This window comes from Collinsella sp. SGI.178, from assembly GCF_050313495.1.
Classification (GTDB): domain Bacteria; phylum Actinomycetota; class Coriobacteriia; order Coriobacteriales; family Coriobacteriaceae; genus Collinsella.
The window spans coordinates 115344-172045 of sequence record NZ_JBNPLM010000001.1 but is presented as its reverse complement, the minus strand read 5'-3'; the positions used below and the strand labels follow the sequence as shown (position 1 = coordinate 172045).

58 protein-coding genes and 1 riboswitch (2 of these 59 cut by a window edge) are annotated in these 56702 nt (G+C 58.2%); of the genes, 50 read left to right on the top strand and 8 right to left on the bottom strand.

From position 1 onward, the window contains the following. From ACQRAQ_RS00705 to ACQRAQ_RS00605, 21 genes are all read left to right on the top strand, one after another. Positions 1–4194, top strand: the 3' portion of a protein-coding gene (locus ACQRAQ_RS00705) for a DNA-directed RNA polymerase subunit beta' (protein WP_427793414.1). The gene continues 282 nt to the left of window position 1, outside the view; 4194 of the gene's 4476 nt are visible here — the last part of the coding sequence; its start codon lies beyond the left edge, outside the window; it ends in the stop codon at positions 4192–4194. A gap of 439 nt (positions 4195–4633) precedes the next feature. Then, the gene (rpsL, locus tag ACQRAQ_RS00700) at positions 4634–5011 is read left to right on the top strand and encodes a 30S ribosomal protein S12 (RefSeq protein WP_154514699.1); all 378 of its coding nucleotides are present in this window, start codon (positions 4634–4636) and stop codon (positions 5009–5011) included. Between the two features lie 73 nt (positions 5012–5084). Continuing rightward, positions 5085–5558 carry a 30S ribosomal protein S7 gene (gene rpsG, locus ACQRAQ_RS00695; RefSeq protein ID WP_006235013.1) on the top strand — a complete coding sequence of 158 codons (474 nt, stop codon included), beginning with the start codon at positions 5085–5087 and terminating at the stop codon, positions 5556–5558. Positions 5559–5577: 19 nt separating this feature from the next. Beyond that, positions 5578–7677, top strand: a complete 2100-nt coding sequence (gene fusA, locus ACQRAQ_RS00690) for an elongation factor G (RefSeq protein ID WP_427793412.1) — start codon at positions 5578–5580, stop codon at positions 7675–7677. A gap of 60 nt (positions 7678–7737) precedes the next feature. Continuing rightward, entirely contained in the window at positions 7738–8046 is a 309-nt protein-coding gene (gene rpsJ, locus ACQRAQ_RS00685) for a 30S ribosomal protein S10 (RefSeq protein ID WP_154514695.1), read from the top strand. Between the two features lie 140 nt (positions 8047–8186). Beyond that, on the top strand, positions 8187–9341 hold the full coding sequence (locus tag ACQRAQ_RS00680; protein WP_427793410.1) for a cation diffusion facilitator family transporter: 1155 nt from the start codon (positions 8187–8189) through the stop codon (positions 9339–9341). A 39-nt stretch (positions 9342–9380) separates the two neighbouring features. Further along, positions 9381–10001: a histidine phosphatase family protein gene (locus tag ACQRAQ_RS00675; protein ID WP_427727116.1), complete on the top strand. Its 621-nt coding sequence runs from the start codon at positions 9381–9383 to the stop codon at positions 9999–10001. Between the two features lie 449 nt (positions 10002–10450). After that, a complete protein-coding gene (gene rplC, locus ACQRAQ_RS00670; protein ID WP_089572481.1) occupies positions 10451–11071 on the top strand; it encodes a 50S ribosomal protein L3 in 621 nt (206 codons plus the stop codon). 46 nt (positions 11072–11117) lie between these two features. Continuing rightward, on the top strand, positions 11118–11744 hold the full coding sequence (rplD, locus tag ACQRAQ_RS00665; protein ID WP_006235032.1) for a 50S ribosomal protein L4: 627 nt from the start codon (positions 11118–11120) through the stop codon (positions 11742–11744). After that, entirely contained in the window at positions 11745–12032 is a 288-nt protein-coding gene (rplW, locus tag ACQRAQ_RS00660; RefSeq protein WP_006235033.1) for a 50S ribosomal protein L23, read from the top strand. Positions 12033–12211: 179 nt separating this feature from the next. Continuing rightward, positions 12212–13042 carry a 50S ribosomal protein L2 gene (gene rplB, locus ACQRAQ_RS00655; RefSeq protein WP_427793408.1) on the top strand — a complete coding sequence of 277 codons (831 nt, stop codon included), beginning with the start codon at positions 12212–12214 and terminating at the stop codon, positions 13040–13042. A 32-nt stretch (positions 13043–13074) separates the two neighbouring features. Continuing rightward, positions 13075–13335: a 30S ribosomal protein S19 gene (gene rpsS, locus ACQRAQ_RS00650; RefSeq protein WP_006235035.1), complete on the top strand. Its 261-nt coding sequence runs from the start codon at positions 13075–13077 to the stop codon at positions 13333–13335. Between the two features lie 14 nt (positions 13336–13349). Continuing rightward, on the top strand, positions 13350–13721 hold the full coding sequence (gene rplV, locus ACQRAQ_RS00645) for a 50S ribosomal protein L22 (protein ID WP_006235036.1): 372 nt from the start codon (positions 13350–13352) through the stop codon (positions 13719–13721). Positions 13722–13727: 6 nt separating this feature from the next. After that, positions 13728–14438 (top strand): 30S ribosomal protein S3, encoded by a 711-nt coding sequence (gene rpsC / locus ACQRAQ_RS00640; RefSeq protein ID WP_154514689.1) that lies wholly within the window; start codon positions 13728–13730, stop codon positions 14436–14438. Next, the gene (gene rplP / locus ACQRAQ_RS00635; RefSeq protein WP_427793406.1) at positions 14438–14875 is read left to right on the top strand and encodes a 50S ribosomal protein L16; all 438 of its coding nucleotides are present in this window, start codon (positions 14438–14440) and stop codon (positions 14873–14875) included. The genes rpsC and rplP overlap by 1 nt, the downstream gene beginning before the upstream one ends. Next, a complete protein-coding gene (gene rpmC, locus ACQRAQ_RS00630) occupies positions 14875–15090 on the top strand; it encodes a 50S ribosomal protein L29 (RefSeq protein ID WP_006235039.1) in 216 nt (71 codons plus the stop codon). Before rplP ends, rpmC begins: the two co-directional genes overlap by 1 nt. A 16-nt stretch (positions 15091–15106) precedes the next feature. Continuing rightward, positions 15107–15367 carry a 30S ribosomal protein S17 gene (rpsQ, locus tag ACQRAQ_RS00625; RefSeq protein ID WP_006235040.1) on the top strand — a complete coding sequence of 87 codons (261 nt, stop codon included), beginning with the start codon at positions 15107–15109 and terminating at the stop codon, positions 15365–15367. Between the two features lie 118 nt (positions 15368–15485). Further along, entirely contained in the window at positions 15486–15854 is a 369-nt protein-coding gene (gene rplN / locus ACQRAQ_RS00620; protein ID WP_117734331.1) for a 50S ribosomal protein L14, read from the top strand. A gap of 13 nt (positions 15855–15867) precedes the next feature. Further along, positions 15868–16173 (top strand): 50S ribosomal protein L24, encoded by a 306-nt coding sequence (gene rplX / locus ACQRAQ_RS00615; RefSeq protein ID WP_006235043.1) that lies wholly within the window; start codon positions 15868–15870, stop codon positions 16171–16173. Positions 16174–16709: 536 nt separating this feature from the next. Next, the gene (locus tag ACQRAQ_RS00610) at positions 16710–17789 is read left to right on the top strand and encodes a Gfo/Idh/MocA family protein (protein ID WP_427793404.1); all 1080 of its coding nucleotides are present in this window, start codon (positions 16710–16712) and stop codon (positions 17787–17789) included. Between the two features lie 3 nt (positions 17790–17792). Next, a complete protein-coding gene (locus ACQRAQ_RS00605) occupies positions 17793–18539 on the top strand; it encodes a DeoR/GlpR family DNA-binding transcription regulator (protein ID WP_427793402.1) in 747 nt (248 codons plus the stop codon). Positions 18540–18988: 449 nt separating this feature from the next. Here the strand turns inward: ACQRAQ_RS00605 and ACQRAQ_RS00600 are convergent, their stop codons facing one another. Together ACQRAQ_RS00600 and ACQRAQ_RS00595 are read right to left on the bottom strand one after the other, a co-directional pair. Beyond that, positions 18989–19648 carry an RluA family pseudouridine synthase gene (locus tag ACQRAQ_RS00600; RefSeq protein WP_233502584.1) on the bottom strand — a complete coding sequence of 220 codons (660 nt, stop codon included), beginning with the start codon at positions 19646–19648 and terminating at the stop codon, positions 18989–18991. Positions 19649–19663: 15 nt separating this feature from the next. After that, positions 19664–22159 (bottom strand): DUF3656 domain-containing U32 family peptidase, encoded by a 2496-nt coding sequence (locus tag ACQRAQ_RS00595; RefSeq protein ID WP_427793400.1) that lies wholly within the window; start codon positions 22157–22159, stop codon positions 19664–19666. A gap of 299 nt (positions 22160–22458) precedes the next feature. Between ACQRAQ_RS00595 and ACQRAQ_RS00590 the strand changes: the two genes are divergently transcribed. After that, positions 22459–22836 carry a RidA family protein gene (locus tag ACQRAQ_RS00590; protein ID WP_152077077.1) on the top strand — a complete coding sequence of 126 codons (378 nt, stop codon included), beginning with the start codon at positions 22459–22461 and terminating at the stop codon, positions 22834–22836. A gap of 244 nt (positions 22837–23080) precedes the next feature. On the opposite strand, the gene ACQRAQ_RS00585 is transcribed toward ACQRAQ_RS00590, so the two are convergent. Next, entirely contained in the window at positions 23081–23737 is a 657-nt protein-coding gene (locus tag ACQRAQ_RS00585) for a helix-turn-helix transcriptional regulator (RefSeq protein WP_427793398.1), read from the bottom strand. Between the two features lie 241 nt (positions 23738–23978). Here ACQRAQ_RS00585 and ACQRAQ_RS00580 point away from each other — a divergent pair, with 241 nt between their 5' ends. After that, a complete protein-coding gene (locus ACQRAQ_RS00580; protein WP_229770606.1) occupies positions 23979–24572 on the top strand; it encodes a solute carrier family 23 protein in 594 nt (197 codons plus the stop codon). A 644-nt stretch (positions 24573–25216) separates the two neighbouring features. Here ACQRAQ_RS00580 and ACQRAQ_RS00575 read toward each other — a convergent pair. Then, positions 25217–25342, bottom strand: coding sequence for a hypothetical protein (locus tag ACQRAQ_RS00575; protein WP_427793397.1), 126 nt, complete (start codon positions 25340–25342; stop codon positions 25217–25219). A gap of 258 nt (positions 25343–25600) precedes the next feature. On the opposite strand from ACQRAQ_RS00575, the gene ACQRAQ_RS00570 reads away from it, so the two are divergent. The 6 genes from ACQRAQ_RS00570 to ACQRAQ_RS00545 all read left to right on the top strand — a co-directional run bounded on the left by ACQRAQ_RS00570 (position 25601) and on the right by ACQRAQ_RS00545 (position 41172). Further along, entirely contained in the window at positions 25601–26335 is a 735-nt protein-coding gene (locus ACQRAQ_RS00570) for an exonuclease domain-containing protein (protein WP_427793395.1), read from the top strand. 299 nt (positions 26336–26634) lie between these two features. Next, positions 26635–31929 (top strand): AAA domain-containing protein, encoded by a 5295-nt coding sequence (locus ACQRAQ_RS00565; RefSeq protein WP_427793394.1) that lies wholly within the window; start codon positions 26635–26637, stop codon positions 31927–31929. Positions 31930–32190: 261 nt separating this feature from the next. Beyond that, positions 32191–35469 (top strand): helicase-related protein, encoded by a 3279-nt coding sequence (locus ACQRAQ_RS00560; protein WP_427793393.1) that lies wholly within the window; start codon positions 32191–32193, stop codon positions 35467–35469. Then, entirely contained in the window at positions 35466–36236 is a 771-nt protein-coding gene (locus ACQRAQ_RS00555; RefSeq protein WP_427793391.1) for a DUF4391 domain-containing protein, read from the top strand. Before ACQRAQ_RS00560 ends, ACQRAQ_RS00555 begins: the two co-directional genes overlap by 4 nt. Continuing rightward, positions 36229–38136: a site-specific DNA-methyltransferase gene (locus ACQRAQ_RS00550; RefSeq protein WP_427793389.1), complete on the top strand. Its 1908-nt coding sequence runs from the start codon at positions 36229–36231 to the stop codon at positions 38134–38136. The genes ACQRAQ_RS00555 and ACQRAQ_RS00550 overlap by 8 nt, the downstream gene beginning before the upstream one ends. Positions 38137–38139: 3 nt before the next feature. Beyond that, a complete protein-coding gene (locus ACQRAQ_RS00545; RefSeq protein WP_427793387.1) occupies positions 38140–41172 on the top strand; it encodes a DEAD/DEAH box helicase family protein in 3033 nt (1010 codons plus the stop codon). 416 nt (positions 41173–41588) lie between these two features. On the opposite strand, the gene ACQRAQ_RS00540 is transcribed toward ACQRAQ_RS00545, so the two are convergent. The 3 genes from ACQRAQ_RS00540 to ACQRAQ_RS00530 form a co-directional block, all read right to left on the bottom strand. Continuing rightward, the gene (locus ACQRAQ_RS00540; protein ID WP_427793386.1) at positions 41589–42011 is read right to left on the bottom strand and encodes a hypothetical protein; all 423 of its coding nucleotides are present in this window, start codon (positions 42009–42011) and stop codon (positions 41589–41591) included. 8 nt (positions 42012–42019) lie between these two features. Further along, a riboswitch (SAM riboswitch) is annotated at positions 42020–42110 on the bottom strand. 297 nt (positions 42111–42407) lie between these two features. Further along, positions 42408–43097 (bottom strand): hypothetical protein, encoded by a 690-nt coding sequence (locus tag ACQRAQ_RS00535; RefSeq protein WP_427793385.1) that lies wholly within the window; start codon positions 43095–43097, stop codon positions 42408–42410. A 121-nt stretch (positions 43098–43218) separates the two neighbouring features. Next, positions 43219–43872 carry a helix-turn-helix transcriptional regulator gene (locus tag ACQRAQ_RS00530; protein ID WP_427793383.1) on the bottom strand — a complete coding sequence of 218 codons (654 nt, stop codon included), beginning with the start codon at positions 43870–43872 and terminating at the stop codon, positions 43219–43221. 266 nt (positions 43873–44138) lie between these two features. On the opposite strand from ACQRAQ_RS00530, the gene ACQRAQ_RS00525 reads away from it, so the two are divergent. Beyond that, positions 44139–44729, top strand: coding sequence for a nucleotidyltransferase family protein (locus ACQRAQ_RS00525; protein WP_427793381.1), 591 nt, complete (start codon positions 44139–44141; stop codon positions 44727–44729). Between the two features lie 113 nt (positions 44730–44842). Here ACQRAQ_RS00525 and yqeC read toward each other — a convergent pair whose 3' ends face one another. Continuing rightward, complete coding sequence (yqeC, locus tag ACQRAQ_RS00520; protein ID WP_427793380.1) at positions 44843–45580, bottom strand: selenium cofactor biosynthesis protein YqeC; 738 nt, start codon at positions 45578–45580, stop codon at positions 44843–44845. 102 nt (positions 45581–45682) lie between these two features. On the opposite strand from yqeC, the gene yqeB reads away from it, so the two are divergent. From yqeB to ACQRAQ_RS00420, 20 genes are all read left to right on the top strand, one after another. Beyond that, positions 45683–46477: a selenium-dependent molybdenum cofactor biosynthesis protein YqeB gene (gene yqeB / locus ACQRAQ_RS00515; RefSeq protein WP_427793379.1), complete on the top strand. Its 795-nt coding sequence runs from the start codon at positions 45683–45685 to the stop codon at positions 46475–46477. A gap of 9 nt (positions 46478–46486) precedes the next feature. Next, entirely contained in the window at positions 46487–47530 is a 1044-nt protein-coding gene (locus ACQRAQ_RS00510) for an XdhC family protein (protein ID WP_427793378.1), read from the top strand. A gap of 219 nt (positions 47531–47749) precedes the next feature. Then, positions 47750–47932 carry a hypothetical protein gene (locus ACQRAQ_RS00505; RefSeq protein ID WP_427717692.1) on the top strand — a complete coding sequence of 61 codons (183 nt, stop codon included), beginning with the start codon at positions 47750–47752 and terminating at the stop codon, positions 47930–47932. 283 nt (positions 47933–48215) lie between these two features. Then, positions 48216–48773: a 50S ribosomal protein L5 gene (rplE, locus tag ACQRAQ_RS00500; RefSeq protein ID WP_154516073.1), complete on the top strand. Its 558-nt coding sequence runs from the start codon at positions 48216–48218 to the stop codon at positions 48771–48773. Between the two features lie 79 nt (positions 48774–48852). Beyond that, positions 48853–49038 (top strand): type Z 30S ribosomal protein S14, encoded by a 186-nt coding sequence (locus ACQRAQ_RS00495; RefSeq protein ID WP_022094280.1) that lies wholly within the window; start codon positions 48853–48855, stop codon positions 49036–49038. A 119-nt stretch (positions 49039–49157) separates the two neighbouring features. Further along, a complete protein-coding gene (gene rpsH / locus ACQRAQ_RS00490; RefSeq protein WP_006235262.1) occupies positions 49158–49556 on the top strand; it encodes a 30S ribosomal protein S8 in 399 nt (132 codons plus the stop codon). Between the two features lie 33 nt (positions 49557–49589). Continuing rightward, positions 49590–50126, top strand: a complete 537-nt coding sequence (gene rplF / locus ACQRAQ_RS00485) for a 50S ribosomal protein L6 (RefSeq protein ID WP_370450587.1) — start codon at positions 49590–49592, stop codon at positions 50124–50126. A 75-nt stretch (positions 50127–50201) separates the two neighbouring features. Next, the gene (gene rplR / locus ACQRAQ_RS00480) at positions 50202–50570 is read left to right on the top strand and encodes a 50S ribosomal protein L18 (RefSeq protein WP_118270231.1); all 369 of its coding nucleotides are present in this window, start codon (positions 50202–50204) and stop codon (positions 50568–50570) included. 14 nt (positions 50571–50584) lie between these two features. Next, positions 50585–51109 (top strand): 30S ribosomal protein S5, encoded by a 525-nt coding sequence (gene rpsE / locus ACQRAQ_RS00475; protein WP_154516070.1) that lies wholly within the window; start codon positions 50585–50587, stop codon positions 51107–51109. A gap of 2 nt (positions 51110–51111) precedes the next feature. Further along, positions 51112–51294 (top strand): 50S ribosomal protein L30, encoded by a 183-nt coding sequence (rpmD, locus tag ACQRAQ_RS00470; RefSeq protein ID WP_154516067.1) that lies wholly within the window; start codon positions 51112–51114, stop codon positions 51292–51294. A 3-nt stretch (positions 51295–51297) separates the two neighbouring features. Further along, complete coding sequence (gene rplO, locus ACQRAQ_RS00465; RefSeq protein ID WP_006235267.1) at positions 51298–51747, top strand: 50S ribosomal protein L15; 450 nt, start codon at positions 51298–51300, stop codon at positions 51745–51747. Further along, on the top strand, positions 51741–53027 hold the full coding sequence (gene secY / locus ACQRAQ_RS00460) for a preprotein translocase subunit SecY (RefSeq protein ID WP_370450586.1): 1287 nt from the start codon (positions 51741–51743) through the stop codon (positions 53025–53027). Before rplO ends, secY begins: the two co-directional genes overlap by 7 nt. Before the next feature lie 18 nt (positions 53028–53045). Next, positions 53046–53672: an adenylate kinase gene (locus ACQRAQ_RS00455; protein WP_347486596.1), complete on the top strand. Its 627-nt coding sequence runs from the start codon at positions 53046–53048 to the stop codon at positions 53670–53672. Next, positions 53669–54457, top strand: coding sequence for a type I methionyl aminopeptidase (gene map / locus ACQRAQ_RS00450; RefSeq protein ID WP_329738298.1), 789 nt, complete (start codon positions 53669–53671; stop codon positions 54455–54457). Before ACQRAQ_RS00455 ends, map begins: the two co-directional genes overlap by 4 nt. A gap of 232 nt (positions 54458–54689) precedes the next feature. Further along, on the top strand, positions 54690–54908 hold the full coding sequence (gene infA, locus ACQRAQ_RS00445) for a translation initiation factor IF-1 (protein WP_035137443.1): 219 nt from the start codon (positions 54690–54692) through the stop codon (positions 54906–54908). 150 nt (positions 54909–55058) lie between these two features. Then, entirely contained in the window at positions 55059–55172 is a 114-nt protein-coding gene (rpmJ, locus tag ACQRAQ_RS00440) for a 50S ribosomal protein L36 (RefSeq protein WP_006363204.1), read from the top strand. Positions 55173–55186: 14 nt separating this feature from the next. After that, positions 55187–55561 carry a 30S ribosomal protein S13 gene (rpsM, locus tag ACQRAQ_RS00435; protein ID WP_154516058.1) on the top strand — a complete coding sequence of 125 codons (375 nt, stop codon included), beginning with the start codon at positions 55187–55189 and terminating at the stop codon, positions 55559–55561. A 14-nt stretch (positions 55562–55575) separates the two neighbouring features. Then, positions 55576–55980 carry a 30S ribosomal protein S11 gene (rpsK, locus tag ACQRAQ_RS00430; RefSeq protein WP_006235274.1) on the top strand — a complete coding sequence of 135 codons (405 nt, stop codon included), beginning with the start codon at positions 55576–55578 and terminating at the stop codon, positions 55978–55980. A gap of 19 nt (positions 55981–55999) precedes the next feature. Then, positions 56000–56596, top strand: coding sequence for a 30S ribosomal protein S4 (rpsD, locus tag ACQRAQ_RS00425; protein WP_006235275.1), 597 nt, complete (start codon positions 56000–56002; stop codon positions 56594–56596). Positions 56597–56628: 32 nt separating this feature from the next. Next, on the top strand, positions 56629–56702 hold the 5' portion of the coding sequence (locus tag ACQRAQ_RS00420) for a DNA-directed RNA polymerase subunit alpha (protein ID WP_154516055.1). The gene runs 868 nt beyond the window's last position; 74 of the gene's 942 nt are visible here — the first part of the coding sequence; it begins with the start codon at positions 56629–56631; the stop codon falls past the right edge of the window.

The following is a 56702-nucleotide window of genomic DNA, read 5'->3' as shown; positions in this document are numbered from 1 at the left end:
GGCCATATCGAGCTCGCCGCTCCCGTGTCCCACATCTGGTACTTCAAGAGCCCCACGAGCTTCCCGATGAGCCGTATGCTCGACATCAAGTCCAAGGACCTCGAGAAGGTTCTGTACTTTGCCAGCTACATCATCACCGAGGTCGACTACGAGGCTCGCGAGGCCGACGCTGACGACCTGCGCGAGGAGCTCGCCGCCGATCTGGAAGAGATCGATGCCGAGTGCGCCCGCCAGATCGAGTCCCTCAAGGAGCAGGGCAACCCCGAGAACTTTGACGAGTTCTCCGACGAGGAGCCGCTGACCCCCGAGGAGATCGCCTCCGGCATCGTCGACATCGAGGAAGAGTGCAAGGACGAGAAGCAGCTCCGCACGGACGCCTTCAACGCCTTCATGAAGCTCACCGAGCGCGACCTCATCTCCGATGAGCCGCTGTTCCGCGAGATGACCCGTTACTACTCCATGTACTTCAAGGGTGGCATGGGTGCCGAGGCCGTCCGCGACCTGCTCGCTGCCATCGACCTCCCCTCCGAGGCCGAGAAGCTCAAGGCCATCATCGCCGACGAGGACTCCCAGAAGCAGAAGCGCGAGAAGGCCGTCAAGCGCCTCGAGGTCGTTGACGCCTTCCTGAAGGGCGGCAACAGCCCCGCGAACATGATTCTGGATGTCATCCCGGTCATTCCGCCCGATCTGCGCCCGATGGTCCAGCTCGACGGCGGCCGCTTCGCCGCGTCCGACCTCAACGACCTGTATCGTCGCGTGATCAACCGTAACAACCGACTCAAGCGCCTGCTCGACCTGGACGCCCCTGCGATCATCGTGAACAACGAGAAGCGCATGCTCCAGGAGTCCGTGGACGCCCTGTTCGACAACGGCCGCCGTGGGCGCCCGGTCTCTGGCCGTGGTGGTCGCCCGCTCAAGTCGCTCGCCGAGGCCCTCAAGGGCAAGCAGGGTCGTTTCCGCCAGAACCTGCTGGGCAAGCGTGTCGACTACTCCGGCCGTTCGGTTATCGTTACCGACCCCAAGCTGCTGCTGCACCAGTGCGGTCTGCCCAAGACCATGGCGCTGGAGCTCTTCAAGCCCTTCGTCATGAAGCGCCTGGTCGAGCTTGGCAAGGTCGAGAACATCAAGGGCGCCAAGCGCGCTATCGACCGCGGTGCCACCTTTGTGTGGGACATCCTCGAAGAGGTCATCGACGGCCGTGTCGTGCTGCTCAACCGTGCACCGACCCTGCACCGTCTGTCCATCCAGGCCTTTGAGCCGGTGCTGGTCGAGGGCAAGGCTATCCACCTGCACCCGCTGGTCTGCGCGCCCTTCAACGCCGACTTCGACGGCGACCAGATGTCTGTCCACGTGCCGCTGTCCAGCCAGGCTCAGGCCGAGGCCCGCGTGCTCATGCTCTCTGCGAACAACCTGCGCTCGCCGGCATCCGGCAAGCCGGTCAACATCCCCTCGCAGGACATGATCATTGGTGTGTACTACCTGACCCAGGTCCGCGACGGTCTGCCGGGCGAGAACCACGTGTTCTCGAGCTTCGACGACGCGCTGCACGCCTATGACTGCCGCTCCGAAGTCGACATGCAGGCCAAGATTCAGGTCCGCGTGTCCGCCGAGAACGCCAACGTCATCAACGAGGACGGTACCCGTATCTTCCGCGTCAAGAACGGCAAGAACGAGTTCGTCGACTACGATGTCACCGGTAACAAGACCGCACGCTTCGAGACGTCTATCGGCCGCATCATCTTCAACCGCCAGTGCCTGCCCGAAGACTACGAGTTCATGAACTACAAGATGGTCAAGGGCGATGTGGCCAAGCTGGTTGCCGACTGCTGCGATCGTTACCCCGAGGCCAAGGTCGGTCCGATCCTCGACTCTATCAAGTACTCCGGCTTCCACTACGCTACCCGCGCCGGCCTCACCATCTCGGTGTGGGACGCTCTCATCCCTGCCGAGAAGCAGGAGCTGCTCGACCGCGCCCAGGCCAACGTCGACCAGATCAACGAGTACTTCGAGGAGGGCTTCATCAACGAGACGGAGCGCCACATCGAAGTCGTTAACGAGTGGACCGCTTGTACCGACAAGGTTGCAGCGCTCATGCTCGACATGTTCGACGAGGAGAACCCGCTGTACATGATGGCCGACTCCGGCGCCCGTGGTTCTAAGACCCAGCTGCGTCAGCTCGGCGGCATGCGTGGCCTGATGGCAGATATGTCCGGCGAGACGATCGACCTTCCCATTAAGGCGAACTTCCGCGAGGGCCTGCTGCCGCTCGAGTACTTCATTTCGACCTACGGCGCCCGTAAGGGCCTGGTCGATACCGCATCCCACACCTCGGACTCTGGCTACCTGACCCGTCGTCTGGTCGACGTGGCCCAGGACGTCATCGTCCGCGAGGAGGACTGCGGTACGCACGAGGGCGTCACCTACAACCTCATCATCCCCGGCACCACCGACCTCAACACCGATCTTGTCGGCCGTTGCTTCATTGAGGACGTCGTGGCTCCCGATGGCACCGTGCTCTTTGAGCAGGACGGCTATATCGAGAAGGTCGCCGACATCCAGAAGATGGTCGATGCGGGCCTTAAGAAGGTCAAGCTTCGCGCGCTGCTCACCTGCCGCTCCAAGTACGGCGTGTGCCAGAAGTGCTACGGCTGGGATCTTTCCACCCGTCGTCCGGTCGCCATCGGTACCGCAGTCGGCATTATTGCCGCCCAGTCCATCGGCGAGCCCGGTACGCAGCTTACGATGCGTACCATTCACTCCGGCGGCGTCGCTGGCGTCGACGATATTACGCAGGGTCTGCCTACGGTCAGCCGTATGTTCGATATCGTCGGCAACGTCAACGAGAAGATCCTGGGTCGCGAGGCCGAGCTGGCTCCGTACTCCGGCCACCTCTCGATTAAGCCCGAGAAGTCCGAGTACGTGCTGACGCTCACCGACTCCGAGGATCACACCCGTGTCCTCGACGAGCGTCGCGTCCCCGCTTCGGTGCGCTTTATGCCCGAGATCGAGGACGGCTGCGAGGTTCGCGCCGGCGACCAGATCACCAAGGGCTTCGTCAATTTCCGCAACCTGCGCAAGCTGACCGACATCGAGTCGACGATGCACACCTTCGTCGAGAGCGTCAAGGACGTCTACACCAGCCAGGGCGTCGACCTGAACGACAAGCACATCGAGGTGCTCGCACGTCAGATGCTGCGTCGCGTTCAGATCACCAACCCCGGCGACTCCAAGTACCTGCTTGGTCAGTACGTCGACCGCTACGAGTTCGCCGACGAGGTCGAGCGCGTTGCCCGTCTGGGCGGTCAGGCTCCCGTGGCTGAGCCCGTCATCTTGGGTACGCTCAAGGTTGCGTCCAACATCGACTCCTGGCTGTCGAGCGCTTCGTTCATCCGTACCGCCGGCGTCCTTACCGAGGCTGCTATTGAGGGCAAGGTCGACCACCTGCTCGACCTTAAGTCCAACGTCATCGTCGGTAAGAAGATCCCGGCTGGTACCGGCCTCAAGCCGTACGCTAACGCCAAGCTGACGTATCGCACGGCCGACGGCTACGTGGACATCGATGGTCCGGCTTCGCCCAACGCCAAGTCGCTGCCCGAGTGGGCTCCCGTGGAGCTCAAGGACCTGGACGAGCGGCTCCCGCAGCAGCTCGACTGGGCCGGCTACGACGAGTTTGGCGGTGCTGACGGTTCGTTCACCCGCAACGGCCACACCATCTCCGCCGAGAAGGCTCGCCTGTACCTGTTCGACGACCTGGGCGTGTCGCAGCGCTGGACCAACAAGTTCAGTGAAGTCGGAATCGAGACGGTCGGCGACCTGGTTGGCAAGTCCGAGGAGGATCTGCTGCGCATCGATGGCATCGGTGCCAAGGCGATCGAGGAGCTCCGTGACGGCCTCGAGGCCCACGACCTGCTCTACATCCTCGAGAACAACGACGACGTTGCCGACGAGGAAGACCTCTCGCAGCTGCTGCAGATGGTCTTTAGCCCCGACGGTCCGGACGACATCCTGCTGGGCACCTCCGCTCCGACGCATCACGCCGATGCCGACGAGGAGCTCCTGGGCGCCCCGATCGACGACAAGAAGGCTTCCGCCAACGGTGCCATCAACGAGGACATGGCTTCCCTCGACGAGCTGCTCAACCAGCTCGTGGACACCGACGATGCCGAAGAGGCCAAGGACAACGACGGGGAGTAATTTCCTAGTACGTTAACCGCCCTTCCAAAGACCCGCTCCCCAACAGGGGAGCGGGTCTTTTTTGTTGGGGAACGTTGCCCCGACGAGTACGTCGGATTCCCGGGACGGGCGGCATAGGGGTTAAGTTTGTCGCGAGTTCCGCACGAGCCGGAGGCCACTTAATGTGGCCTCCGTGCGAGCCAGGACTGTAGAGCAGCAAACTTAACCCCGGGGGCCGCCCGTCCCGGAAATCCGCCCTCGCGCACAGGAGGGGATTCCTTTTGTGTAGGCTTTGCGGAAATGTGGCTATTTTAGGATACGCCCGGCGGAGTGGTCTGTTGACGACACAGCTAACGGCACGTATCCTATCGAGCTGCGTGTTTCGTAGGGGGATGCTGACCCCTCGATTCAAGCCGTTGCACTTTACAGAAAGCTGGAATCATTCGAGAAGGAGTACGCTTTGCCTACTATTAACCAGCTGGTTCGCCAGGGCCGTCGTTCCGCGCCCAAGAAGTCCAAGAACGCTGCTCTGCAGCACAACTCCCAGAAGCGCGGCGTGTGCACCCGCGTCTTCACCACGAGTCCCAAGAAGCCGAACTCGGCTCTTCGTAAGGTTGCCCGTGTTCGCCTCGTCAACGGCATCGAAGTTACTGCTTACATTCCGGGTGAGGGCCACAACCTGCAGGAGCACTCCATCGTGCTCGTCCGCGGCGGTCGTGTTCGTGACCTCCCTGGTGTCCGTTATCACGTCATCCGTGGCGCCTACGATGCTGCTCCGGTCCAGAACCGTATGCAGGCCCGTTCCAAGTACGGTGCTAAGCGCCCCAAGGCCAAATAAGCCAGATAACGTTTTGATACTTTCGCCGTGTGCCGCCTAAGCGCCGCACGGTAGACACTTAAGGAGATTTCACATGCCGCGTCGTGCAGCAGCTAATCGTCGTGAGGTTCAGCCTGACGCCGTTTACAACAACCGCCTGGTGACTCAGCTCATCAACAAGGTCCTTCTTGACGGCAAGAAGGCCACCGCTGAGCGCATCGTTTACACCGCTTTCGAGATCGTTGCCGAGAAGTCCGAGGGTGGCGACGCTCTCGCTACCTTCAAGAAGGCTATGGACAACGTCAAGCCCACGCTCGAGGTTAAGCCCAAGCGTGTCGGTGGCGCTACCTATCAGGTCCCGATGGAGGTCAACTCCCGTCGTTCCACCGCTCTGGGCATCCGCTGGATCGTCAACTTCTCCCGCGCTCGCAAGGAGAAGACCATGGCTGAGCGTCTCGCAAACGAGATTCTGGACGCTTCCAACGGCCTGGGCGCTTCCGTCAAGAAGCGTGAGGACGTCTTCAAGATGGCCGAGGCCAACCGCGCGTTCTCTCACTATCGTTGGTAAGTTAAGGTAAGGAACTAACATGGCTAAGGCTAAGCACAAGCTTTCCGATACCCGTAACATCGGCATCATGGCCCACATCGATGCCGGTAAGACCACCACGACCGAGCGTATTCTTTACTACACCGGTAAGACCCACAAGATCGGTGAGGTCCATGAGGGCGCTGCCACCATGGACTGGATGGTTCAGGAGCAGGAGCGCGGCGTAACCATTACCTCCGCTGCTACCACGTGCTTCTGGAACAAGGACGGTAAGGACTACCGCATCCAGATCATCGACACCCCGGGCCACGTTGACTTCACCGCCGAGGTCGAGCGCTGCCTGCGCGTCCTCGATGGCGCTGTCGCCGTCTTCGACGCCGTTGCCGGCGTCCAGCCCCAGTCTGAGACCGTTTGGCGTCAGGCTTCTACCTTCAACGTTCCCCGCATCGCCTTCATCAACAAGTATGACCGCGTGGGCGCTGACTTCTTCAACGCTATCGAGACCATGAGGGATCGTCTCGACGCCAACGCCGTGGCCGCTCAGGTCCCGATGGGCGCCGAGGACAACTTCTGGGGCGTCATCGACCTGGTCACCATGACTGCATGGGACTTCAAGGCCGACGAGAAGGGCATGACCTACCCCGAGCCGATGGACGAGATCCCGGCTGAGTTCGCCGACATCGCTGCCACCAAGCGCGAGGAGCTCCTCGACGCCGCTGCCAGCTTTGACGACGAGCTCATGGAGAAGATCCTCATGGAGGAGGACTTCACCGTCGAGGAGCTCAAGGCTGCTCTTCGCAAGGGCGTTCTGGCCAACGAGCTCAACCTCGTCTTTGTGGGCTCCGCCTACAAGAACAAGGGCGTTCAGGAGCTGCTCGACGCTGTCGTCGACTACCTGCCCAGCCCGCTCGACGTTGAGGCCGTCACCGGTACCGATCCGGAAACCGGCGAGGAGATCGTGCGTCATCCCTCCTTCGACGAGCCCTTCTCCGGCCTGGTCTTCAAGATCATGACCGACCCGTTCGTCGGTAAGCTCACCTACGTCCGCGTTTACTCCGGTCGCGCCGAGTCCGGCTCCTACGTGGTCAACGCCTCCAACGGTCAGCGCGAGCGCCTCGGCCGCATCCTCGAGATGAACGCCGCCGAGCGTATCGACCGTGACGACGCTTGCGCCGGCGACATCGTCGCCTGCGTTGGCTTCAAGAACTCCACCACCGGTGACACCCTGTGCGCCGAGGGCAAGGAGATCGTCCTCGAGAAGATCGAGTTCGCTAAGCCCGTTATCGACGTTGCCATCGAGCCCAAGACCAAGGCCGAGCAGGACAAGATGTCCCTGGCTCTGACCAAGCTCGCCGAGGAGGACCCGACCTTCACGGTGTCCACCAACCACGAGACCGGCCAGACCATCATCGCCGGCATGGGCGAGCTGCACCTCGAGATCATCGTTGACCGTCTGCTCCGTGAGTTCAAGGTTGACGCTAACGTCGGTAAGCCCCAGGTTGCCTACCGCGAGACCGCTGGTCACGACGTCGAGAGGGCTGAGGGCAAGTTCGTCCGTCAGTCCGGCGGTCGCGGTCAGTACGGCCACGCCGTCATCAAGCTCGAGAAGATGGAGGAGGGCTTCGGCTACGAGTTCGTCAACGCTATCGTCGGCGGCGTCGTGCCCAAGGAGTACATCCCGTCCATCGACAAGGGCATCCAGGAGGCCCTGAACACCGGTGTTATCGCCGGCTTCCCGGTCCTCGACGTTAAGGTCACCCTGTTCGACGGTTCTTACCACGAGGTCGACTCCTCCGAGGCCGCCTTCAAGATCGCCGGTTCCATGGCTATCAAGGACGCCCTCAAGAAGTCCGATCCGCAGCTGCTCGAGCCGATCATGGCTGTCGAGGTCGAGACCCCCGAGCAGTACATGGGCGACGTTATGGGCAACCTCTCCGGTCGCCGCGGCAAGATCGAGGGCATGGAGGATCGCAAGAACACCAAGCTCATCCGTGCCAAGGTGCCGCTGGGCGAGATGTTCGGTTACGCTACCGACCTTCGCTCCCAGACCCAGGGCCGTGCATCCTACACGATGCAGTTCGACTCTTATGAGCCTGCGCCCAAGTCCATCGTGGACGAGGTCATGAGCAAGAACGCCTAAGTTCGAGCTCCCTGTTACGTAATCCGCGAGAACATCTCTCGCACTCTTTGGAGGTTTAAGTTGGCTACCCAGAAGATCCGCATTCGCCTCAAGGGCTATGATCACGAGGTCGTCGATCAGTCCGCGAAGCTCATTGTCGAGACCGCTCAGAAGACCGGCGCTCGCGTTTCCGGTCCTATCCCCCTGCCCACCGAGCGCAACCTCTACACGGTCATCCGCTCGCCGCACAAGGACAAGGACTCCCGCGAGCAGTTCGAGATGCGCACCCACAAGCGCCTCATCGACATCCTCGACCCCACCTCGGGCACCGTTGATTCGCTCATGCGTCTCGACCTCCCCGCTGGCGTCGACATCGACATCAAGCTCTAAGCTTTTTGCTCGATAGTGCGATTTGTAAGGCCGCAGCCCTAAGGGTTGCGGCCTTTTTTGTATCGATGGGGTAAAGGGTCTACACTACTGAGCTATTCGACAAACGGGTGTATGAGTAAAACTGTTGGGGGCAGATATAGATGGTCGAGTGGATCGTTCGTCGTGCGCAGGGCGACCGTGCGCGCGTGGGCACGTTGACGGGCGTGGTGTGTATTCTCGCCAATGTGGCACTATGCGCTGCGAAGGGTGCAATTGGCGTGCTGTCGGGATCGGTTTCGATTGTGGCGGACGCCATGAACAACCTGTCCGATGCCAGCTCAAACATCGTGAGCGTGCTTGGCTTTAAGCTGGCGGGCAAGCCGGCAGACCCCGAGCACCCTTACGGCCATGGCCGCTACGAGTATCTCTCGGGTCTGGTCGTGGCGGCGCTCGTGCTGCTCATCGGCCTCGAACTGGTGAAGTCCTCGTTTGAGCGTATCGTCCACCCCGAACCCGTCGAGTTCTCGCTTGCCCTGGTGGCAGTCTTGGCGCTTTCGATGGTTGTTAAACTGTGGATGGCGGCCCTCAACCAAAAACTCGGTGACCGTATTGAGTCTGAGACGCTGCATGCGACCGCGCAGGATTCCAAGAACGATGTCCTTGCCACAGGCGCCGTGTTAGCGTGCGCAATTGTTTCTCAGGTGACGCATATCAATCTTGATGCTTGGGTCGGCCTTGCCGTTGGCGCCTATATTGGCTGGAGCGGTTTTGAACTCATCCAGGATACGGTGAGCCCGCTTTTGGGTCAGGCGCCCGATCCCAAGCTGGTCGAACATATTCGCGGCAAGATCATGAGCTACCCTGGCGTTTTGGGCGTTCATGACCTAATGGTTCACGACTACGGCCCGGGCAGGAAGTTCGCAAGCGCTCACGCCGAGATGGCGGCCGAGGCCAGCCCGCTGGAAAGTCACGACACGCTCGACAACATTGAACAGGCATTTAGGGACGAAGACGACATGATTGTCACGCTTCACTACGATCCCATCGTGACCGATGACCCCAAGGTGGCGAGCATGCGTTTGCGCATTCACGCCATGGCCCAACAGATCGATAGCCGCCTTTCGATTCATGACCTGCGCTGTGTGCCGGGTCCTACGCACACCAACGTGATCTTTGACTGCGTGCGTCCCTCGGATTTGGGCATGGGGGCCGATGAGCTCAAGCACGCGTTGGCCCAGAGGGTCGAATCGGAATTTCCCAAGTCGATTGCCAAGATTACGATCGACGATGACTACGTAGGGCATACCCACGAGTAGGTCTGCGCCGGCAAAGCACGTTATACAGAAGGGGAGAATATGAAGAGGCTGTATCTGCTCCGCCACGGCCAGACGGAATTCAACGTAAAAAAGCTCGTCCAGGGTCGCTGTGATTCACCGCTTACCGATTTGGGCCGTCAACAGGCCCAAGCGGCAGCCGAATGGCTCAAAGCCCACGGCGTCGTCCCCGACAAAGTGGTCTCATCGCCTTTAGGCCGAGCCATGGACACGGCAAGTCTCGTCGCATGCGAGATCCTCGGTCCGGATGCTACTGTCGAGCCCTGCGAAGGCATCATCGAGCGCGGCTATGGAACCTTCGAGGAAGGCCCGCACGACGCATTGCCTACCGACGTTTGGGATCCAGGCGAGGATTTGGTCCCCTTTGGAGGAGAAGGAAGCCGCGCGCTGCAAGAACGCATGGTAGACACCCTCACCAATCTCATGGGCGCCGAGGGCATCGAAACCCTCCTAGCAGTAAGCCACGGCAGCGCCAGCCGCCAATTCATCAAGGCTGCAGCTCCAGAGGGTTTCGAGCTCCCAGCAAAACTCCCCAACTGCGCCATTATGATCTTCGATTTCGACGATGCGCGAGAAGAGGACGATACGCCCCAATGCAAGTTCACCTTGCAGCAAATTGTGGATCCCCAACAAAGTCATTAGCCTGAACGAGCAAGGTTTAGCAGACATCAACGTGTCGTCTCCCGAGCTTGGCAGAGGGGCGGCGAAATATATTAAGTTTGTCGCGAGTTCCGCACGCAAAGGAAAGCACTTAATGTGCTTTCCGTCTTGCGCAGGACTGTAGAGCAGCAAACTTAATATATTTCGCCGCCCCTCTGCCAAGCCCAGGCGACTCCACGCACTTTACCTGCGTAAACAATGTGAGTGAAATATGAATCTCGATGGATACGCCCGCAGCCGTGTATACTAAACAGCTGTGTGAAACCAGGGGAGTATTCTGGCTGGACAAAATGCCTGCTTAATAGGGTTGTCAGGTAGTCCGGACGCAATACAAGGCTGGGGAGCACGTCGTGTAAGTAGTGGTCCTCTAGGGGCGTACGCTCGGTGGTGTACGCATTGTCCCAAGACCACGCGAGAGTTGGGATCATATCTTGATCAGCATGATTCTCGGCCGCAAGATTGGCATGACCCAGGTTTGGGACGAGAACGACAACGTCGTTCCCGTCACGGTCATCCAGGCTGGCCCCTGCGCTGTCTCGCAGGTTAAAACTCAGGCAACCGACGGCTATGACGCCGTCCAGATCGGTTTCGGCGACATCAAGGCCAAGAACGTGAACAAGCCCATGGCTGGTCACTTCGCCAAGGCCGGCGTCGAGCCTGTCCGCTTCCTTCGTGAGGTCCGCGTCGAGAACGGCGAGGAGCACAAGGTCGGCGAGGTCGTCACCGTCGCTGATTTCGCTGATGTCGAGAAGGTCGACGTCATCGGTACCTCCAAGGGTAAGGGCTTCCAGGGTCGCATCAAGCGCTGGGGTCAGCGCCGCGGTCCTATGACGCATGGTTCTCACTTCCAGCGTCACCCCGGTTCTATCGGTCAGTGCGCCTATCCTGCGCGCGTCCTCAAGGGCGTCAAGATGGCCGGTCACATGGGTAACGAGCGCGTTACCGTCAAGAACCTTTCCGTTGTCCGCATCGATGCCGAGCAGAACCTCATCTTGGTCAAGGGCGCTGTCCCGGGTGCCAAGAATGGTCTCGTCGCCATCCGTATGGCCTAAGGGCCCAGCCCATTTAGCCCAGCGTCATACCAAGGAGAACACTTAAATGGCAAAGTTTGAAGTAAAGAACAGCGAGGGCAAGAAGGTCGCCGAGGCCGAGCTCGCCGCTGAGGTGTACGGCATCGAGCCGAACATCCACGTTATGCACCACATCGTCAAGTGCCAGATGGCCTCTTGGCGTCAGGGCACCCAGTCCGCTAAGGGCCGCTCTGAGGTTTCCGGTGGCGGCAAGAAGCCTTGGCGTCAGAAGGGCACCGGTCGTGCCCGCCAGGGTTCCATCCGTGCTGCCCAGTGGCGTCACGGTGGCGTTGTCTTCGCCCCCAAGCCCCGTTCCTACGCTAAGCGTATGAACAACAAGGAGGTCAAGCTGGCTATGCGCTCTGCGCTGTCCGCCAAGCTGGCCGATGGCGAGCTCGTGCTCGTCGACGACTACGGCTTCGAGAAGCCTTCCACCAAGGCTGCCGTTGCCATGCTCAAGGCTCTTGGCCTTGAGGGCAAGCGTCTGACCATCATCGTTCGCGATGAGGACGTCAACGCCTACCTGTCGTTCCGCAACATTCCCAAGACGTTCATCATCACTGCCGACGAGGCCAACACCTATGATCTCGTCAACAACAACGCTGTGCTGATGCCCGCCGACATCGCCGCTCACTTCGGGGAGGTGCTTGCATAAATGACCGCCCACGAGATCATCATCCGTCCGATCGTGTCCGAGCGTTCCTTCTCCGGCATGGAGCAGAACAAGTACACGTTCGAGGTCGCCAAGGATGCTAACAAGTATCAGATCAAGGACGCTGTCGAGGAGATCTTCGGCGTCAAGGTCGTTCGCGTGAACACCCTGACGGTCAAGCCCAAGACCAAGCGCGTGCGCTATGTCGCCGGCAAGACCCGTTCTTGGAAGAAGGCCATCGTTACGCTGGCCGAGGGCGACACCATCGAGGTCTTTGGCAACCAGGCCTAAGACTCGCTGCTGTTGAGTGAGCTCATGCCTCCCAAATAGGGGAGGCGAGAGCTCAAGGTTTTGGGCGTATAAAATGGACACGCCCGGAACCGTGTATACGTCCGGTGTCATCGCACCCGAGGCAGAACCTCGAATCCCTGTCTGCGATGGCTAACGGATACCTATTGAAAGGGATTGTAATGGCTGTAAAGCACCTTAAGCCGACCTCCGCTGGTAGGCGTTGGCAGACGATCTCCGACTTCTCCGAGATCACCTGCACCAAGCCCGAGAAGTCTCTTCTCGAGCCCCTGCCCAAGAAGGCCGGTCGTAACAACAACGGCCGCATCACCATCCGCCACCAGGGCGGCGGCGTGAAGCGTCGTTACCGCGTGATCGACTTCAAGCGCAACAAGGACGGCGTGCCCGCCAAGGTTGCCACGATCGAGTACGATCCGAACCGTTCCGCTCGCATCGCTCTGCTGCACTATGCTGACGGTGAGAAGCGCTACATCCTGGCCCCCAAGGGCCTCGAGGTCGGTCAGACCGTCATGTCCGGTTCTGACGCCGACATCAAGCCGGGCAACGCTCTGCCCCTCGCCGACATCCCCGTCGGTACGCTCATCCACGCCGTCGAGTTCCAGCCGGGCAAGGGCGCCGCTATCGCTCGTTCCGCCGGTAACTCCTGCCAGCTGATGGGTAAGGAGGGCAAGTACGCCATCGTCCGTATGCCTTCCTCCGAGATGCGCCGCATCCTCGTTACCTGCCGCGCCACCGTCGGTGAGGTCGGCAACGCTGATCACGCCAACATCGTCATCGGCAAGGCCGGCCGTAAGCGTCACATGAACGTGCGCCCGACCGTCCGCGGTACCGTTATGAACCCTGTCGACCACCCGCACGGCGGTGGCGAGGGCAAGAACCACACCTCTGGTCGTCCCTCTGTTACCCCCTGGGGTAAGCCGACGAAGGGCCTTCGTACGCGCAAGAAGAAGAAGGTCTCGAACCAGCACATCATTCGTCGCCGTAAGAAGTAATTTCGGATACCGAGTTTTAGGAGAAAGCACTTATGAGCAGAAGTCTCAAAAAGGGCCCGTTCGTGGAGACTCGCCTTCTCTCGCGTATCACCGCGATGAACGAGGCTGGCAAGAAGGACGTCGTGAAGACTTGGTCCCGCGCGTCCACCATCTTCCCCGAGATGGTTGGTCACACCATCGCCGTCCACGACGGCCGCAAGCATGTGCCCGTGTATGTTACCGAGTCCATGGTTGGTCACAAGCTCGGCGAGTTTGCGCCGACTCGTACGTTCCGTGGCCACAAGGCCAAATAGGGGGTTAACCGTAAATGGCAACTAAGTCTATTGAAACTGAGGCCACCGAGGTTCGCGCCGTCGCTAAGTACGTGCGTGTTTCCCCCAGCAAGGCCCGCCTGGTGGTCGATCTGATCCGCCGCAAGCCTGTCGCTCAGGCCTTCGACATCCTCCACTTCTGCGACCGCGCCGTCGCCGTGGATGTCGAGAAGGTTCTCCGTTCCGCCGTTGCGAACGCCGAGAACAACAACGGTCTGCGTGCCGACAACCTGGTTGTCGCTGCTGCCTATGTTGACGAGGGTCCGACGCTTAAGCGCATCCGTCCCCGCGCCAAGGGTTCCGCTTCTCGCATTCTGAAGCGTACTTCCCACATCACCGTCGTCGTTGCTCCTCGAAAGGAGGCGTAAAGCTGTATGGGTCAGAAAGTCTACCCCACCGGCTTCCGTCTTGGCATCACCGAGAACTGGCGCTCCCGCTGGTTCGCAGAGAAGGATTACGCTAAGACCCTCGGTAACGATCTCGAGATCCGCAAGTACCTCGAGAAGCGTCTTTCCCGCGCAGCTGTCTCCCGCGTCGAGATCGAGCGCGCTGGCGACAAGGTGAAGGTCATCATCTTCACCGCTCGCCCCGGCGTTGTCATCGGTAAGAAGGGTGCCGAGATCGATACCCTCCGCACCGAGCTCGAGAAGGTCGCTGGCGTCTCCAAGGGCCAGCTCTCCGTCGACGTTGTCGAGATCAAGCGCCCCGAGCTCGACGCCAACCTCGTTGCTCAGTCTATCGCTGAGCAGCTCGAGGGCCGCGTTGCCTTCCGTCGCGCTATGCGCAAGGCTGTCCAGTCCGCCCGCAAGGCCGGCGCCAAGGGCATCCGTATCCAGTGCTCCGGTCGTCTCGGCGGTGCCGAGATGGGCCGTCGTGAGTGGTACCGTGAGGGTCGCGTGCCTCTGCACACCCTCCGTGCCAAGATCGACTACGGCACGGCTGTCGCCAGCACCACCATGGGTGCCTGCGGCGTGAAGGTCTGGATCTACCTGGGCGAGAAGCTCCCGGGCCAGCCTGTTCCCAACCCTGCACTCGAGGGCTCTTCCCGTCCTCGTCGTCGTAACTCCGAGAGGAGGGGTCAGTAGTGCTTGCCCCTAAGCGTATTCTTCACCGCAAGGTGCAGCGTGGCTCCATGAAGGGCCAGGCCAAGGGTAATACCGAGCTGCATTTCGGCGAGTTTGGTATCCAGGCTCTCGAGGCCCATTGGATCACCAACCGTCAGATCGAGGCCGCTCGTATTGCCATGAACCGCTACATGAAGCGTGGCGGTCGTGTCTACATCACGATCTTCCCCGATAAGCCCATCACCAAGAAGCCTGCCGAGACTCGCATGGGTTCTGGTAAGGGTAACCCCGAGGAGTGGGTGGCCGTCGTCAAGCCCGGCCGCATCATGTTCGAGGTCAAGGGCGTGCCCGAGGAGGTCGCTCGCGAGGCTCTGCGTCTGGCGCAGCACAAGCTCCCCATCAAGACCAAGATCGTCGCTAAGCCTGCCGCTACAGAGACGGCCGAGGAGGAGAACTAATGAAGCCCGCAGAGATTCGTGAGCTCTCGGACGCTCAGCTCGTTGAGAAGCTGAAGGAAATGCGCGCCGAGCTCTTTAACCTTCGTTTCCAGATGGCCACCAGCCAGCTGGACAACACCGCTCGCGTCAACACCGTGAAGAAGGACATCGCTCGCGTCCTCACGGAGCAGCGCGCCCGCGAGATCGCAGCGGAGAAGTCCGCTGTCGCCGAGTAGGACCTAAGGAGAGAACATGACTGATTCGCGTAACTCGCGTAAGGTCCGTACGGGTGTCGTTACCTCCGTCTCCGGTGCCAAGACCATCGTTGTCACCATCACCGAGCGCAAGCGTCACCCCAAGTACGGCAAGATGATGACCAGCTCCAAGAAGCTGCACGCTCACGACGAGGAGTGCACGGCTGGCGTGGGCGATACCGTCCGCGTTATGGAGACCCGTCCTATGTCCAAGATGAAGCGTTGGCGCCTCATCGAGGTCGTCGAGCGCGCTAAATAAGCAGTCGCTCTTACGACTTGTACGTTTCCGAAGATGTGCGTATGCCTGGCTTGCATACCATGGGCCGTATAAAGGCTGCGCACCTCTCTTCGGTTCTTAGTTCGGAGGAACATCTACCATGATTCAGATGCAAACCATGCTGAACGTCGCCGACAACTCCGGCGCTCGCAAGATTCGCTGCATCAAGGTGCTTGGCGGTTCCAAGCGTCGTTATGCAGGCATCGGCGATGTGTTCATCGGTGCTGTCCAGGAGGCTACCCCTGGCGCCAACGTCAAGAAGAAGGACGTTGTCCGTTGCGTCGTCGTTCGCACCGTTAAGGAGATCCGCCGCAAGGATGGCTCCTACATTCGCTTTGATGATAACGCCTGCGTTGTCATCAACAACGATGGTTCGCCCGTCGGCACCCGTATCTTCGGGCCCGTCGCTCGCGAGCTTCGTGACAAGAAGTACATGAAGATCGTCTCGCTCGCTCCCGAGACCCTGTAGTTAGGGGAGATATATGTATATCAAGAAGGGCGATAAGGTCCAGGTTCTCTCTGGTAAGGATCGCGGCAAGCAGGGCGTTGTCCTGCGTGCTCTCCCTGCCGAGAACAAGGTCGTTGTCGAGGGCGTTTCGGTCGTCAAGAAGGCCGTCAAGCCCAACGCTGCCAACCAGCAGGGCGGCATCGTTTCGCAGGAGGCTCCTATCGATGCCTCCAACGTCAATCTCGTTTGCCCCGAGTGCGGTAAGGTTACCCGCGTCGGTCACGAGAAGGACGGCAAGAACAAGCTGCGCGTCTGCAAGAAGTGCGGCCACAAGTTCTAAGCTGCCCGCAACATCTAAGTTGCTAGCAAAGGCCCGGATGCCACGGCACCCGGGCCTTTTTCTATCCCTACTCATTGGGGACAGACTTAAATGAGTGGCCATACTCATTGGGGACAGACTTAAATGACTAGACGTTGGGGACGTTCTTAAACGGCTAGTTGATGGGGACAGTCTTGCCATAAAGCGTCGTACGGGTAACGCCCTCAGGTTTCGGCAGCCTGGGACAGTCCTTATGTGCCGGCAGTTAGGGATGATCTTTTGATGTCTGATGCCCCTAGGGGGCAGAGTAAGACAGCCTGCTTTGCCTTTAGGGGTTTTGGTATTCCACCTTTTTATGCATCATAACGATCGTTACATGCGTATTTACGCACAGAGTCTTGCGCGATAATGCGCATAGCCGCGCAAATATCTGCTAATTATGGTTTAATAATAACCGATAAACAAATAAACACGCAAATACAAGCAAACTCGCGCAAATTTGTGCGAATATAAGGCTGTTGGAAATGAAGAACTTCCGATGACTCAGGAGGCACATGATGACAGATTCCAAACAGGCTCCGCTCGACGCCGAAGCAGCCGCTAAGGCGGCGTTTGCCTCGGTCCAGGATCAGCCGTTCCCTAACGACATCTTTACGGCTCCCGAGCTTCGTTGGGCTGTGATCGGGTGCGGCGTTATCGCCAACCAGATGGCCCAGTCTCTCGCCCTTGCCGGCCGCAAGCTTGCGGGCGTCGCCAACCGCACGCTCACCAAGGCTCAGACTTTTGCCGACCAGTACGGCGTCGAGAAGGTCTATGACACGGTTGAGGATCTCTACGCCGATCCCGACATCGACGCCGTTTATATCACCACGCCGCATAACACGCATATCACCTACCTGCGCGCCGCTCTGGCAGCAGGCAAGCACGTGCTTTGCGAAAAGGCCATCACCCTCAACTCCGCCGAGCTCGACGAAGCACGTGCCATTGCCGACGAGCATAACGTGGTCCTTATGGACGCCACCACGGTGCTCCACATGCCCTTGTATCGGGAGCTGCGCCGCCGCATGGATGCCGGCGAGTTTGGCCGCATGAACCTCGCTCAGCTCAACTTTGGCAGCTACAAGGAATACGGCGACCTGACCAACCGTTTCTACAATCGCAACCTTGCTGGCGGTGCCATGCTCGATATTGGCGTCTATGCCCTGTCCGTCATGCGTCTCTTTATGGCAAGCCAGCCTGTTGAGGTCGTTTCGCTCGGCAACACCTGTGAGACCGGCGTTGACGTTGCGGGCGGCATTGTCTGCCGTAATGCCGAGCAGCAGCTGGGCGTGGTGAGCCTTACACTTCACTCCAAGCAGCCCAAGCGCTCGGTCATCAGCTTTGACAAGTGCTATATCGAGGTCAACGAGTATCCCCGCGCCGATCACGCGACCATCGTGTGGACTGCGGACGGGCACCGTGAGGAGGTCCACACCGGCACCGAGGCTTACGCCCTGTGCTACGAGATGGCCGACCTGGAGAAGGCCGTTGCCGGCGATGATTCGAAGCGCGCGCTTCTGGATTATGCTTCTGATGTTATGGAGCTTATGACCAAGCTCCGCGCCGACTGGGGAGTCGTGTACCCCGAGGAGGAGTAAGCGATGCTTGCGGAGGATAGGCTCAACGCGATCGTGTCGATGGTCCAGCAGGCTGGCTCGGTTACTGTGCAAGAGCTTGCCGATACCCTGGGCGTAACGGCGTCTACCATTCGGCGCGACCTGCAGACGCTCGATCGAGCACACCGTATCGCCAAGGTCCACGGCGGAGCGACGAGTCTCGAGCGCGCACACGTGACGCGCGACCTAACGCTCAATGAGCGCAGCGACCTCCATAACGACGATAAGGAGCGTATCTGCGCCCGCGCCGCGGCGCTGGTGGAGCCCGAGAGCTTTGTATACATCGACTCGGGCTCGACGACGCTCAGACTCATCGAGCATCTTCCGCATCTCGAATCGGTCACCTATGTGACTGATTCCGTGCTCCATGCTCAGCATCTCGCTGTGCGCGGCATGCGCACCGTGGCGCTGGGCGGCGAGCTTAAACCCGAGACCGAGGCGCTCGTTGGCCCCGATGCTCTGGCAACCCTAGACCGCTACAACTTTAACTGCGGCTTTTGGGGTTCTAACGGCATTGCCGCCGAGCAGGGCTTTACGACGCCCGATATCGAGGAAGCGCAGGTCAAGCGTATCTCGATGCGCCATACAGCCAAACGCTTCGTAATCTCGGACGCCAGTAAGTTTGGCATGGTGGCTCCCGTAAAATTCGCGGACTTCCGTGACGCAACGGTTATCACCGCGGGCGAGGTCCCCGCCAAGTACCAGACGATGGAAAACGTCATCACGGTTTAGCAACGGGGCGAAGTAAGGCCAAAATCGCCACAAAGGTGCCTGTCCCCATTGTGGTGGTTAGTAACGAAAACCGAGTAGTTTTCTCAATAGAAAAGCGGCAACGTCCATCACAGGCGTTGCCGCTTTCGTTGTCCGCCGGTTTGTCTAAGTCTGTAACAACTGGACCGTTAAAAGTGGGTTAGATGTTACAGATTGAGATACTTCCGAACCGCGCCATCCCTTTGTCTCAATCTGTAACATCTGGGACCGATTTTGCCGAGTTATTGTTACAGATCGAGATTTTCCCTTGAGGGGGATTTGAATGTCTCGATCTGTAACAGATAGACCGGAAAATGGGTTCTAACTGTTACAGATCGAGACGTTTTGGCGCCGCGGCTGAGCCATCGTGGCGGCTTGACGTTTGCCCAGATAAAACCTGCCAAAATAAACCTGTCCCTTTTTGGCAGGTTTTAGGGCTCCCAGGGGCAGGGGGCTTCGATGTGGATGTGCTCGCCGGTTACGGGATGGGTAAAGGATACGCTGTGGGCGTGGAGCATGAGGCCACAGGGGCGCGGCGTTCCGTACAGGTCGTCGCCAACCAGGGGATGATGTTCGCTTGCCAGGTGCACGCGGATCTGGTGTTTGCGGCCCGTGAGCAGCTCAACATCGATATACGAACGGGTGGGCAGGCCTCGGCGGCTCTTAAGGCGCTTGAGCACCTTGACGCGTGTCTGCGACGGCTTGCCGCTGGCGCCGACGCGCATCTTGCGGCTATCGTGGCGGTCGCGGGCGATGGGCTTGTCGATGAGCTTTTCGTTCCAATCGATCTTGCCCTCGGCGAGCGCCAGATAGTGCTTTTCGAAGGCGTGGTCGATGACCATCTGGTCAAAGGCGGGCTGCGTCTGCTTGTCGAGCGAGAACAACACCACGCCGGTAGTGTCGCGGTCCAAGCGGTTGAGCGGCTGCATGTCGGTCGCGGCAAAGCCGTCGCCCATCGCCAGCAAAAGGTCGCTGGCATAGTCGGTAAGCGTGCGCTCGCCGGTGCCGTCGCCGTGGACGATCATGCCGGCGGGCTTATCGATGGCCATGAGCCAGGCGTCGCAGTAGAGGACTTGAGGTTCTTCGTTCACGTGTAAGCCTTTCGGTTAGCTAATTCCCACAAACATGCAGCCCGAAGTGGCGCCGCGCAGGCGGGCGGCGGGCTTACGGCCGGCCTGCGCGGCTTCGACGGCGCGACGGACGCGTGCGACGGCGCGGCCAATCTCATCGGCTTCGAGCAGGGTCCCGTCGACCATGAGACGGCGCACGCCGGCGTCGAGCAGCTGTGGAACCTGCGGTGTGAGGTCGATGGGGTAGGCGTCGTACAGGCGCGAGCGGCCGTGGATGTCGGTACGCACCGGCATGACCTTGCCGTCGATATTCTTGAGCGACAGCTTGCGGGCGCGCAGGCGGCAGTGGGCGCAATCGTGGATACAACCGTTGGCCACCTGCAGGATACAGTGCTCGCTCGTCATAACGCGCGGGCGGCCGAAAACGGTGATGCCCAGGGCCGCGGGCGCGGAGGTACCAAGCGAGATAATCTCGTCGAGCGTGATCTCGGGCGAGAGCCAAAACGCCCCGGCTCCGCGCTCGGCGAGTGCCTCCATGCAAGGCGTGTTGTGCACGGGCAGGCAAGAGCGAATCTCGGCCGTGGCACCAACCTGGGCGGCCAGGGCAAGCTCAGAGATGTTGCCAATAGCGACCGTGGCACCGGCAACAACCCACGGGTCGACGCGCGCGTGGTCGACGGCGCGGCAGACCTCATCGAGCACGGGGACAATACCCTGCTCAAACGCATCGGCGGGGGAAAGCTCGGCCGCATCGAGCGCGTCGGTGGTCATATAGATGCGCACGGCTCCCTCCGCGCGCGCTGCCTCGGCGGCGTCGAGCGAGGTGACGGTGGCGCAGATCTGCGGCTCATCGCGGTAGTGCTCGGGCGCGGGGCGGGAATCACTGGTGACAATCGCCGGCAGCTCGAGCGTGTGGGCGCGCTCGTCATACGGCGCCAGAATGGCCTCCTCGAGCGCCTTGCAAGCGGCGGCGCGCACCTTGTGCACAGCGGAGAAGCCCATGCCACAGCCCTCATCGAGCGCCACGTCAAAGCTCGCGGCCTCAAAGGGCGAGGAGCCCATGCGGCCGACGTGCTCCACCAGATCGGATGCCTCGACGGCGCGGGTCTTGGCGGCCTCGACGGTAAAGCCGGTGGCGGTGGCGGTGAGCGTGGGGTCGTCGCAGCAGGTGAGCGTGACGGTAAACGGCTCGCCCAGACGCGCCACGACGGACACGTCTACGGCGCGGCGGCGCAGCACGTCGCGCTTGAGCGCGGCGCCGGCAGCGTCAATGGCGCGCTGGCTGCGAATCACACGCACGCGGCAGCCCTCGGGCATGCTGCGGGGAACGCGGCACTCGATGATGTCGCCGGGGGCGGCATCATCGGTAGCGATAGTGGTCAGGAATTGGTCGAACTCATCGTCGTGACGAAGTTCCAACAGGTCGCCCTTGCCTACAGGCTCAAACAGCTCAATGCGGGCGATGGCGGCGCGGCGACGACGGTCGTCGGGTTTGAGCCCGCGCACGTCGCGGTTGGCCAGACGGCTGCCCAGCACCGTGCCCACAATCTGGCCGCGGTTGTTGGAGCGCTCGTAACTCATCATCTCGTCGCCTGAGGTGCCGTCCTGATAGGCGTGCGTAAAGTCGCGGTTAAAGCAGCGCTTGAGTTGGCGCTGGCGAGCGGCGTCCTCGTCCTTATCTACGACGGCCCCGGCCAGCATGTCATCGATCTGATGACGATACACATCGACGATGGAGTACACGTAATCGGGCGCCTTCATGCGGCCCTCGAGCTTGAGCGATGCGGCGCCGGCGTCATACAGGCGGCGAACAAGCTGCGACGTGTTGGTGTCGCGCGGGCATAGCGCGCGCTCGCGACCGGCGGGGGAGAGCGTGCGGCCGTTCTCGTCGATCAGCTCGTAGGGCAGACGGCAGGGCTGAGCGCACATGCCTCGGTTGGCCGAGCGGCCCGCCATGGCAAAGCTCGAGAGCAGGCACAGGCCCGAGTAACAAAAGCAGATGGCGCCGTGGCTAAAGACCTCCAGGTCAACGTCGGGCGCGGCGTCGTGGATGGCGGCGATCTCGTCGATGGAAAGCTCGCGCGAGAGGGTCACGCGGTCGGCGCCCTGCTCGCGGCACCAGATGGTTCCACGGTCATCGTGGATGTTCGCCTGGGTCGAGATATGGGTCTCGATGCCGGGCATGGTGCGCCTGACCTCAAAGAACAGGCCCCAGTCCTGGATAATGAAGGCGTCGGCGCCCAGCGTGGAGCAGCGGTGGATGAGCTGCAGTGCATCGCTCATCTCGGACTGCTTGATGACGATGTTGACCGTGACGTAGACGCGCGAGCCGGCCAGGTGCGCGGCGCGGCAGGCCTGCTCAAAGGCCTCATCGGTAAAGTTGGTGGCCTTGCGGCGGGCGTTGAAGCTGCCCATGCCGCAGTAGATGGCGTCTGCCCCGGCGGCGAGCGCGGCGGCAAAGGGCTCCGGGCCTCCGGCGGGGGCCAGAAGCTCGGGCCTGCGGTTGGTGGTTCGGCTGGCGGTTGCGGTCATATCCTGCCTTTCAAAATGCTTAGATATACAAAAGTATAGTGGCACCGTCGCGAAGGGCGATGCCCGCAGCCTAAGCAGGACAAAGTCTTCAGTAGCCTGGGCTGGCTGACCCCGTGGAGAACCGTTCAGCGGTTCGGGGAAACCGTTGGGCGATAAAATATTATCGCAGTCTGATAATTATCTTGCATCGGGCAAAATCATCCCCTACTATCCCAATCAAGCGCGGCGTTCAGACCGAACTGTGCCTCCCGGTGCGAACGCCGCGCTCACGCTCTCTATTTGATCGTAAGGAGAAAAACATGAGCAAGACCGTCGTGTCTTCCGATAACGCGCCCGCAGCCATCGGCCCGTATTCCCCCGGTATCCAGACCGGCAACATGGTGTTCCTGTCCGGCCAGCTGGGCATCGATCCCGCGACCGGCAAGCTGCCCGAGGGCATCGAGGCTCAGGCCAAGCAGTCCCTCGCCAACGTCGAAGCCCTGCTGACCGCTGCCGGCGCTACGTTTGCCGATGTCGTCAAGACCACGGTCTACCTGGCTGACATCGCCGACTTTGCCGCCGTGAACGAGATTTATGCCTCCAAGTTTGAGGCCCCGTTCCCCGCGCGCAGCGCTTTCCAGGTTGCCGCTCTTCCGGCTGGCGGTCTGGTCGAGATCGAGGTCGTCGCCGCTCTCTAAGGCGTTGGCAACAACTAAACATGACATGCAAAAAGACCCTGCAGCGCGTGTGAGCTGCAGGGTCTTTTGTCACGTGACGGATCGCTTGCGGAGCCACCAAGGGCAGTCTTTTTGGGACGGGCCCATTTTAGCTACCCCTATATGCAGGATTGATTTTACTTGCGGCTCATCGAAATCGTGGGCAGAGGGAGGGTAGCTAAAATAGCCCCGTCCCAAAAAGACTGCCCGCGCTCCATTTTGCTCGTTAGCCTTCCTTGCGAACTTTTTGCAGGTAGCGGTAGACGCTGGGCTCCGAGATGCCCAGCGCGGTGGCAGCGCAGGCAACAGCGCCCTTGAGCATAAATACGCCGTTGCCGTTAAGGTGGCGAATAACGTCCACGCGATCGGCCTGCCCAAGCGAGGCGACATCCTGGCCGCGGCTTTCGAGCAATTCGGAAATGCTGTGGTCGATGAGCTCCTGTGTAGACTCCGAAAGAATTTCGACCTCGATAGACGCGGGCTCCGCCTGCCTTGGCGCAGCGTCGAAGCAGGCCATGAGCTGCTGAGCCATGGCGTTGATGGAGCGTACCGTGGAAAGATCGGTGTTGACGCAGAGCATACCGACGATCTCGTTATCCTCACGAATAAAGTACGTTGCGGATTCCAACGTCTTGCCACCGGCACCGCGCCCCTCGTAGCCCGTAATAAACGGCAGGTCGCGATACTTGGGATCGTGCATGATCTTGAGTGCCAGATCGGTGGCGGGACCGCCGACCTTGCGGCCGCTCACGATGCCGTTGCGGATATCGACGATGGTGTGGTCGGGATCCGAGAAATCGTGCAGCACGATTTCGCTGTTTTTGCCGAGTATCTGCTCCAGGAAATCGACCATCGGCAAAAAGCGACGTACAGTCTCGTTCACGGGCAACTCCTTTGGATGAAATCGGAAGTTTCATAACAATTTTTTCTCATGGTAACACGGTGTCTATTGACTCGTATATTCGCAGGTACATTGCGTAATACAGACGAACGGTAGGATTTTGGCGGTAAGCGGTCGACCAAAAGAAAAGTTAGATGATATTTTGACTAGACACTTTCCTGACCTGCGGAAATGCGTTGTCTCAGCTGAAAAATAGTCTGATAACAAAAAATTATTATTGAGAATGAGAAAGAGCACCGACATCATTCAGGTGGCGCTCATTCTTTCGGCAATCGACACGGCCCTTCAGGCCTTCGCTCCCTTCCGCCGCATCGGCGGCGGCCTGCTGGGCGGTCTTCCCACCAGCGCCCTTGGCCAGAACGTGGGCATCATCTGCTCCAACAAGGTCGTCAACAAGTGGGTCTTTGTGATCATCGCGTCCGTCTTTGCCATCGCCGGCCTGTTCCCGCAGCTTTCTGCCGTCCTTTCCGCTATCCCGCAGCCTGTCATCGGCGGCGCGACCGTCGGCGTCTTTGGCACCATCACCATGAACGGCGTGCGCATGTTCACCCGCGAGGGCCTTACGCAGCGCACTACCACCATCGTCGGCACCTCCGTCGTCTTTGGCCTGGGTATCTGGATGGCCAGCGGTTGCCTTGCCGGCGAGGGCATGCCCACCTGGGTGTCCACCGTCATCGGCTCCAATGCCGTAACCCCCACCGCCATCATGGCCATCGTGCTCAACCTGATCCTTCCGCAGACGCCGGTCGTGGCTCAGCACATCGATGCCGCCAAGGACGCTGCCGTGGATCTGGTCTTGCCCGAGAGCAAGAAGTAACCAATTCGGTGCTATTCGTCGGCGGACGCATCGCCTCGTCCGCCGACGTCATGCGGCGCCAAGCCGCACTTCAAAGGGCTTGTCCCGTGGGTAAAATAAGGCTGACGGCAGCCCAAGTGGTGAAGAGCTGGGCAGTGTCGTTGTTTAGATTAAGGGGTCGATGCCTTAACGGCGTCGACCCCTCTTTTTATGCTTCGGAAGCTGCTTGAGTGCCTCGGAAAGTCCGATGAGCGCTGTGAGGAGCGAGACCAGAGCGGTCAGGAGCTTCCGGAACGGTCCGTGTGCGGTGGTGTACCGCCCCTTTTGCGTGCGCCGCTTGTCGAATTACGTTATAGCTAGCTATATTATCGGAAAGTATAATATAGCTAGCTATAACGTAAAGGAAGCTGAGGGTCCGTCCTGTGTTGTTGGTGACGGGGCTTTGCCCGATCGCGTGGTCTTTAGCATTTGCGGTTGAGTGCTCCGTGGATGTTGAGTGGTGGCTGGAGTAGAGCGACGAGTTGAGCGAACGCAGGAGCGGGCGCCGAGGCCTCGTTACTGAAAATTCATTTGTTAAACCTGGCGTCCGTGGGTAGAATAAAGTCGACGGCAGCCCAAGGGTGATAGCTGGGCAGCGCCGTTGCTTTGATCAAGGGGTCAATGCCTTAACGGCGTCGACCCCTCTTCTTTTGCTTCGAACACTGCTTGAGTGCCTCGGTAAGTCCGATAAGCGCCGTGAGGAGCGAGACCAAAGAGGTCAGGAGCTTCACGAAATCAATCAGATCGGTCATGGGCATCACCTCCCGTCGCATGGAGGGCGCTGCCCGGCACATGGAACTGCCGTCAACAATAACCAGTCTATCAAACTGCAGTCATAAATACGAATATATGTTCGCTCATAACAGTGACGTGGCCATCTCAAAACGCAGCTTTACGCAAGGATGCCGGGTAGCCGCGCTGGGCGATTTCATGTCCGCGCGGGCGTCTATCCTTACGGCAATGTAGCCGCCTATGTAGCAAGCGGCAGGCAACGGAGAAAGGCCCTAACCGTGTCAGCTGAAAAGACGCCGGGTATCTCGGCTATCGATACGACGAACTTTGCGCGCCAGATCGTGCTGGACTTTGAGTTTGCGCCGGTGCCAAAGCAGCGCCAGCGCCGTGGACTGCGCAATGAGATTATCGAGGTCGGCGCCGTCAAGCTCGATTACCACGGCAACGTTATGGGCGAGTTCTCGCAGTTTGTGCAGACGGAATTTACCGAAGGCGTTGCGTTTCCCGTTCGCGAGCTCACAGGGATATCGGCTGTGGACACCGCGATGGCCGATCCGCTCTATGTGGTGATCAAAAGGCTCAGCGATTGGATCGGTCGCTACTCCGCCCAGGTGGTTTGCTGGAGCGGGACGGACCGTCGACAGCTTTTGACCGAGTGCCAGGCAAAGCACATCGACCTTTCCGCATTTCCTACGGACTGGGCCGACCTGCAGGCGTTTTACACTTCGATTATGGACGTGGGCAGCCACGGGCGCGTCTCGTTGGGTGACGCGGCGATGTGGTTTGGCATCGAGTTTGACGAGTCGACGGGCCACGCCCACAGCGCCTTAGCCGATGCGCGCGTGACCGCCAAGCTGCTCAAGCAGGTGATGGACGGGGACTACCACGTGAGCCCGCGCGCCCAGGAAGTTCGCCAGCGGTGGGGGGTGGGCGAGCGAGCCGAGACGTGCCTTTCCAGCAAGTGCCCCGAGCTGGGCGACCTGCTGCTGAAGCTGAAGGCGGAGGGGAGGTAGGGGCGTTGTCGGTCCTCGCAACCGAAGCCCATTTGATAAATTGTCCTCATGCGAAAAAGCTATAAGTCAATGGCCCCGGGAATGACCCCTGATTCAAGTCACCGGGGCTCATTTTATATTGATATGAGATTGTAGCGATTCATATGCGTGCGATGCATTCCGTTGAGTTAGAGGGCCCTACTGATAACTAGGCATGCAAACGCACGCTTGTCGATTTAATGCCAATATCGCCAGGTTTTCCGCGTAAGCTAGTAACATATTGTGCTGGCCGAGATAGATGACTGCGCGGATGGTGTCAAATGGGTTCTGATCTCAATAACTTATCGGTTGTAGATAAGGCAGAGGCCCTTTTTGGATACTTGGAAGAGTTCTCCAAGATTAGGATGAAGATCGTTCGCAACGTAAGCGATTACGCTTCGGACTGCATTGATTTGGAGAGCTTGCCAACAGATAACGGATGGATCGAGGTGCGATTTCGCGATTCCGCTAATAACGATGGTCCGATTTTGAGTGTCGCTAAACCGGAGTTCAAAACGTGCCCGCAGCCTCCGGATGAGATCGCGCCGTGGATTACAAGCGGATGGGAAAGCTATAAGAACCAGATAGGGTTCAAGTTTCCACCCGAGGAGCTTGCGGAGGCAAATGAAGAAGCGCCTCAAGATCTATTTATGTCCGATCCCGCTAGAGCTCAACTGCTTGAGGAATGGGGTGGCGAGCGAGACAAATGGGTCACATACCAAACTAAGGCGACAGAAGCCTCTGGGGTGTATGAGCGCCTGTTTAAAATGAAAGAAAAACTCAAGAGCGACCCCGATAAACTCGAGGTTGTTGCCGCATCGATGAACGTTCGGCTTTCCGAAGACAAGAGGGTGGATCACCCAGTCTTTACGCGGAACATGAGGATTCAGCTCGATGCGGAAAAGGGAATCATTTCCGTTGAAGACGTCGATTCCGACACGTTGATTCAAAAGGACCTGCTGTCTCAGTCTCAGAATCTGACGATGAGCAAGATTAGTGAGGCGGAACAGAGGCTCGACGAGGAAGAAGTGCATCCGCTTGATCGTGATGCAATTGCCCGTGAAGCCAAACTGCTCGTGAATCAGCTATCGCCCAAGTCTCGTTATTTTGACCGCGCTGATGCTGCGCGAGACCAAGAAGCCGATATAGACGTTCGACCCGGTTTCTATTTAATCTTTAGGCAGCGCCCTGATGGAACCGCGGGCGCTATCGGCAGAATTGTAAAAACGATTGATGAGACTCAGCGCGTCCCTGCGTTCTTAAACGGCCTTCTTGGCGAGTTTACGCACGATGAAACCACTCCGGTCCTTGAGGATTTATCGGACGGGTCTACGGTTTCTCGGCGCTTGGCGGAGGCAAACGGAGAAGATGACGAGATTCTATTGGCGAAACCTGCCAACCGTGCGCAGTTAGAGATTGCCAAGCGAATCGAGCAAGATGACGCCGTTCTCGTTCAGGGCCCTCCGGGTACCGGTAAAACCCATACGATTGCAAACCTGATGGGAAGCTTTTTGGCACAAGGCAAAAGGGTGCTTGTAACGAGCTATACCTCAAAGGCTTTGACGGTTCTTGCCGACAAGATGCCTCCTGAGCTCAGAAGCCTTTGTGTGTCTTCGCTGGCATCTAACGGCAAGGACGCTCGTGATTCGGTAGAAGCAATCGTCAACCATCTCGGCGAGCATTCGATAAGTGAACTGAATAAATCCGTGCAGGAATTATCTTGTCAGCGAGAAGAGATACTGGTTGATCTTGCAAAGGCGCGCAAATCCGCCTTTGTTGAACGAGAGGCCGAGAACAAACAGTTTGATCTGGGGAATGAAACCCTCACTCCGCATGATGCCGCGCAATTTGTTGCGAAGAATAAGGAAGAGCTGGACGACATTATTCCCGGCCAGGTGAAGCTGTTAGCGCAGCTTGATATTTCGATTGTCGAGGAGCTTTACCAAAGCAACGGCATTGCCTCTGCAGAAGATGAGGCAGAGGCGATCTGTCTACAGGATGTCGACTGGATGGCTTTGCTCCCCAAGCCAGACGTCTATGCACAGGAGTTTGAGAAATATAACCAAGCCAGTTCTTTGGCGGACGAGCTGATTCGTCGCCACGGTTGGGAACTATGCGACGATGGGGGAACGGTGGAGATTGGATCGGCTGTTCTTCCCGTTTTGGACGATGAGTCCGAAGCATTCGGCACGGTGAAGAACCTCGTAATGCACGGAGCTCTGAGCGAGGAGTGGCAGCGAGGGGTCGCTGCGAGATCCTTGAGGGGCGAGGGCGAGAAAACGATCTGGTATCGTCTCTGCGATGAGGTTCAGTTGCTTGAACAGCAGGCTTCGTCATATCGAAGCAAGTGGTTTCCGAGGCAGGTTGCGCTTGGTGACAACGGCGATTATCAACAACTGCGCGCGCTTGTAAGCGGGTACAAAGAGTACCTAGCTAAAACGGGCCTGCGAAAGTTGCTTTCTTCGGTCAAGAGCTTGCCCGATGGTGTGGCGGTCAACGGGGCACAGGCGGCTTCGCCCGAGGACTGCGATGCCATCCTGGATTACATAGAGCTTATGGACAAGCGACACGCTTGCGCCATTCAATGGGATGCGCTTATGGGAACCGTTGGCGTGAGCTGCTTTGCAGAGTTGGATAGCAGTGAGCCCGAGCACGTGGCATTTCGATATGTTGAGGGTATTAAGGCGGCCCTTGCGTGGAAAGCCGAGTGCATTGACAAGCTGTTTGACGCATTGGACTCAAACGGTATCTCTCATGAAGCGTTCTTTGACTGCCCTTCCATGATTTCCGAAAAGGAGGTCGTGGCCAAAACCTTGCAAGCACTGGAAACGGATCTCACGGATTACCTTAAGTTGTGTGTCGCACTCAAAAAAATAAGGGCGATTAAGGCATGGGCAGAGGACGTTTTGAAGAGAATCGAAGACGCTTCGGCCAAGCACTGTGAGACCGCTGTCGCATTGAGCGACTGCATCGTGCAGCTTCGCCCAGCTGGGGATTTCGGCGAAGCGGTTGACCCCGAACTCGGCTTGGTGCAAACATACCGCGATCAGTACAATCGTCTACAGTGGCTGTGCGAAATAAGGGCGGCAGTTAAGCGCCGACATGAGCAACTGAATCAGTTGTCGCAAATTGCTCCGGGATGGGCACAAGCCGTTCGTGAGCGCGAGGGCGTTCACGGGGCTACGAGCGTTCCGCGGGATATCGAACGAGCATGGAAATACAAGCAGTGCCAGGCAATTGTTGAGTATGCCGATCGTGCAAACTCTTCCAATCCCCAGAAGGAAATTTCTGAGCTGGGCAAACGCTATCGTGACATAACGGCAAAATTGGCAGGCATGATGGCGTGGCTCAAGATTCACAAGGACCTTGAGAGCAATACAGAGCTCAAGGTCGCGCTGAACGGCTGGAAGCAGACGGTCGCGCGAATTGGCAAGGGAACGGGCAAGAATGCATCGCGGCATCGCTCGAAGGCCCGTGCTCTCATGGCGAAATGTCAGCGGGCTGTGCCGGCATGGATTATGCCGATTGGCCAAGCGCTTGACTCTTTTGACCCCGCCAACAATCTGTTTGATATCGTAATCATCGACGAGGCAAGCCAGGCCGACATGACCGCCCTGGCTATTACATATCTTGCAAAAAAGGTAATTGTTGTTGGTGATGACAAACAAGTAAGCCCTCTTTCTGTCGGTGCAAAGGAATCCACTGCCGAAGGATTGGCCGCTTCATATATCGAGGGAAAGGGAATTCCCAACGCCCATCTGTATCGAGCAAGATACTCGCTTTACGAAATTGCCCAGCAGGGCTTTTCGCCCATCATGCTTACCGAGCACTTTAGGTGCGTGCCGGATATCATCGGCTTTAGCAATGGGCTATCGTACGGTGGAAAAATCAAGGCGCTGAGAGACGCCGATGCGGGTGGATTGATGCCGGCGTTGGTTCCCTTTCGCGTCAAAAGCGGCATGCGCTCGGGCAAGGCGAAGATTAACCAGCAAGAGGCCAAAGCCGCAGTTGCGATTATCCGTGCCTGTCTTGAGCAGCCAGAATATGAAAACAAGACATTTGGCGTTTTGTCCTTGCTGGGAGAAGAGCAGGCTGACTTGATTCGAAACGAACTGCTTAAAGAGATGGATCCCGCTGAGTTTGAAAAACATGAGATTATTTGCGGCAACGCTGCGGGTTTCCAGGGCGATGAACGCGATGTCATGATTCTAAGCATGGTTGACAGCAACGAATCCGAGACTCCCTTGCGCTTTATGGGGACGGGCTCGGATGACGCATACAAGAAGCGTTACAACGTTGCTGCGAGCCGCGCGAAAGACCAGATGTGGCTTGTATATTCGCTTGATCCAGCTCGTGATTTAAAGAGTGGCGACCTGCGTAGGCAGCTAATTGAGTACATGCTCGACCCGCATACGTTTGACACTCAGATTGAGGAGGCGCAAGAAAAAGCCGAGTCCGATTTTGAGTTGCAGGTGTGCACTGAGCTTTCCAAGCGCGGTTATCAATATGAGCAGCAAAAGGAAGTCGGAAGCTACCGCATTGATATTGTCGTGCAAAGCGACCATCACAACGTTGCTATCGAATGCGACGGCGATCGTTGGCATTCAACCGAGGGGCAAATTATCGCAGACATGGAGCGACAGACGATTCTGGAGCGTGTGGGATGGGATTTCATCCGTATTCGAGGTAGTGAGTTCTACAGCGATCGGGATGCAACGATGGATCGAGTTGTAGCCGAACTCGCTATTTACGACATTAAGCCAGGCCAGCAGTTCCCCACGGTTGCCCGTGACACCAGCGAACTTCTCGAGCGAGTGCTCGAGGCGGTTCGTGACAATTTCGATGACGAAGTGGACGAGAACACACTCGAGTCCACGGTTGCTCGAGATTCGGCCATCGCAGCTGCTCTTCAAGAACAGGAGCCGCCGCGCGAGCCGGATATGCTATCGAAAGATGATGGCGCTAAGGAAGCGCATGCCAAGGCGGATGACTTTGCTGTTGCGGCTGGCTGCTCGGATGTGATCGAGAATGACGACGCAAGCGGCCAGTGCGAGCAGGTGGACGAACAACGTGGACAGACAATAACTGAGGATTCGCGTCAGGAGATGCTTCTGCTCGCACTCGAACGGGCAGGGCATCGGTTCTATGAAACCGAGCAGGCGGACGTCTTTTGGGTGCCTGGGGACTTATCAATGCGGGCGTCAATAAAGGACATCTGTTCTTCGTTTGATTACAGTTGCGTTTACAACTTTGGGGACACCGGCGCGAACACTGGTCTTTCCGGATGGATTTTGTACCCTAAGGGTAAGCGGGCTAGCATTGCACATGCGCTGCAATCAGAAGCACTTAAATGGCATAAAGGAAACGGTTGCGGGGATGCTTTGCTTGCTGAGTTGAACTCTCTGGGCCTCACCTGTATTGATAAGCGAAGCAAACACGGTGCGCTATGGGTCATTGACGATCCGGTGTTTAAGGAAAAGCGCCTCGGCATCGAGGCAAAATATAAAGTGAGGTTCAAATACAGCAAACAAGGGTCAAGGTCGACATCGTCCCGACCTGCGTGGTACACAAAATAACGAAGCATTCACGAAGTACATGAACGGTGTCTATTAATTGCACAACAAATAATTGAGGTCGTAGAGATAACCCGCTTGCCGAAAATGTCCTGACGCTCCTCTATAGTTGGGAGACAATGGATAAAGTTTTAGCAAGGGGCCTCTGCGTCCTGAGACGATAGCAATTAAACCTGGAGTGTACTTCGTGGATATACCTGCGGATAAACTTCGGGGGGGGGCGCTTCGAAGCGGGCGTTCCCTCTCGGTCAATAATGAAATAGCTTGGCACGCCGTCTTAAGGACGGTGTGCTGATGGAGTTTCTCGATAACGTCGGACGCAATCGTCTGGGAGACGCACTCGCTAAATCCATCGATGAGGGCGCCAAACTCTCAATCATCAGCAGTTACTTTACGGTCTTTGCTTTCTCTGAGCTCAAAGAAGAGCTGGAGAAGCTTGACTCAGTGCGTTTTCTCTTTAGCGAACCTACGTTCGTTAAGCGCATGGCCACCGATAAGGACCCACGCCAGTTTGCCATATCGCAATGCTCGCGCGAGCGTGGCGTGGGCGGTTTGGGTCTCGAGCTCACGCTGCGCAACAATCTCAATCAACGCGCCATTGCCCGCGAGTGCGCCGAATGGGTGCGCGCTAAGTGCGAGTTTCAATCTGCCAAGATGAACGGGGCAATTCAGCCCGGAGGCACCTATATAGTCGAGAACCCCAATGGCGACGACCATGCTTTCATGGGTGCCGCCGCTGACTTTACCCAGGAAGGACTTGGTTACGAGCGCCGCCCCAACACCGTAATGGGCGTAAGCCACTACGAGGGCGCGACGGAAACTGCCGGCCTAAAGGCGATGTTTGAGTCCGTCTGGGATAAGCCTGCGATGGTCGCCGATGTTACCGATGAGGTGGCGGCGCAGGTAGGCACACTCTATCGCGAGAATCCGCCCGAGTTCGTTTATTTTCTTACGCTTTACCACTTGTTCCGCGATTACCTTTCCGACGAAGATAACGATTTGAGGCCCGGCCTTAAGTTTGAGGAGTCCGTTGTCTGGAACAAGCTCTACGACTTCCAAAAGGACGCCGTGGTGGGCGCCATCCGCAAGCTCGAGAAGTACAAGGGCTGCATCATTGCGGACAGCGTTGGTTTGGGTAAGACCTATGAGGCACTCGCCGTTATTAAGTACTACCAGGAACGCAATGACCGCATTCTGGTACTGGCACCTAAACGCTTGCGCGATAACTGGACACTGTGGACGCAAGATAACGATGACCGCAACCCGTTGGCGGACGATCGTCTTAACTACACCGTACTCAATCACACCGATCTGTCCCGTTATGCGGGCATGAGCGGCGATGTCGACCTGGAGCACCTACGCTGGGGCCACTATGACCTGCTGGTGATCGATGAGAGCCATAACTTCCGTAACAAGAGCACGGATTCCGAGAAAAAGGACCGTTACACACGCCTCATTGAGGATGTGATTAAGAGTGGACGGCGCACCAAGGTGCTGATGCTCTCGGCTACGCCTGTGAACAATCGCCTGCTGGATCTGCGCAACCAGATTGAGCTCATCACCGAGGGCGATGATGCGTATCTGGCGGATACTGATGGTATTGAGTCGATTACTCAGGTGTGCCGTACAGCACAAGCGCGCTTCAACGAGTGGAGCAAGCTCGACGATGCCGAGCGCACCACCGAGAGCTTCGTCAACGCCGTCAACGCCGATTACTTTAAGCTGCTCGACGTGCTTACCATCGCGCGCAGCCGCAAGCATATCTCTAAGTACTATGGTGCCGCTTCGGGTACGTTCCCGCAGCGTCGCAAGCCCCTCTCTATTACCACGCCAATCGATTTGGCGGGGGAGCTTCCGCCTATCGCTGAGCTCAATGACATGATCGCTCAGCTCACGTTTGCGCAGTATCAGTTGCTTTCTTATGTACGCGGCGATAAACGTCGTAAGTACGAGGATCGTTACGGCGACACCTGGGGCAAGGACTTTGAGAGCCAGGTTCACCGTACGGGTGCTGTTGCCAACCTTATGCGCGTAAACGTGCTCAAGCGAATGGAATCTTCGGTTAACAGTTTTCGAATCACGCTCTCGCGCATCCTGGCGGGATGCGAGGCGCTCCGCGCACAGCTCAATGACCCTGCGGCCATGGGAGCGGGCAGCTATGATGCGGCGGGCATCGAGGATGGCATGGATGACGATGACGCCGAGGAAATCGAGCGCGGCGGCAAGGTTCGCGTCGACCTGCGCGATGTTGATGCCTTGCGTCTGGGCAGCGATTTAGACTTTGACATCACTGTGCTGCACCGTCTGCTCGACTATGCCAATGCCGTAACGCCTGAGCGCGATGCCAAGTTGGATGAGCTCTACAAGTTCATAGTCGATAAGGTCAATAACCCCTACAACCCCGACAACCGCAAAGTGCTCGTATTCACGGCGTTTGCGGACACGGCGGACTATCTGTTTGATCAGCTGGCGCCTCGCCTTAAGAACGAGCTCGGCCTTGAGTGTGCCGAGGTTGCCGGAAGCGCAAATCGCACTTACTCGCTTAAGTTGCGCCGAACCACCTTCGAGAACATCCTGGCGTACTTTAGTCCGCGCTCCAAGGAGCTGCCCGAGGCGTCTCTCGCTGCAGGCGAAATCGATGTTGTCTTTGCCACGGACTGCATCTCCGAGGGCCAAAATCTTCAGGACTGCGACTGTCTCGTCAACTATGACATTCACTGGAATCCGGTACGCATTATCCAGCGCTTTGGTCGTATCGACCGTTTGGGCTCCACCAACACGCAAATTCAGTTGGTGGACTTTTGGCCCGACATTGCGCTCGATGAGTACATTCAGCTCGAGAGTCGCGTAAAGGGTCGTATGGCCTTGCTCGACGCCTCGGCCACCGGCGAGGAGAACGTGCTGGAGTCCAAAGCAACGGGCGAGATGAACGACCTTAAGTATCGTCGCCAGCAACTTCAGCAGCTCAAGAGCGAGGTGCTGGATCTGGAGGATATTTCAGGCGGCATCTCGATCACCGACTTCGCTTTCGATGATTTTCGTGTTGAATTGCAGCGCTACGAAAAGGAACATCCGGGTCTTTTAGAAAACTCACCGGCTGGTATGCATGCGGTGGCGCGCATTCCCGATGAACTGCGTGATTCCGTGGCGCCGGGCGTGGTGTTCTGTTTGGCGCAAAACGATGAGAATGCGAACCCCAAGGACACGAATCCTACCTTCCCGTATTACGTGGTGTACGTATCGGCCGACGGCGATGTGATGACCAAACATACACAGCCCAAGCATGCGCTCGATATGATGCGCGCCTGTTGCGCGGGCGAATCTGAGCCAATTGCGGAGCTGTGTCGCGACTTTAACCGCGAGACGCGCGACGGCGAGCGTATGGGCGCTTACACCGAGCTTTTGGACAAAGTGGTTGCCACCATTAGCGGCGTGCAACAGGACAAGGGCATTGAGAGCCTGTTCTCGCTGGGCGAAGTGGGAACGGGCACGAGCCTTGGCTTCGACGATTACTCGCTGATCAGTTTTGCGGTGTTGCGATGAGAGGTTTTGACTGGAACGACGTGTTCTGTTTGCCCGATGCCGCTCTGGCGGGCGACAGGCGTATCCCCAAGACGGTGCTCACGCGCCAAGCTCAGCTTACAAAGACCGAGCAGAAAGTGCTCGATCGTGTAGCTGCGCTTATGCACTTTGCCACCGTGCAAAAGTCCACGACGCGCATCGCACCTGTTCAAGATGATGAACACGATATTCAAAGCGTGCTCATCCTTCGATGCGAGCTGTCCCGTGGGGCGGCTTATGCCGAGGTGGCAAGGCTCGTCCACAAGTGTTTTCCCAATCCAACGGTGATTCTGTTTGGCGGCGAGGACGAGGCTTGCATTTCGCTGGCAACGACGCGTAAGAGCCTTGCTGAGCAGGGCGCCATGGTGATTGATGACGTTGAGTCAACGGGGGCATTCGATCTTGGTGACACACGGTATGCACCGTTTTTGGATGCACTCGCGTTTGAGCGATTGCCACAGGTGAATCTTCTGGTCTATCTGCGCAGCATTGCCTGGGCAGTGCGACTTTCACGCGTGGTTCCGTCTCTAGGATTCTTTCCGGCGTGCGCGGAACAGGATTGTGAGCGTCTGGAGGGGTTGGTGGCGCGGAGAGATGTGCTCGCTTCGCAAGTTGAGGATACCAAGCGACGCCGTCGCGATCGGGAATTGACCCTGAATGAATCTGCGCACCTACGCATGGACCTCAAAAAGCTGGAAAAGGAGCTCGGTCAGACGACCGACGAGATAAAGGAGATCTGCAATGGCTGAGATCGAGAAGATGAACCTCGAGTCCGAAGACCTCGTGGAAGACCGCCTGGCGCAGCTCAAAGAGTTGATGCCCGAGGTATTTACCGAGAGCGGTATCGACTTTGATAAGCTGCGCTTGGAGCTTGGTGACGAGGTCGACGAGGGCCGGGAGCGCTACGCCTTTACCTGGCCTGGCAAGATGGACGCCATTCGTCAGTCGCAGACGCCGAGCACTGCCACGTTGCGCCCCTGCGTTGAGAAGAGCCGTGGCCGCCATGGCGAGGACGGCAGCTTTGACTCGGAAAATCTATTTATCGAGGGAGAAAACCTTGAGGTCTTGAAGCTCCTTCAGCATGGATACCATGGGCGAATAAAGCAGATTTATATCGATCCCCCGTATAACACCGAAGGCGACTTTGTTTATTCCGATACTTATAGCGACCCGATTAAGCACTACAAAGAGATAGTCGGACTTACGGAGCAATCAAGCCCTGATGTCAGTGGCGCGAGACATACACGCTGGTGCAATTTGATGTACCCTCGTCTTCGCCTCGCGCGAGAGTTGCTATCACAAGATGGCTGCCTTTTCATGAGCATCGACGACCATGAGTATAAAAATGCCCTCGAAATATGCCATGAAGTGTTTGGTGAAGGCAATTATATCGCGACGATTGTTCGGAATACGAATAGCTCCAAGAATCAGAGCCTATTTGTTTCAATTAGTCATGAGTATTGTCTTGTGTATGCAAGAAATATCGACGTCCTGAAGGCAAAGCATGCTGATCAAAAATGGGGCGTTGCAAAAAATAATGTTGATGAATATGTCGCGAAAGTAAAGCAACTCCAAAAAATGGGGCTGACTTCGGAACAGATTACCGATGAGCTCAAGGAGCTTACGAAATATCCCCGATTCACTGACTTTGTTAACTATTGGTACTTTGATGAAAGAGGCCTATATCAGAAGGGTGACATGGGTGGCGTTCCGAACGGAAATCCTGAGCCCATCTTTAATCCACTGACTGGAAAAAACGATCCTGTTCCGCCTGGGGGCTTTCGTTATAAACCGGATACAATTGAAAAACTAATTGCCGAAGACAGGATCCATTTCCATACCGACGGCAGCCTTCCGCGAGTGAAGCGATATCTTTCTGAAAATCTAACTCAGAGGCCGAAATCGATCATGTCTGACGATCAGAGGCCGGATGTGAACATGCTGAATAAGGAGTTCTGCACACCATTCGACAATCCTAAGCAGCTGAGTTTCATCGAACGGCTCGTTAGCATTTCTGATGAAGATGCAATTGTTCTCGACTTCTTTGCCGGGTCAGCCACAACGGCGCATGCTGTTATGAAATTGAATGCCGAAACCGGTGCGAGTCGTCATTTCATCATGGTGCAGATTCCACAGCCTTGTGGTGAAAAAACCGCTGCGTATAAAGCGGGTTTTATGAATATTTGCGAAATTGGGGAAGAGCGCGTCAGGAAGGCTAGTGTGAAGGTGGCCGAAATGGCCGTTGAACCAGTTCATTTTGATGAGGGGTTTAGGGTACTCGAGTTGGACTATTCTGGCATCGAAAAGCCCCAACCCGGGCAGCTCGTCCTTGACGTGGTCAATCCCGACCGCTCCGATATGGATATCGTCTTTGAGATGATGCTCAAATGGGGACTCGAGCTCACGCTTCCCGTCGAGAAGGAGGAAGTCGTCGGCTACCCCGTATATTCTGTCGCTTGCGGCGAGCTCGTGTGCTGTCTGGCGGACGGCCTTACCATGGAAGCGCTCGATGCTATCGCCGACATGGAGCCGCGCCGTGTGCTCATGCGCGACTCGATCCTTACCGATACGCTCAAGCTCAATGCCGTCCAAGCGTTTAGGCGCGTGGAGGAACGGGCTGGCTACGAGGTACAGCTGAGGACGGTGTAACGCATGGCTTTGGAAATAAAATACTCTGCCGATCAAGAGCATCAGGTCGAGGCCATCGATGCTGTATGTAACTTGTTTCGCGGCCAGGAGTTCATGGACTCCGATTTTGTCGCGGAGATGGGCATCGGCCTCCATGAGGGCCAGGTTGTCCAGGTGGGCCACGCCAACGGTCTGCGCCTTTCTGGCTCCCAACTGGAGCGTAATCTTCACGCCATCCAAGAGGGCAACGCGCTCGCCCCAACGAGCGTGCCCACCGACGGTCGCTTGCGTGACTTCACCGTGGAGATGGAGACCGGCACCGGCAAGACCTACTGCTACATCCGCACCATCTACGAGCTCAACCGCCGCTACGGGTTGACTAAGTTCATTATTGTCGTGCCAAGCGTCGCCATCCGCGAGGGCGTGAAGAAGAGTTTCGAGAGCACCAAGAGCCACTTCGACGTGCTCTACGACAAGACGCCACTCGAGTGCTTCGTCTACGATTCGAGCAAGATGGAGCGCATCAACGGGTTCGCCATCTCAAGCTTCATCCAGGTGATGATTATCAACATCGGCGCCTTCGACAAGGACAACGACTTCGATGAGGACGAGATTGCTGAGTCGGCGGGTAAGAGGGATAAACGCAACCTGTTTCATCGTCCAAGTGAAGATCTTATTGGTGGCCAGATCCCCCGCGAACTTGTGGCTTCATGCAATCCCATCGTCATCATCGATGAGCCGCAGAGCGTTGACTCTACCGCCAAGCGTAAGAAAGCCATCCGCAGCCTGAACCCGCTGTTCGTGTTGCGCTACTCAGCCACGCACAAGGAGGCATATAACAAGGTTTATCGCTTGACGCCTGTCGATGCCTTTCAGCGTGGACTGGTCAAGGGCATTACCGTCGATTCGGTGCTTTCGCAGGAGGACCTGAATGGCTCGTACGTGAGGCTTGAGTCTACAAAGATCGCCTCGTCCATTACGGCCAAGCTGACGATTGATGTGCGCCAGAAGGATGGTTCTCAGAAGCGCAAAAAGGTAAACGTCAAGACGGGTGACAACCTGTTTAACAAGAGCGGCGAGAATGCCGACTATGAGGCCGGCTGGATCGTGAGTAACATCTCCGCTGCTGCTGGCGACGAATGGGTTGAGTTCCAGAACGGCGAACGCATCGGGCTTGGTCAGGCCGTTGGTGATGTTGCGGCCGAGGCTATCAAGCGCGCGCAAATCAAGAGCACCATCGAGGACCATCTGCAGCGTCAGCTCGAGCTTGCCCCGCGCGGCATCAAGGTGCTTTCGCTGTTCTTTGTCGACAAGGTTGAGAAGTACCGTCTGTATGATCCGGTGCGAAACGGCGAGTATGCGCAGATGTTCGAGGAGGAATATACCGCAGCGGTGAATTCGCCCAAGTGGCGCAAGCGCTATGCCGAAGCTGACGTGAAATTGGATACGGATGCTACTGCGGTGCATTCGGGCTACTTCTCGCAGGACGGCAAGGGGCGACTAAAGAATACGACCGATGCGGCGTCCTCGGCGGCCGACATTTCGACCTTCGAGACTATCATGCGTGATAAGGAGACACTACTTTCCTTCCCTGCGGACGGCGATGACGACGAGACGCGTGCAAAGAAACGCATTCAGTTTATCTGGAGCCACTCCGCCCTTAAGGAGGGCTGGGATAACCCCAACGTGTTCCAGATCTGCACGCTGGTGGAAACCAAGGACAAGCTGACTAAGCGTCAGAAAATCGGTCGTGGTCTTCGTTTGTGCGTAGATCAGAATGGTGAGCGCTGCTATGACGAAGGCGTGAACGTACTGACCGTCATCGCAAACGAGAGCTATGACTCGTTTGCCAATGGCTTGCAGTCTGAGTTTGAGGAGGATGGCTACAAGTTTGGTATTCTCACCGCTGAGTCTTTCTCGAATGTCGTGGTGGAACGCGAGGACGGAACCGAGGAGCTCTTGGGCTTCCAGAAGTCTAAGGCCGTCTTCGACTCGTTTAAGGACCAGGGGCTCATCGATGATAAGGGCAAGATTACACCCGAGCTCAAGCAGGCGGCCGAGCAGGGTAGTGTCCCTGTTCCCGAGGGTCTGGAAAACGTTAAGACCGAGGTTGAGCGCATTATCCTCAAGAAGGCTCAGAAGCTGCAGATTCGCGACAAGGCCAAGGAGGTTGAGGTTAAGCTCTGCAAGGATGTGACTGCCAACCCTGCTTTCCAGGAGCTTTGGGAGCGCATTCGCAAACGCACACGCTTTGAGGTCGATGTGGACTCCGACAAGCTGGTCGAGGACGCGTGCGAGGAGATTGCCAAGATGCCTGAGGTGAAGGCGCCTGAAATCCTGAGCACGCGTGCAGATCTGACCGTAGATACAGCTGGAGTGAATGCCGAGGCGCGCTCGACCGCGCTCGTGCGAACGGCGGGTCGCGCAGTGTATGACTTGCCCGATCCTATCGCGGAGCTGCAGGATGCCGTCGGTCTTACCCGTGCTACCATCAAGCGCATTCTTGAGGGTTGTGGTCGCTATGACGAGTTTGCTCTCAATCCCGCGCTGTTCCTAGCCCAGGTGGCTTCTAAGGTGAACAAGGTTAAGGCCGTGGCAATTGCCAAGGGAATTAAGTACACCAAGCTGCCCGAGGAAGATTGGTACACGATGAAAGACCTGGACCCAGGAGATCTTAAGGCCTACGTTGGCCAGAACGCCTGGGAGTCCGCGCACCACAAGAGTCTATACAACTATGTTGTCTACGACTCGTCGTCGGTTGAGAAGCCGTTTGCCGTTGAGCTTGATCAGGCCGAGGAGATCAAGGTGTTTGCCAAGCTGCCGAGCAGCTTTAAGATCGACACGCCGTTAGGATCCTACAACCCCGATTGGGCTTACGTGCAAGAGATCGAGGGCGAGCATCGCGTGTATTTTGTTACCGAGACTAAGGGCGGCGGAAACAACGATATCCATACGCGCCCGACCGAGCAGGGTAAGATCAATTGTGCCGAGAAGCACTTCGAAGCCATTTGGGAACCTGACTTCTTCTACAACGTAAAGACGACATATCGCTCGTAAGTAACAGGGGAGGGGGCGTTGAAGAACTATCTTCAACGCCCCCTTGTTATTGGGTATTCGATTGCCGCCTTAATCTCCAGCTTGTTTCTTAGCCACCTGGATGTGGGGCAGAGTTCTTACCAGAGGTCAATAACTCTCTCGGCAGACTCATTGTTGCGCTTTGGTCTTGGAGGGATTTCGACGTCATCTGGGCGTTTGAATTTGCCTCCTGCGGAAAGACCTGTTGCATCCCCATATCCAATGATGGGATCTTGCCATATATCGAATTATCTCTGGGCCATGATGGATCTCCTGCATGGCTGAGCGATTAACCTGGGAATGCTTTCTCCCTAGTAGTCCTTAGTGCATTATCTCGTAACTAGCGAGTCGAGTGGGTGCGTTTAGTGCTTTGCAGCCTTAACGGTACGCGAGTTCGGCTATGCCCCCGCAATCCCGCGGGTCACACTCAGCAGCTCGTACTCCCTCTGGCTCCACTGGTGCAGCCCGGCCGCGCGCACGGCGTCGCGGCACAGGTCCAGGAATACCTCGGCTTCCTCGTAGAAGCACTCGCGAGCAAAGGCGCCAGATCCGTCCGCAACGCACACGCCGTCGGCGAAGAGCATCCAGCTGGACGGCTCGCAGGAGTCATCTCCGAGCAGCTTGATCTGCAGTACGTGCGGGTCGCCGGCGGCGCAGAGCTCTTCCTCGAGCTTCTGTACCGTAAAGCGCATCTGGTGGGAGAGGCTGCTCTTAACCATGGCCGAGGCATAGCCGCTCGGTGCGTCCAGAAGATGCATTCGTTTTGGCTTGGCTGCCAGGTTGTGGAAGTTGCGCTCACTGCGCACGGAGAAATTGTCCATACGGACTCCTTTCATCGATGTTGGCAGGGCCACCGTGCCTCTTGGCCGGTTGGCGTCGGGATCGTGGAGCCAACTCTCTACCCCGACTCTGGATAAAACGCACCCGCTCCTTGCGGGCACGATGGAGTGTATCAGCGCGCGCGGACACAAATCAAGCGCGCCTGCGAAATGATGTGCAGACGGCGCTTGATTACGCGGCAATTATTCGGCCAACATTCGGAAAAGTGTCGAAATCAGCCGTAAGAAAGTACGGAAAAGTGTCGGAATCGGCACCTCAAAAGTACGGAAAAGTGTCGAATCTGACGGTCTCAACATCTGGAAAAGTGTAACCGGATAACAAAACAGCACGTAGAAGCTGGTGCTACATATGGACGTTTCAGCCGCCCTCAGCCCTCGCTACTCGTCCCCGTCGTTGGGGTCGCCCTTGAGGTTGTTGACGTCGAGGTAGTCGTTGCTCTCGTCCTCTTTTTGCTGCGTTGCCGATTCGAACTCGACGGGGCTGCGGAACAGCTGGAATCCCTCAAACGCAATGACGCCAAGTAGCACCACGACAATCGCTATAAAGATAATCTTTGCTACTGGATTGAAATCCAAAAAGCGCGGCGCCTCTTCCGCGGCGTAGTAGTCGCCATAATAATCGTCGTTGTCAGTGTGGCTATCGGTGTATGAGGATGTGGGCATAGCTTGCGCGTGGTCGTCCGGCTCGTATTCGGAAGCGGACGCGGCGACAAGTGGATTTACCGGCTCGCCGAGCGTCGGCGCGCCGGCAGATGTTTCGTCCAGATCGGCATCAGCCCAGGAATCGAAGGCAAACTGACGGGTCGCAAAGTCGTCGAGATCTGCAACGGGCGGTTCGGGCGCAAGATGCTGCGCCGCGGCGATAAACGATGCCGTCTCGGAAGGATCGCCTGCCGAATGGGTTCCGTCGCCCATGAGCTCGTCGGCGGTCCAGGGGCGGTCGCTCATCACGTCGTCGAGGCTCAACGCAAACAGATCGTCTTCGCCCTCGTCAAACGCGCGTTTCGCATGCCTGGCGGCAGAAGCGAAGCCTCCGTGGCCGTTGCGCGATGCGTTGCTCGACCCCATCTTGTTCCATCCTTTCGAACTATCTCGTCCTTCGATTATATGGAACTTGCCTTGCGGCCGAGTCTTGGATTCGTGCATTCCAGAACTCGCGCCCAAAAGGGGAGGGGCGCAGGCGCGCTGACTATTTTTCGCCGGCCTCTGCCTTTGCTTCGTTGAGGTAGCTATAGAAGCTGTACTTAGAGATGCCAAAGAACTCGCAGGCACGCTCGCTCGACTTGGAAATGAGGAAGGCGCCGCGACGATCGAGGTAGCCAATGGCGCGAATGCGCTCATCTTTGGTCATAAGGGCTGCGGGCTTGCCCACGTATTGCTCGCACTCGCGCAGCAGATCTTCGAGCAAGTCGCCGATGGTTTTGGTAATGGGCTCGGGCTCGGTGTAGCCCGTGCCGTCGGTGCCGGTAAAGGCATCGAGCGAGCGCTCAAAAGCTTTCATGAGCGTAATGTCATAGTTAATGCCCAAAATGCCGACGGGCTTGCCCTCGTCGTTGCGGATAAAGATGGTCGAGGACTTAAGCAGCTTGCCATCGGCGGTTTTGGTGAGGTATGGCTCGCGGTCGTGCACGTCGGTGGTGTCCTCGTGCATGGACTCAAACACAATATGGCTGGGGCCGTCGCCCAGCTTGCGCCCGCTTACATGGCCGTTTTCGATTACCACGATGGAGTGGTCCACGTCCTCGGTCTCCAGATCGTGGACGACGACTTCGCAGTTGGGGCCAAACTGGAGCGCCAGGCCGTGTGCAAGGCGCTTATAAAACTCAATCTGTGCGGGGGTCATCGGTGCCTTCCTAAAAATTAGTTTGGGCACACTTTGCCATAAACCCCACTTGTTCGCAAATAACGAAAGTGCCGCTGCGTTATGAGCGCAACGCCGTCCGTTGGTTTCAGGTCTAAAGCCGGGTTGAGGTAAGCCATGTAAAGGGGGCGCTCTGCCAACCGGCGGGATGCCCCCTTTTGCATCGTGGGCGTGCGGGATAAGCGCTTTCGATGTAGATGCCCCGCGACGCGCGTTATGGGTACGATGGCTTCAGGGGAGGTATCGCCATGAAACTTGGTTGCGTCATTATGGCCTCGGGCGAGGGCAAGCGGTTTGGCTCTAACAAGATGCTTGCCGATATCTATGGCGAGCCGCTGATTGCCCGGACCATCGATTCGGTTCCCCGGGGCTTTGACGTTGTGGTTTCGACGCGTTGGCCCGAGGTTGCTCAGATTTGCGAGGACAAGCATTGCCCGTGCGTGCTGCATGATGGCGCGCTCAGGAGCGAGAGCGTGCGCGCCGGCCTTACTTGGGGAGCCGATCGCGATTGGAGGGGCTGCCTCTTTTTGCCGGGCGACCAGCCGCTCGTGAGTTCGGATTCCTTTGAGGCACTCGCCGGTGCTTTTAAGGCCAACGGCGGTGTCGCGCCCGTGCGTCTTGCCCTGAACGGCGAGCCGGCCTCTCCGGTGCTGTTCCCCGCGAGCTTCTTTCCTAACCTTATGGGGCTTAAGGGCAAGGACGGCGGATCGTCGCTGCTGCGCGGCCGTGCCGATATCCAGTTGGTCGAGGCACGTGCCTACGAGCTGTGGGATGTCGACACCGCCAAGGGCCAGCGCCGCGTCTCAGAACACGTTGCGGCCTGCTACGTGCCCCGCTAGCAGGGGGTGCCGCCAGGGTAGCTAATTTGGGACGGGGCTCTTTTAGCTACCCTGCCTACCTGATGATTTTTCTCTCAACATGGGGTAGCTAAAAGAGCCCCGTCCCAAATTAGCTACCCCTGGAGGCTGGTGGCGACGACGGGGCGGCCGAGGGCTGCTTCGAAGCGGGCTGCCATAGCCGGGTCGCTGAGCGCGTCGACTTGGTTGAGCATGACGCGTGCGGTGCAGAGTCCCAGCGCCTGCATCTCGGCATTGAGCACCTGGGCGACGCGCTCGGGCGTGGCGATGTCGGTGGGCTCGCAGCCGCAACGCTCGCAAAAGAGCGCGGGGCGGTGGACAACCTCGGCAACGGGCTTGCCGAGCCCCGAGGCGCCGACGATCCAGACGATGTTGGCCGTGCCAGAGGGAATCACCGGCTCCCAGGCGGCGTGGGCCTTGAGCGGGAGCCGCTTGCTGCCGTCCGCCTCGGCCAAGACGTAGTTAAAGCGTTGTGCCAGCTCGCCGAGCGGCTCGGCGGGGGCGGAGAGCTTGCCCGTCTCGGGGTCCAAGACACCTGCTTGGCAGATGCTTCCCCGCGCAAGGCCCGCGCAGGCCTCGCAGGTGCAACCGGGGACATGTGAGGCGCCCGGCTTCCAAGGTGCGGCGTCCAGGCGACGACTCGACCCGTCCCATGGCACGCCGGCGACGGGAAACATATGCGTGGTGGTGCAGAGGAGCACGCGGTCGCCCGCGCGCATAAGCTCAAGGCCGAGCGCCTTTAGCAAGGTCGACTTGCCACCGCTGCCGATAATTGCGGTAATGCCCGGCTCGAGCTTGAGCGCGGAGGCAAGGTTTCCGCTCGTCGTTTCCATCTGTTCACCGCCGTATAATACTGTGATAATAAATAATCATCAGAGTAGCGGCCGAACCGCTTTTGCTCTGCTCAAACCGTAGCACAGGGAGGTGCCCCGGAAATGCTCGTTTATGTTCGCGGCGCCGGCGATATCGCCACGGGCGTCGCCGCCCGTTTGGTGCGCGCCGGCGTGTCGGTTGTCATGGCCGATATCGCGGTTCCCACGTGTATCCGTCGCACGATCAGTTTTTGCGAGGCCATTCGCCTGGGCGAGGTCCAGGTCGAGGGCATTCGCGCTCGCTTGGCGCAGACGCCGGCAGAGGCGCTTGCAATTACCCAGGCCGGAGATGTCGCCGTCGTGGTGGATCCCCAGGCCAAGATGCTCGACGAACTTAAGCCCGCTGCCGTGGTCGACGCGATCCTGGCCAAGCGCAATTTGGGCACCACGCGCGATATGGCGCCTGTCGTCATCGCCGTGGGGCCGGGCTTTACCGCGCCGGTCGATTGCGATGCCGTGGTCGAGACCATGCGCGGGCATTTTCTCGGCCACGTCATCACCCAGGGCTCGCCCCAGCCCAATACGGGCGTGCCGGGTGTCATCGCCGGCTATGGCAAGGAGCGCGTTATCCACAGCCCCGCCGCCGGCGTGTTTAGGTCCGACCGCGCGATTGGCGACATCGTGAGTGCCGGCGATGTGATCGGGTATGCGGGCGACACTCCCATGGTCACGCAGATTGACGGCTGCTTGCGCGGGCTTTTGGCCGACGGCGTTCTGGTGACCGAGGGCTTTAAATGTGCCGATGTCGATCCACGCGGCGATGCCAGCTATATCAACTATATTTCGGACAAGGCGACGTCGGTCGGCGGCGGCGTGCTCGAGGCGCTCGCCATGTTCACCGACGTTTTTAGGGGATAGGAAGCGACGATGGAAAAGCTCGATGTGGTGAATGCTGCGCTTGGCGCTCTGAAGGCTGGTAAGACGTGCGAGCTGGTGGTAGTGGCCGGCACGGCAGGGTCATCGCCGCGCGGTGTGGGCGCATGGATGGCCGTCTTTGCCGATGGCAGCCAAGCGGGCACCATCGGCGGCGGTAAGATTGAGCTCCTTGCGCTGGCCGAGGCGCGCGAGCTGTTGGCCGCAGGGCAGTCGCGCCTGGTCCGCTACACCATGGGCGGCGAGAACTCCGATACCGGCATGATCTGCGGCGGAGCCATCTGCCTGTGCTATCTGCACCTGGATGCATCGCAGGCGCCGTTGTTCCAGTCGGTTGCCGACGTCTTGGCGTATCGACGCATCGGCGACTTCGTCATCGACTTTGAACCGTTTATCGCAAGCGCGCTCGAAGGCGACGCTGCCGAATACCATGGCGAGGAGTCGCGCCGCACCATTGTGGGTTGCCCCGGGCTTTCGCTGACGGAAGAGGGGAGTAAGGTCACCTACACCAACGCCGCCTCCGAGATTCCCCCGGCGCACATCGAGACGCTTTGCCCCGAAGGCCTGACATACATCTTTGGCTGCGGTCACGTGGGCGCCGCGACGGCGCGCGTGCTCACGGCGGCGGGCTTTGCCGTTGTGGCGTGCGATGACCGCCCCGGCACGTTGACGCCCGAATGGGTGCCCGGCGTCTACGACCGTCGTCTGGTCGACTACAAGAACCTGGACGAGCAATGCCCCATCGGTCCGCGCGATCTGGTAGTCGTCGCCACGGCGGGCCACAAGTCCGATATCGATGTGGTGATTCAGGCCTTGCGCGCCAAGCCCGCCTATTTGGGTTGCCTGGGTTCGCGCCGCAAGACGGCCTTTGTGCGGGCTCGCTTGGAGCAGGAGGGCTTTACGCAGGACCAGATCGACGAGCTGCACCTGCCGATCGGCGTTGCCATTCAGGCCGAGGATCCCGAAGAGATCGCCATCTCCATCGCCGCCGAGATGATCCATCTGCGTCGCACCAAGCTCGTCCCCCGCAAGCGCTAGTCGCATCCCAGGGGTAGCTAATTTGGGACGGGGCTCTTTTAGCTACCCTGCCTGCTCGATGATTTTCGCTCGCTGTTGGGTAGCTAAAAGAGCCCCGTCCCAAATTAGCTACCCCAGCCCTCTGCCGCATGCGGGTCAAAATGCTACTTGTGCCATATGCCCTATAATGTCCGCCCGTTGGGCGGCATAGGGCCGCTGCCTAGGGTATGGGAGGCGCAAATGGCAGAGTCGGTGGCAGGGGACGCCCTGTTCGAACGTACGGGAAAAGTTTCGTTTGTGCAGGTATTGCCCCATGCACTGCAGCATGTACTGGCGGCATTCGCGGGTATCGTCACGCCCGCTATCATCATCGCGTCGGTCTGCGGCTTCACGCCTCAAGAGGAAGCCGATGAGTTGCGGTGAAATACGGATTGTTTAAGCCGGTTAAGCTGTCAAACAGTCCCTATTTCACCGCAACGGCTTTTTGGGACCCATTTGTGCGGGGGAGTTGTGGAGTTGTGCAGGCAGACGATGTTTTTCTGGAAATACGCACCCAATGCGCGTATAGTACCGATTGTTTTGTCGGCTCCTGCTGCGTCGAGTCCAAACCGCGAAATGCCATGAGCGGCGCGGATGCAGTCAGGAGGCACGAGGACAACCCACCGTGGCCACGCCCCGTGCTTAAAACCCCAAGAAGGAGTGAACAATGGCAGAAGAGAAGTATGTGCCGCGTCTGAAGGCCAAGTACAACAACGAGGTCAAGCAGCAGCTTCAGGACAAGTTCCAGTACGAGAACGTCATGATGATCCCCAAGTTTGAGAAGATCGTCGTGAACATGGGTGTCGGCGAGGCCGCTACCGATTCCAAGGCCATCGACGGTGCCGTGCGCGACCTGCGCGCCATCACCGGCCAGCAGCCGATGATCACCCGCGCCCGCAAGTCCATCGCTACCTTCCGCCTGCGCGCTGGTATGCCGATCGGCTGCAAGGTTACCCTGCGTGGCGACCGTATGTGGGAGTTCTTCGATCGTCTGACCTCCGTCGCTATCCCCCGTATCCGCGACTTCCGCGGTATCTCCGCCAAGAGCTTCGACGGCCGTGGTAACTTCTCCATGGGCGTCACCGAGCAGCTCATCTTCCCCGAGATCGACTTTGACTCCGTCGATCACCAGCGTGGTATGGACATCACTTTCGTGACCACCGCCAACACCGATGAGGAGGCCAAGGCCCTTCTGGACGCCTTTGGTTTCCCGTTCAAGAAATAGGTTCACCTGCCCTATAAGCGCCGTTCCCACAAGGGGGCGGCGCTTGGGGCGAACAATACTCTATGTGAGGAGGATATAAGTGGCTAAGACATCGATGATCGTCAAGTGCAATCGCAAGCAGAAGTTCTCTACTCGTGAGTACACGCGCTGCCAGCGCTGCGGCCGTCCGCACTCTGTGTACCGCAAGTTCGGCCTGTGCCGTGTCTGCTTCCGCGAGCTTGCACTCAAGGGCGAGCTTCCCGGCGTTAAGAAGGCCAGCTGGTAAGTCACTACCAGCGTTTCAAGCATCCGTTTGGAACAGGGAAAACGTGCTAGTTAGGCTTTGCCGTTAAGGGCGGCGAAGAACCAAGAGCACGTGTTCATCAAGAACGAAGGAGAATCTGTATGAACCTTACAGACCCGATCGCAGATATGCTTACGCGCATTCGTAACGCTAACTCTGTGAACAAGGCCACGGTCTCCATGCCGAGCAGCAAGAAGCTCGTCGAGATCGCTCGTGTTCTGCACGAGGAGGGCTACATCGAGGGCTACGATGTCGAGGACACCGTTCCCCAGAAGACTCTGCACATCACGCTTAAGTATGGTCCCAAGAAGGCTAAGGTCATCAACGGCATCCGCCGCATTTCCAAGCCGGGCCTGCGTAAGTACACCGGCGTTGCCGACATGCCCCGCGTCCGCGGTGGCCTTGGTACCGCCATTATTTCCACCAGCCATGGCGTCATGACCGACCGCGATGCTCGCAAGCACAACGTCGGCGGCGAGATCATCGCTTACGTCTGGTAATTCGCTCGGTAGGTAGAAGGAAAGGAGATCACCGTGTCTCGTATCGGTAATAAGCCTGTCCAGATTCCCGCCGGAGTCGAAGTGGCAGTCAACGGCAACAACGTTGTCGTCAAGGGCCCCAAGGGCCAGCTCGAGCTCGATGTCTATGAGAAGCTCGCTATCAACATCGAGGACAACGTCCTCACCGTTTCCCGTCCCGACGACGAGCGTGAGACCCGTGCCCGCCACGGCCTCACCCGCGCCCTCATCCACAACATGGTTGTTGGCGTTTCCGAGGGCTTCGAGAAGAAGCTCGAGCTCGCCGGCGTCGGTTACCGCGTGCAGCAGAAGGGCAAGAACCTCGAGTTCTCCCTGGGCTTCTCGCACCCCGTGATCGTCGAGGCTCCCGAGGGCATCACCTTCGAGGTTCCCGACAACACCCACGTGAACGTCAAGGGTATCAACAAGCAGCAGGTCGGTCAGATCGCCGCTGAGATCCGCGGCCATCGTCCTCCCGAGCCTTACAAGGGCAAGGGTATCCACTACGTTGGCGAGCACATCCGCCGCAAGCTGGGTAAGGCCGCCAAGTAGTCGTAACCGACTCACTCGCATAAGACCAGCACCCCGTTAGGTGCTGGCAAGATCAACCTTTTTAGGAGTTTACGTATGAACAAGCATAAGGCGAAGCTGGAAGGCCTCAAGCGTCGTCAGCGTCGTGTTCGCGGCAAGATCTCGGGTACCGCCGAGCGTCCGCGTCTTCGCGTGACCCGTACTAACGCCAACATCTATGCCCAGATCATCGACGACAGCAAGGGCTCCAGCCTGACGCTCGTCTCCGCCTCGACCCTCGAGGCCGAGTTCAAGGGCACCCACACCTCGAACAAGGAGGCTGCGGAGAAGGTCGGTCAGCTCGTTGGCAAGCGTGCCATCGAGGCCGGCATCACCAAGGTCGCCTTCGATCGCGGTGGCCGTATCTACCATGGCCGCGTCAAGGCCCTCGCCGACGGTGCTCGTGCCGCCGGTCTCGAGTTCTAGGAGGTATGTAGCACATGGCTCGTAATCAGAAGCAGCAGCGCGAGGCCTCCGAGTTCGAGGAGCGCGTCGTTTACATCAACCGCGTGTCGAAGACCGTCAAGGGCGGTCGTCGCATGAGCCTCGTCGCTCTCGTCGTCGTTGGCGATGGCAAGGGCAACGTCGGCGTTGGCATGGGCAAGTCCGCTGAGGTGCCCATGGCCATCTCCAAGGCGTCTCTCGATGCCAAGAAGAACATGTTCCACGTGCCGGTGACCGAAGAGGGCACCATTCCGCACGAGGTTATCGGCCACTTTGGTGCCGGCCGCATCATCATCAAGCCCGCTGTCGAGGGTACCGGCGTTATCGCCGGCGGCGCTGTGCGTCCCCTCTTTGAGCTTGCTGGCATCAAGAACGTCCTGTCCAAGTCCCTCGGTACCGACAACGGCCTCAACATCATCAAGGCTGCCGTCGAGGGCCTCAAGGAGCTCTCCAGCCCTGAGGACGTCGCGGCTCGCCGTGGCCTGACGGTCTCCGAGATGTTCGTCGGTAAGGAGAACTAAGCATGGCTGACACCATCAAGATCAAGCAGGTCCGCAGCACCAACGGTTGCAAGCAGGACCAGGTCCGTACTGTCCGTGCCCTCGGTCTCCACAGGATCCGCGAGGTTCGCGAGATTACTGACAACGAGTCCGTCCGCGGCATGATCTTCAAGGTCAAGCACCTTGTCGAGATTGTAGAGGAGTAGCAAATGCAGCTTCACGATCTTACTCCCGCGCCCGGTTCCACCAAGAACCGCAAGCGCGTTGGCCGTGGCAATTCTTCGGGTCACGGCACCACTTCTGGCCGCGGCCAGAAGGGCCAGGGCTCTCGCTCTGGCGGCACCAAGGGTGCCGGCTTCGAGGGTGGCCAGACTCCGCTGGCTATGCGCCTGCCCAAGCTTCCGGGCTTCCGCAACCCCCGTCGTATCGAGTACACCGCTGTTAACGTTGAGCGTCTCGAGCGTAAGTTCGAGGATGGCGCTGTGATCGACGGTGCCGCTCTTAAGGCCGCTCGCATCACCAAGAGCGAGTTCGAGCCCGTCAAGGTGCTCGGCAATGGTGAGCTTACCAAGAAGTTCACGGTCAAGGTCGACAAGGTCAGCGCTTCTGCGCAGGCCAAGATCGAGGCCGCCGGCGGAAAGGTCGAGCTGCCGTGCTAAATGGTCTTAAGAATGCTTTCCGCATCAAAGAACTGCGCGAAAAGATTCTTTTTACCATAGCTATGCTCGTCGTGTACCGCATTGGTGCGCACGTTCCTGTGCCCGGCATTCCCTTCCAGGGGATGCTGGGCCTTTTCTCGACCGATAACAATTCGGTCGCCGCAGGTGCTATGGCCCTCCTGAATCTTTTCTCTGGCGGCGCGTTGAGCTATGTGTCGGTGTTTTCGCTGGGCATCATGCCTTACATCACCAGCTCGATCATCCTCCAGATGCTCCAGGCCGTTGTGCCTTCCCTGCATGAGCTTGCCCGCGAGGGCGAGGTCGGTCAGACCAAGATTACGCAGTATTCGCGTTACCTCACCCTGGCTCTGGCAATCCTCAACTCCGTGGGTTACCTCTTCCTCTTTAAGAGCTTCGGCATCAGCTTTAATGGCGCCGCCGCTCCCGAGATCATCTTCGACCTCATGATCGTCGGCACGCTCACCGCGGGCGCCATGCTGATCATGTGGATTGGTGAGCTCATTACCCAGCGCGGTATCGGCAATGGCATGTCGCTGATCATCTTTGCGAACATCATGGCCGGTCTGCCGCAGGCGATCTTCTCCAGCACCGAGGGCAATGGCGGTGGCATCATCACTATGGTGATCATCTGCGCCATCATCCTGCTGGTTATCCCGCTGATTGTTTTCCTTGAGCGCGGCCAGCGCCGCATTCCGGTCTCCTACGCTAAGCGCGTCGTGGGCCGTCGCATGATGGGTGGCCAGACCACTTACCTGCCCATCAAGGTCAACACCGCGGGTGTCGTGCCGATCATCTTCGCTTCGGCGCTGCTGTACTTCCCGGCTCAGGTTGCCGTGTTCTTCCCCGGCATCGGCTGGATTCAGGCAGTTGCCTCTGCGCTTTCGACCGGTTGGCTCAACTGGGTGCTTAACGTTGTCCTCATCGTGTTCTTCGCGTACTTCTACACCTCCATGGTGTTCAATCCCGATGACACGGCCGACAACCTTAAGAAGCAGGGCGGCTTTATTCCGGGCGTTCGTCCGGGTAGGGCTACCGCGGCCTACATCAAGAACGCGCTCAACAAGATTACGCTTCCCAGCGCTGTCTTTTTGGCGCTCATCGCCATCGTGCCTTCGATCATCTTCTCCTTCACGGGCAATCAGCTGATCCAGGCATTTGGCGGCACGTCCATCCTCATCATGGTCGGCGTCGTGCTCGACACGGTCGACAAGCTCGAAGGCCAGATCAAGATGTATGATTACGATGGATTCTTTAAATAGGCTAGAGGAGGATTGCTCATGAACCTCGTATTGCTCGGAGCTCCGGGTGCCGGTAAGGGCACCGTTGCACAGGAGCTCGTCGCCGAGTTTGGCGTCGCCCACATCTCCACGGGCGACCTGCTGCGTGCTGCCGTCAAGGGTGGCACCGAGCTTGGTATTCAGGCTAAGAAGTACATGGACGCTGGCGAGCTCGTTCCCGACCAGCTCGTGATCGACCTTGTCAAGGAGCGCCTTGCCGCCGATGACGCCCAGCAGGGCTTCATCCTCGACGGCTTCCCGCGCAACACCGCCCAGGCTGTGACGCTCGATTCCGAGCTCTCCGCCATGGGTCGCGAGATCGACTGTGCCCTTCTGGTCGACGTGGCCCCCGAGGTCATCATCGATCGTCTGTCTTCGCGTCGCACCTGCCGCGCCTGCGGTTACACCGGCACTGCTGCCGATGTTACCTGCCCCAAATGCGGCGGCGAGATGTATCAGCGCGACGACGATAAGCCCGAGACCATCAAGAACCGTCTCGACGTCTACGAGAAGTCCACGAGCCCGCTTGTCGATTACTATCGTGGCCAGGGTCTGCTCAAGTCGGTCAACGGTGACCAGGCTCGCGAGACCGTATACGGGGATGTCAAAGAGGCCCTCGGTCTATGATTAAGATTAAGTCTGCAACGCAAATCGAGCAGATGAAGAAGGCAGGAGCGCTATCTAAGATGGCGCTCCGCCACGTTGGAGCCATGGTGCGCCCCGGCGTTTCGACTTTTGAGCTCGATCAGCTCGCGGAGCAGATTATCCGCATGCATGGCGGCACCCCGGCCTTTAAGGGTTACGGCGGGTTCCCGGGGACCATTTGCGCATCGATCAACGATGCCGTGGTCCACGGTATTCCCAACCCCGATATGATCCTGCGCGATGGCGATATCATCTCCATCGATACGGGAGCCGTTGTCGACGGTTGGGTTGGCGATAACGCATGGACGTTTTTCGTCGGCACCCCTACGCCCGAGGCCAAGGCCCTGTGCGAGGTTACGCGCGATTGCCTTAAGGCTGCCATTGAGCAGGCTGTTCCCGGTAACCATATCGGGGATGTTGGTTATGCCGTCCAGTCCCTCGCCGAGTCTCACGGTTATGGCGTGCTTCGTGACTATGTGGGCCATGGCATTGGCCGCGTGATGCACGAGGACCCCAACGTTCCTAACTATGGAAAGAAGGGGAGGGGCGTTCGCCTCCAGGCCGGTATGGTCATTGCCATCGAGCCGATGGTAACGATGGGTTCCAACCATGTGAGCACGGGCTCCGACGGTTGGATCGTCACCACCAACGACCACCTGCCCGCCGCGCACTACGAGAACACCGTCGCCATCACCAATGACGGTCCGGTGATTCTCACCACCGATGCGCAAGGATCCTGGTGTTCGCTCCAAGGCGGAGAAATGTAAAAGTCGCCGCCCCCTGATGCCCAACCTCGCCTTTCAATTTCGAAGGCATGACCCCAAGGTCTATGCCTTCTCATTTCAAGGCGATCTTGGGCATCAGGGAACGGCTTTGTTTTACATTTAGAATGTAATTAGTTCACCGTAGTTGTGGAGCCATTACGAAGTTATTACGATGCGTGTATACGTGTTGTAGAATACTCAATCGCTGTCGTTTTCTAGAGAAAGATGATTGCTTGTGAAGAAGGAAGACGCAATTGAGCTCGAGGGTACGGTAAAGGAACCGTTGCCTAATGCCATGTTTAAGGTCGAGCTCGAGAACGGTCATTCGGTTCTGTGCAACATTTCTGGCAAGATTCGAATGAATTACATCCGTATTCTCCCCGGTGACAGGGTTGTCGTGGAGCTTTCCCCGTACGACCTGACCCGCGGCCGCATCACCTATCGCTACAAATAGCGGCACGCATACACGCACTCTATTTCCGACTGCAGGCTTAGCTCAACCTACGGTCGGATTGTGTGTGAAGACCAGCCATAGTTTTAAACGCCTGCGGCTGGGCGAGTAGATAGTAGGGAAGTAGTTTGAGCGCTACCGAAAGGAAGAACGATGAAGGTACGTCCTTCGGTCAAGAAGATGTGCGATAAGTGCAAAATCATTAGGCGCCATGGCAAGGTCCTCGTCATTTGCGAGAACCCCCGTCATAAGCAGCGTCAGGGTTAAGAGAGGAGACTACGTTGGCCCGTATTAATGGTGTCGACCTCCCGCGTGAGAAGCGCGTTGAGATCGGTCTGACCTACATTTACGGCATCGGCCGCACCACTGCGACGAAGATTTGCGTCGAGTGCAACGTTAACGTGGATACGCGCGTTAAGGACCTCACCGAGGATGAGGTTAACGCCATCCGCGAGTATATCGACAAGAACCAGATCATGGTTGAGGGCGACCTCCGCCGTGAGCGCAACCAGAACGTCAAGCGCCTTATGGACATCGGCTGCAACCGCGGCCTTCGTCACCGCAAGGGCCTCCCGGTCCGCGGCCAGCGCACCCACACTAACGCTCGTACCCGCAAGGGCCCGAAGCGTCAGATCGGTGCTAAGAAGAAGAAATAAGGAGCGCTAGATAGATGGCTACTGCTAAGAAGAACGTTCGCGCTGCCCGTCTGAAGCGCGCGGACCGTAAGAACATTTCCGTGGGCCAGGCTCACATCCGTTCTACGTTCAATAACACGATCGTTTCGATCACCGATCCCCAGGGCAACGTCATTTCCTGGAAGTCGGCTGGCCAGGTGGGCTTCAAGGGCTCCCGTAAGTCCACGCCGTTCGCTGCCCAGATGGCTGCCGAGGCTGCTGCCAAGCAGGCCATGGAGCACGGTATGAAGAAGGTTTCCGTCTTCGTCAAGGGCCCCGGCTCCGGTCGTGAGACCGCCATCCGCTCCCTCCAGGCTGCTGGCCTCGAGGTCTCGAGCATTCAGGACAAGACCCCCATCCCGCACAACGGCTGCCGCCCCAAGAAGCGTCGCCGCGTGTAACTGAAAGGATCGTATCAATATGGCAATCGACAGGACTCCTGTTCTTAAGCGCTGCCGTCAGCTCGGGATCGATCCCGCTGAGCTCGGTTACAGCAGCAAGAAGGAATCTATCCGTCAGCCCAAGCGCCGTCGCAAGGAATCTGAGTACGGCATGCAGCTGCGCGAGAAGCAGAAGGTCAAGTTCATCTATGGCGTTCTGGAGAAGCAGTTCCACGGCTACTTCAACAAGGCCCGTAAGATGAACGGCGTCACCGGTGAGAACCTCATGATCATCCTTGAGTCTCGCCTCGACAACGTTGTTTTCCGTCTTGGCTTCGCTCGCACCCGTAAAGAGGCTCGTCAGTCCGTCCGCCACGGTCACTTCACCGTGAACGGCAAGCGCGTGGACATCCCGTCCTACCGCGTCAAGGCCGGCGACGTCGTCGCTGTCGGCGAGAAGTTCCGTGACCTCCTCCCCATCAAGGAGGCTCTGATTTCCTCCGAGCGCTTTGAGGTCCCTGGCTGGCTTGAGGTCGATATCGAGAAGCTGTCTGGTAACGTGCTCGCTCTGCCGACGCGTGAGCAGATCAGCGGTGATATCAACGAGCAGCTCATCGTCGAGCTCTACTCTAAGTAGTCCATCCGGGCTGCTGAGGCTGGAGGTAATACATGTCAGAATTCATTAGGCCTCAGGTTCAGGTCGAAGAGATCAACGAGACGTCTGCTCGTGTCTCCGTCGAGCC

Bases quoted from the DNA above. Each gene is read 5' to 3' on its own strand.
- rpsG (WP_006235013.1), top strand. From the start codon at position 5,085: ATGCCGCGTCGTGCAGCAGCTAATCGTCGTGAGGTTCAGCCTGACGCC.
- fusA (WP_427793412.1), top strand. From the start codon at position 5,578: ATGGCTAAGGCTAAGCACAAGCTTTCCGATACCCGTAACATCGGCATC.
- ACQRAQ_RS00680 (WP_427793410.1), top strand. From the start codon at position 8,187: ATGGTCGAGTGGATCGTTCGTCGTGCGCAGGGCGACCGTGCGCGCGTG.
- ACQRAQ_RS00675 (WP_427727116.1), top strand. From the start codon at position 9,381: ATGAAGAGGCTGTATCTGCTCCGCCACGGCCAGACGGAATTCAACGTA.
- rplD (WP_006235032.1), top strand. From the start codon at position 11,118: ATGGCAAAGTTTGAAGTAAAGAACAGCGAGGGCAAGAAGGTCGCCGAG.
- rplW (WP_006235033.1), top strand. From the start codon at position 11,745: ATGACCGCCCACGAGATCATCATCCGTCCGATCGTGTCCGAGCGTTCC.
- rplB (WP_427793408.1), top strand. From the start codon at position 12,212: ATGGCTGTAAAGCACCTTAAGCCGACCTCCGCTGGTAGGCGTTGGCAG.
- rpsS (WP_006235035.1), top strand. From the start codon at position 13,075: ATGAGCAGAAGTCTCAAAAAGGGCCCGTTCGTGGAGACTCGCCTTCTC.
- rplV (WP_006235036.1), top strand. From the start codon at position 13,350: ATGGCAACTAAGTCTATTGAAACTGAGGCCACCGAGGTTCGCGCCGTC.
- rpsC (WP_154514689.1), top strand. From the start codon at position 13,728: ATGGGTCAGAAAGTCTACCCCACCGGCTTCCGTCTTGGCATCACCGAG.
- rpmC (WP_006235039.1), top strand. From the start codon at position 14,875: ATGAAGCCCGCAGAGATTCGTGAGCTCTCGGACGCTCAGCTCGTTGAG.
- rpsQ (WP_006235040.1), top strand. From the start codon at position 15,107: ATGACTGATTCGCGTAACTCGCGTAAGGTCCGTACGGGTGTCGTTACC.
- rplN (WP_117734331.1), top strand. From the start codon at position 15,486: ATGATTCAGATGCAAACCATGCTGAACGTCGCCGACAACTCCGGCGCT.
- rplX (WP_006235043.1), top strand. From the start codon at position 15,868: ATGTATATCAAGAAGGGCGATAAGGTCCAGGTTCTCTCTGGTAAGGAT.
- ACQRAQ_RS00610 (WP_427793404.1), top strand. From the start codon at position 16,710: ATGACAGATTCCAAACAGGCTCCGCTCGACGCCGAAGCAGCCGCTAAG.
- ACQRAQ_RS00605 (WP_427793402.1), top strand. From the start codon at position 17,793: ATGCTTGCGGAGGATAGGCTCAACGCGATCGTGTCGATGGTCCAGCAG.
- ACQRAQ_RS00595 (WP_427793400.1), bottom strand. From the start codon at position 22,159: ATGACCGCAACCGCCAGCCGAACCACCAACCGCAGGCCCGAGCTTCTG.
- ACQRAQ_RS00590 (WP_152077077.1), top strand. From the start codon at position 22,459: ATGAGCAAGACCGTCGTGTCTTCCGATAACGCGCCCGCAGCCATCGGC.
- ACQRAQ_RS00580 (WP_229770606.1), top strand. From the start codon at position 23,979: ATGAGAAAGAGCACCGACATCATTCAGGTGGCGCTCATTCTTTCGGCA.
- ACQRAQ_RS00575 (WP_427793397.1), bottom strand. From the start codon at position 25,342: ATGACCGATCTGATTGATTTCGTGAAGCTCCTGACCTCTTTGGTCTCG.
- ACQRAQ_RS00565 (WP_427793394.1), top strand. From the start codon at position 26,635: ATGGGTTCTGATCTCAATAACTTATCGGTTGTAGATAAGGCAGAGGCC.
- ACQRAQ_RS00555 (WP_427793391.1), top strand. From the start codon at position 35,466: ATGAGAGGTTTTGACTGGAACGACGTGTTCTGTTTGCCCGATGCCGCT.
- ACQRAQ_RS00550 (WP_427793389.1), top strand. From the start codon at position 36,229: ATGGCTGAGATCGAGAAGATGAACCTCGAGTCCGAAGACCTCGTGGAA.
- ACQRAQ_RS00545 (WP_427793387.1), top strand. From the start codon at position 38,140: ATGGCTTTGGAAATAAAATACTCTGCCGATCAAGAGCATCAGGTCGAG.
- ACQRAQ_RS00540 (WP_427793386.1), bottom strand. From the start codon at position 42,011: ATGGACAATTTCTCCGTGCGCAGTGAGCGCAACTTCCACAACCTGGCA.
- ACQRAQ_RS00535 (WP_427793385.1), bottom strand. From the start codon at position 43,097: ATGGGGTCGAGCAACGCATCGCGCAACGGCCACGGAGGCTTCGCTTCT.
- ACQRAQ_RS00530 (WP_427793383.1), bottom strand. From the start codon at position 43,872: ATGACCCCCGCACAGATTGAGTTTTATAAGCGCCTTGCACACGGCCTG.
- ACQRAQ_RS00525 (WP_427793381.1), top strand. From the start codon at position 44,139: ATGAAACTTGGTTGCGTCATTATGGCCTCGGGCGAGGGCAAGCGGTTT.
- yqeC (WP_427793380.1), bottom strand. From the start codon at position 45,580: ATGGAAACGACGAGCGGAAACCTTGCCTCCGCGCTCAAGCTCGAGCCG.
- yqeB (WP_427793379.1), top strand. From the start codon at position 45,683: ATGCTCGTTTATGTTCGCGGCGCCGGCGATATCGCCACGGGCGTCGCC.
- ACQRAQ_RS00510 (WP_427793378.1), top strand. From the start codon at position 46,487: ATGGAAAAGCTCGATGTGGTGAATGCTGCGCTTGGCGCTCTGAAGGCT.
- ACQRAQ_RS00505 (WP_427717692.1), top strand. From the start codon at position 47,750: ATGGCAGAGTCGGTGGCAGGGGACGCCCTGTTCGAACGTACGGGAAAA.
- rplE (WP_154516073.1), top strand. From the start codon at position 48,216: ATGGCAGAAGAGAAGTATGTGCCGCGTCTGAAGGCCAAGTACAACAAC.
- rpsH (WP_006235262.1), top strand. From the start codon at position 49,158: ATGAACCTTACAGACCCGATCGCAGATATGCTTACGCGCATTCGTAAC.
- rplR (WP_118270231.1), top strand. From the start codon at position 50,202: ATGAACAAGCATAAGGCGAAGCTGGAAGGCCTCAAGCGTCGTCAGCGT.
- rpsE (WP_154516070.1), top strand. From the start codon at position 50,585: ATGGCTCGTAATCAGAAGCAGCAGCGCGAGGCCTCCGAGTTCGAGGAG.
- rpmD (WP_154516067.1), top strand. From the start codon at position 51,112: ATGGCTGACACCATCAAGATCAAGCAGGTCCGCAGCACCAACGGTTGC.
- rplO (WP_006235267.1), top strand. From the start codon at position 51,298: ATGCAGCTTCACGATCTTACTCCCGCGCCCGGTTCCACCAAGAACCGC.
- ACQRAQ_RS00455 (WP_347486596.1), top strand. From the start codon at position 53,046: ATGAACCTCGTATTGCTCGGAGCTCCGGGTGCCGGTAAGGGCACCGTT.
- map (WP_329738298.1), top strand. From the start codon at position 53,669: ATGATTAAGATTAAGTCTGCAACGCAAATCGAGCAGATGAAGAAGGCA.
- rpmJ (WP_006363204.1), top strand. From the start codon at position 55,059: ATGAAGGTACGTCCTTCGGTCAAGAAGATGTGCGATAAGTGCAAAATC.
- rpsK (WP_006235274.1), top strand. From the start codon at position 55,576: ATGGCTACTGCTAAGAAGAACGTTCGCGCTGCCCGTCTGAAGCGCGCG.
- rpsD (WP_006235275.1), top strand. From the start codon at position 56,000: ATGGCAATCGACAGGACTCCTGTTCTTAAGCGCTGCCGTCAGCTCGGG.